46 protein-coding genes and 1 riboswitch are annotated in these 57,671 nt (G+C 68.8%); of the genes, 22 read left to right on the forward strand and 24 right to left on the reverse strand.

Annotation, left to right across the window (positions count from 1 at the left end; translation table 11 throughout):
- Nucleotides 1-65 precede the first annotated feature (65 nt).
- Nucleotides 66-1,595, reverse strand: a complete 1,530-nt coding sequence (locus tag ACFFGN_RS26110; RefSeq protein ID WP_380052505.1) for a serine/threonine-protein kinase — start codon at nucleotides 1,593-1,595, stop codon at nucleotides 66-68.
- A gap of 81 nt (nucleotides 1,596-1,676) precedes the next feature.
- Between ACFFGN_RS26110 and ACFFGN_RS26115 the strand changes: the two genes are divergently transcribed.
- The 10 genes from ACFFGN_RS26115 (at nucleotide 1,677) to ACFFGN_RS26160 (ending at nucleotide 13,534) form a co-directional block, all read left to right on the forward strand.
- Nucleotides 1,677-2,765, forward strand: a complete 1,089-nt coding sequence (locus ACFFGN_RS26115) for a hypothetical protein (protein WP_380052507.1) — start codon at nucleotides 1,677-1,679, stop codon at nucleotides 2,763-2,765.
- A 99-nt stretch (nucleotides 2,766-2,864) separates the two neighbouring features.
- The gene (locus ACFFGN_RS26120) at nucleotides 2,865-4,043 is read left to right on the forward strand and encodes a hypothetical protein (protein ID WP_380052509.1); all 1,179 of its coding nucleotides are present in this window, start codon (nucleotides 2,865-2,867) and stop codon (nucleotides 4,041-4,043) included.
- Nucleotides 4,044-4,089: 46 nt separating this feature from the next.
- Nucleotides 4,090-5,250 (forward strand): hypothetical protein, encoded by a 1,161-nt coding sequence (locus ACFFGN_RS26125; RefSeq protein ID WP_380052511.1) that lies wholly within the window; start codon nucleotides 4,090-4,092, stop codon nucleotides 5,248-5,250.
- Nucleotides 5,251-5,465: 215 nt separating this feature from the next.
- Nucleotides 5,466-6,197 carry a metallophosphoesterase family protein gene (locus tag ACFFGN_RS26130; protein ID WP_380052513.1) on the forward strand — a complete coding sequence of 244 codons (732 nt, stop codon included), beginning with the start codon at nucleotides 5,466-5,468 and terminating at the stop codon, nucleotides 6,195-6,197.
- An 18-nt stretch (nucleotides 6,198-6,215) separates the two neighbouring features.
- On the forward strand, nucleotides 6,216-7,346 hold the full coding sequence (locus tag ACFFGN_RS26135) for a histidine kinase (protein ID WP_380052515.1): 1,131 nt from the start codon (nucleotides 6,216-6,218) through the stop codon (nucleotides 7,344-7,346).
- Between the two features lie 700 nt (nucleotides 7,347-8,046).
- Nucleotides 8,047-8,823, forward strand: a complete 777-nt coding sequence (locus ACFFGN_RS26140; protein ID WP_380052517.1) for a LytR/AlgR family response regulator transcription factor — start codon at nucleotides 8,047-8,049, stop codon at nucleotides 8,821-8,823.
- Nucleotides 8,824-9,092: 269 nt separating this feature from the next.
- A complete protein-coding gene (locus ACFFGN_RS26145; protein ID WP_380052519.1) occupies nucleotides 9,093-9,446 on the forward strand; it encodes a hypothetical protein in 354 nt (117 codons plus the stop codon).
- Nucleotides 9,446-10,999, forward strand: coding sequence for a sodium/solute symporter (locus tag ACFFGN_RS26150; RefSeq protein ID WP_380052521.1), 1,554 nt, complete (start codon nucleotides 9,446-9,448; stop codon nucleotides 10,997-10,999). Before ACFFGN_RS26145 ends, ACFFGN_RS26150 begins: the two co-directional genes overlap by 1 nt.
- Nucleotides 11,000-11,546: 547 nt before the next feature.
- Nucleotides 11,547-11,891, forward strand: coding sequence for a DUF485 domain-containing protein (locus ACFFGN_RS26155; protein WP_380052523.1), 345 nt, complete (start codon nucleotides 11,547-11,549; stop codon nucleotides 11,889-11,891).
- Nucleotides 11,888-13,534 carry a monocarboxylic acid transporter gene (locus tag ACFFGN_RS26160; protein ID WP_446685220.1) on the forward strand — a complete coding sequence of 549 codons (1,647 nt, stop codon included), beginning with the start codon at nucleotides 11,888-11,890 and terminating at the stop codon, nucleotides 13,532-13,534. Before ACFFGN_RS26155 ends, ACFFGN_RS26160 begins: the two co-directional genes overlap by 4 nt.
- 438 nt (nucleotides 13,535-13,972) lie before the next feature.
- Here the strand turns inward: ACFFGN_RS26160 and ACFFGN_RS26165 are convergent, their stop codons facing one another.
- Together ACFFGN_RS26165 and ACFFGN_RS26170 are read right to left on the reverse strand one after the other, a co-directional pair.
- Nucleotides 13,973-14,392 (reverse strand): DUF6299 family protein, encoded by a 420-nt coding sequence (locus tag ACFFGN_RS26165; protein ID WP_380052525.1) that lies wholly within the window; start codon nucleotides 14,390-14,392, stop codon nucleotides 13,973-13,975.
- A 126-nt stretch (nucleotides 14,393-14,518) separates the two neighbouring features.
- Nucleotides 14,519-16,063, reverse strand: coding sequence for a CYTH and CHAD domain-containing protein (locus tag ACFFGN_RS26170; protein ID WP_380052527.1), 1,545 nt, complete (start codon nucleotides 16,061-16,063; stop codon nucleotides 14,519-14,521).
- Nucleotides 16,064-16,297: 234 nt separating this feature from the next.
- On the opposite strand from ACFFGN_RS26170, the gene acs reads away from it, so the two are divergent.
- Together acs and ACFFGN_RS26180 are read left to right on the forward strand one after the other, a co-directional pair.
- Nucleotides 16,298-18,220, forward strand: a complete 1,923-nt coding sequence (acs, locus tag ACFFGN_RS26175) for an acetate--CoA ligase (RefSeq protein ID WP_380052529.1) — start codon at nucleotides 16,298-16,300, stop codon at nucleotides 18,218-18,220.
- A gap of 348 nt (nucleotides 18,221-18,568) precedes the next feature.
- Nucleotides 18,569-19,909 carry an FAD-binding oxidoreductase gene (locus ACFFGN_RS26180; RefSeq protein ID WP_380052531.1) on the forward strand — a complete coding sequence of 447 codons (1,341 nt, stop codon included), beginning with the start codon at nucleotides 18,569-18,571 and terminating at the stop codon, nucleotides 19,907-19,909.
- Nucleotides 19,910-19,924: 15 nt separating this feature from the next.
- On the opposite strand, the gene ACFFGN_RS26185 is transcribed toward ACFFGN_RS26180, so the two are convergent.
- The 4 genes from ACFFGN_RS26185 to ACFFGN_RS26200 are packed head-to-tail and all read right to left on the reverse strand — an operon-like array spanning nucleotide 19,925 to nucleotide 23,876.
- The gene (locus ACFFGN_RS26185) at nucleotides 19,925-20,794 is read right to left on the reverse strand and encodes an ABC transporter ATP-binding protein (protein ID WP_380052533.1); all 870 of its coding nucleotides are present in this window, start codon (nucleotides 20,792-20,794) and stop codon (nucleotides 19,925-19,927) included.
- A gap of 3 nt (nucleotides 20,795-20,797) precedes the next feature.
- The gene (locus ACFFGN_RS26190) at nucleotides 20,798-21,835 is read right to left on the reverse strand and encodes a FecCD family ABC transporter permease (protein WP_380052535.1); all 1,038 of its coding nucleotides are present in this window, start codon (nucleotides 21,833-21,835) and stop codon (nucleotides 20,798-20,800) included.
- Nucleotides 21,832-22,833: a FecCD family ABC transporter permease gene (locus tag ACFFGN_RS26195; RefSeq protein WP_380052537.1), complete on the reverse strand. Its 1,002-nt coding sequence runs from the start codon at nucleotides 22,831-22,833 to the stop codon at nucleotides 21,832-21,834. Before ACFFGN_RS26195 ends, ACFFGN_RS26190 begins: the two co-directional genes overlap by 4 nt.
- Nucleotides 22,830-23,876: an ABC transporter substrate-binding protein gene (locus ACFFGN_RS26200; protein ID WP_380052539.1), complete on the reverse strand. Its 1,047-nt coding sequence runs from the start codon at nucleotides 23,874-23,876 to the stop codon at nucleotides 22,830-22,832. Before ACFFGN_RS26200 ends, ACFFGN_RS26195 begins: the two co-directional genes overlap by 4 nt.
- A 27-nt stretch (nucleotides 23,877-23,903) precedes the next feature.
- Nucleotides 23,904-24,091: riboswitch (cobalamin riboswitch) on the reverse strand.
- 47 nt (nucleotides 24,092-24,138) lie between these two features.
- Here ACFFGN_RS26200 and ACFFGN_RS26205 point away from each other — a divergent pair.
- Genes ACFFGN_RS26205 through ACFFGN_RS26215 form a run of 3 tightly spaced genes read left to right on the forward strand, consistent with a single transcriptional unit; the run spans nucleotide 24,139 to nucleotide 27,000 of the window.
- Nucleotides 24,139-25,254, forward strand: a complete 1,116-nt coding sequence (locus tag ACFFGN_RS26205; RefSeq protein WP_380052541.1) for a pyridoxal-phosphate dependent enzyme — start codon at nucleotides 24,139-24,141, stop codon at nucleotides 25,252-25,254.
- On the forward strand, nucleotides 25,247-25,885 hold the full coding sequence (locus tag ACFFGN_RS26210) for a helix-turn-helix transcriptional regulator (protein ID WP_380052543.1): 639 nt from the start codon (nucleotides 25,247-25,249) through the stop codon (nucleotides 25,883-25,885). Before ACFFGN_RS26205 ends, ACFFGN_RS26210 begins: the two co-directional genes overlap by 8 nt.
- Nucleotides 25,886-25,887: 2 nt before the next feature.
- Nucleotides 25,888-27,000, forward strand: a complete 1,113-nt coding sequence (locus ACFFGN_RS26215; protein ID WP_380052545.1) for an alanine racemase — start codon at nucleotides 25,888-25,890, stop codon at nucleotides 26,998-27,000.
- Between the two features lies 1 nt (nucleotide 27,001).
- On the opposite strand, the gene ACFFGN_RS26220 is transcribed toward ACFFGN_RS26215, so the two are convergent.
- Genes ACFFGN_RS26220 through ACFFGN_RS26230 form a run of 3 tightly spaced genes read right to left on the reverse strand, consistent with a single transcriptional unit; the run spans nucleotide 27,002 to nucleotide 29,754 of the window.
- Entirely contained in the window at nucleotides 27,002-27,976 is a 975-nt protein-coding gene (locus tag ACFFGN_RS26220) for a hypothetical protein (RefSeq protein ID WP_380052547.1), read from the reverse strand.
- A 41-nt stretch (nucleotides 27,977-28,017) separates the two neighbouring features.
- Nucleotides 28,018-28,443: a hypothetical protein gene (locus ACFFGN_RS26225; RefSeq protein WP_380052549.1), complete on the reverse strand. Its 426-nt coding sequence runs from the start codon at nucleotides 28,441-28,443 to the stop codon at nucleotides 28,018-28,020.
- Between the two features lie 24 nt (nucleotides 28,444-28,467).
- Nucleotides 28,468-29,754 (reverse strand): MFS transporter, encoded by a 1,287-nt coding sequence (locus tag ACFFGN_RS26230; protein ID WP_380052551.1) that lies wholly within the window; start codon nucleotides 29,752-29,754, stop codon nucleotides 28,468-28,470.
- Between the two features lie 133 nt (nucleotides 29,755-29,887).
- Here ACFFGN_RS26230 and ACFFGN_RS26235 point away from each other — a divergent pair, with 133 nt between their 5' ends.
- Nucleotides 29,888-30,712: a hypothetical protein gene (locus ACFFGN_RS26235; protein WP_380052553.1), complete on the forward strand. Its 825-nt coding sequence runs from the start codon at nucleotides 29,888-29,890 to the stop codon at nucleotides 30,710-30,712.
- A gap of 9 nt (nucleotides 30,713-30,721) precedes the next feature.
- Here the strand turns inward: ACFFGN_RS26235 and ACFFGN_RS26240 are convergent, their stop codons facing one another.
- Nucleotides 30,722-31,078: a sterol carrier family protein gene (locus ACFFGN_RS26240; RefSeq protein WP_380052555.1), complete on the reverse strand. Its 357-nt coding sequence runs from the start codon at nucleotides 31,076-31,078 to the stop codon at nucleotides 30,722-30,724.
- 133 nt (nucleotides 31,079-31,211) lie between these two features.
- Here ACFFGN_RS26240 and ACFFGN_RS26245 point away from each other — a divergent pair, with 133 nt between their 5' ends.
- A complete protein-coding gene (locus ACFFGN_RS26245) occupies nucleotides 31,212-31,841 on the forward strand; it encodes a hypothetical protein (RefSeq protein WP_380052557.1) in 630 nt (209 codons plus the stop codon).
- Between the two features lie 35 nt (nucleotides 31,842-31,876).
- On the opposite strand, the gene ACFFGN_RS26250 is transcribed toward ACFFGN_RS26245, so the two are convergent.
- The 7 genes from ACFFGN_RS26250 to ACFFGN_RS26280 all read right to left on the reverse strand — a co-directional run bounded on the left by ACFFGN_RS26250 (nucleotide 31,877) and on the right by ACFFGN_RS26280 (nucleotide 39,273).
- The gene (locus ACFFGN_RS26250; protein WP_380052559.1) at nucleotides 31,877-33,412 is read right to left on the reverse strand and encodes an alpha/beta hydrolase; all 1,536 of its coding nucleotides are present in this window, start codon (nucleotides 33,410-33,412) and stop codon (nucleotides 31,877-31,879) included.
- Nucleotides 33,413-33,432: 20 nt separating this feature from the next.
- Nucleotides 33,433-34,515 (reverse strand): PSP1 domain-containing protein, encoded by a 1,083-nt coding sequence (locus ACFFGN_RS26255; RefSeq protein ID WP_380052764.1) that lies wholly within the window; start codon nucleotides 34,513-34,515, stop codon nucleotides 33,433-33,435.
- Between the two features lie 73 nt (nucleotides 34,516-34,588).
- Nucleotides 34,589-35,230 carry a DUF4190 domain-containing protein gene (locus ACFFGN_RS26260; protein ID WP_380052561.1) on the reverse strand — a complete coding sequence of 214 codons (642 nt, stop codon included), beginning with the start codon at nucleotides 35,228-35,230 and terminating at the stop codon, nucleotides 34,589-34,591.
- Entirely contained in the window at nucleotides 35,227-36,297 is a 1,071-nt protein-coding gene (locus ACFFGN_RS26265) for a DUF4190 domain-containing protein (protein WP_380052563.1), read from the reverse strand. The genes ACFFGN_RS26260 and ACFFGN_RS26265 overlap by 4 nt, the downstream gene beginning before the upstream one ends.
- 16 nt (nucleotides 36,298-36,313) lie before the next feature.
- Nucleotides 36,314-37,024, reverse strand: coding sequence for a DUF4190 domain-containing protein (locus ACFFGN_RS26270; RefSeq protein ID WP_380052565.1), 711 nt, complete (start codon nucleotides 37,022-37,024; stop codon nucleotides 36,314-36,316).
- 191 nt (nucleotides 37,025-37,215) lie between these two features.
- Nucleotides 37,216-38,583 carry a Dyp-type peroxidase gene (locus tag ACFFGN_RS26275; RefSeq protein WP_380052567.1) on the reverse strand — a complete coding sequence of 456 codons (1,368 nt, stop codon included), beginning with the start codon at nucleotides 38,581-38,583 and terminating at the stop codon, nucleotides 37,216-37,218.
- 12 nt (nucleotides 38,584-38,595) lie between these two features.
- On the reverse strand, nucleotides 38,596-39,273 hold the full coding sequence (locus ACFFGN_RS26280; protein WP_380052569.1) for an HD domain-containing protein: 678 nt from the start codon (nucleotides 39,271-39,273) through the stop codon (nucleotides 38,596-38,598).
- Nucleotides 39,274-39,429: 156 nt separating this feature from the next.
- Here ACFFGN_RS26280 and ACFFGN_RS26285 point away from each other — a divergent pair, with 156 nt between their 5' ends.
- Both ACFFGN_RS26285 and ACFFGN_RS26290 read left to right on the forward strand, forming a co-directional pair.
- Nucleotides 39,430-40,392, forward strand: a complete 963-nt coding sequence (locus ACFFGN_RS26285) for a GlxA family transcriptional regulator (protein ID WP_380052571.1) — start codon at nucleotides 39,430-39,432, stop codon at nucleotides 40,390-40,392.
- Nucleotides 40,389-40,991: a DJ-1/PfpI family protein gene (locus ACFFGN_RS26290; RefSeq protein ID WP_380052574.1), complete on the forward strand. Its 603-nt coding sequence runs from the start codon at nucleotides 40,389-40,391 to the stop codon at nucleotides 40,989-40,991. Before ACFFGN_RS26285 ends, ACFFGN_RS26290 begins: the two co-directional genes overlap by 4 nt.
- Nucleotides 40,992-41,001: 10 nt before the next feature.
- Here ACFFGN_RS26290 and ACFFGN_RS26295 read toward each other — a convergent pair whose 3' ends face one another.
- From ACFFGN_RS26295 to ACFFGN_RS26305, 3 genes are read right to left on the reverse strand one after another with little or no spacing between them, the layout of a single operon-like run.
- Nucleotides 41,002-42,174, reverse strand: coding sequence for a DNA polymerase III subunit delta' (locus ACFFGN_RS26295; protein ID WP_380052576.1), 1,173 nt, complete (start codon nucleotides 42,172-42,174; stop codon nucleotides 41,002-41,004).
- Nucleotides 42,168-44,282 carry a dTMP kinase gene (tmk, locus tag ACFFGN_RS26300; RefSeq protein WP_380052578.1) on the reverse strand — a complete coding sequence of 705 codons (2,115 nt, stop codon included), beginning with the start codon at nucleotides 44,280-44,282 and terminating at the stop codon, nucleotides 42,168-42,170. Before tmk ends, ACFFGN_RS26295 begins: the two co-directional genes overlap by 7 nt.
- A 46-nt stretch (nucleotides 44,283-44,328) precedes the next feature.
- Nucleotides 44,329-47,127 carry a glycoside hydrolase family 2 TIM barrel-domain containing protein gene (locus ACFFGN_RS26305; protein WP_380052580.1) on the reverse strand — a complete coding sequence of 933 codons (2,799 nt, stop codon included), beginning with the start codon at nucleotides 47,125-47,127 and terminating at the stop codon, nucleotides 44,329-44,331.
- Nucleotides 47,128-47,413: 286 nt separating this feature from the next.
- Here ACFFGN_RS26305 and ACFFGN_RS26310 point away from each other — a divergent pair, with 286 nt between their 5' ends.
- Nucleotides 47,414-47,878 carry a hypothetical protein gene (locus ACFFGN_RS26310; protein WP_380052582.1) on the forward strand — a complete coding sequence of 155 codons (465 nt, stop codon included), beginning with the start codon at nucleotides 47,414-47,416 and terminating at the stop codon, nucleotides 47,876-47,878.
- Nucleotides 47,879-47,885: 7 nt separating this feature from the next.
- Here ACFFGN_RS26310 and ACFFGN_RS26315 read toward each other — a convergent pair whose 3' ends face one another.
- Nucleotides 47,886-48,344, reverse strand: a complete 459-nt coding sequence (locus ACFFGN_RS26315) for a Fur family transcriptional regulator (RefSeq protein WP_380052584.1) — start codon at nucleotides 48,342-48,344, stop codon at nucleotides 47,886-47,888.
- 133 nt (nucleotides 48,345-48,477) lie between these two features.
- Here ACFFGN_RS26315 and ACFFGN_RS26320 point away from each other — a divergent pair, with 133 nt between their 5' ends.
- A complete protein-coding gene (locus tag ACFFGN_RS26320; RefSeq protein WP_380052586.1) occupies nucleotides 48,478-49,104 on the forward strand; it encodes a superoxide dismutase in 627 nt (208 codons plus the stop codon).
- A gap of 198 nt (nucleotides 49,105-49,302) precedes the next feature.
- Here ACFFGN_RS26320 and topA read toward each other — a convergent pair whose 3' ends face one another.
- Entirely contained in the window at nucleotides 49,303-52,062 is a 2,760-nt protein-coding gene (topA, locus tag ACFFGN_RS26325) for a type I DNA topoisomerase (RefSeq protein ID WP_380052588.1), read from the reverse strand.
- A gap of 282 nt (nucleotides 52,063-52,344) precedes the next feature.
- Entirely contained in the window at nucleotides 52,345-53,655 is a 1,311-nt protein-coding gene (locus tag ACFFGN_RS26330) for an alpha/beta hydrolase family protein (protein ID WP_380052590.1), read from the reverse strand.
- 154 nt (nucleotides 53,656-53,809) lie between these two features.
- Here ACFFGN_RS26330 and ACFFGN_RS26335 point away from each other — a divergent pair, with 154 nt between their 5' ends.
- The gene (locus ACFFGN_RS26335) at nucleotides 53,810-57,550 is read left to right on the forward strand and encodes an NPCBM/NEW2 domain-containing protein (protein WP_380052592.1); all 3,741 of its coding nucleotides are present in this window, start codon (nucleotides 53,810-53,812) and stop codon (nucleotides 57,548-57,550) included.
- Nucleotides 57,551-57,671 lie beyond the last annotated feature (121 nt).

Here is a 57,671-nt window from a genome sequence, read left to right on the forward strand (position 1 = left end):
TCGACTTCGTGGCGACAGCCGCAGCCCCGGCAGGAGCCGGTCGCGGATGGCAGGCAGCGAAGGGACTATCCGTTGACGCTGTTGGTACTAGCGGAGCTGAGGACCTCTTCGGCCTGAGCGGCGTCCGGGCTCCTGACCTGGATCTGCAGCAGGTGGCCGTTGTCCAGCTGGACGTAGCGCTCGTAGACCAAACGGCTGCCGGGACAGGAGTACCGCCAGGTTTTTGCTTGATGTCCCTTGACGTTCGTCGACGTAGGGCCGTCCGCGGCGGTACAGGTACTCGGCGGGGTCCTCTTCGCCGGCAGCGTGCCACTCGGGATGCGGCCGAGGAATACGCCCTCCGAGGCCAAGCCACTGGCCCAGTCGGTGATGTCCACGCCGACCAGCAGAGCAGGCTGTTCACCCTTGCCTGCGATCGGTTCCCGAGTCGCCTTCGACATCTGGCTCCACGCCCGCGGCACCTCGACAATCAGCCCTTGATGCTCGACCTTGAAGGGCCGCTGCGCCATGAAGGTGTAGCCCGCGTAGCCACCGCCGGTTCCGAGCACGACGGCCAGCACTATCGCGAGCACCCACGCGAGCCGGCTCGGGCCGGACTGCTCGGCCGACGAAGATTCGGCCTCGGCGGCTTTCCGGTGGGCCAGCGCCGTCGGTGCTGCGGCCGCGCTCGTCGGCAGGGCGGTATTGGCCGCCGCGGTGGGCTGGTCGATGAGCCCGGGATTCGGTCCGGAGGCGTGCACGGGACCACTGACGTCCAACGCGCCGGCCGGGAACTGGCCCGTCTCGTGCGCTTCGGCCAGAGCCGCCCGGAACGCCGCCAGGCTCGGCCAGCGCTGATCGCGATCCGGCTGCAGCGCGCGTCGTACGACGGCATCGATGGCGGCGGGCACCTCGGGACGCAGGGTGGCCATCGGCGGCGGAGGCGCGTCGATCCGCATCACCGCGCCGAGGCTGATCGGGCCGTGCGGGGCCTGACCGGTGAGCGCGGCATACGCGACAGCGCCGAGGGAGTAGAGGTCCGCGCGCTCGTCGAGGCGCTCGCCCATCACCTGCTCGGGCGCGACGTACGCCGGAGTTCCACCGGGCATGGTCAGCTGGGAGACCGCGTCCAGGGACTTGCCGAGACCGAGGTCGCCTAGCATCGCTCGTTCCCCGCCACCGGGTTCCGACTGGAAGAGCACGTTCGCCGGTTTCACGTCGCGGTGCAGCACTCCGCGGTCGTGCAGGTCCTGCAGCCCGGCGCCGACCTGGCTCAGCACCTCGACCACCGTGGCGATCTCGAGCGGCCCGGCCTTGATCCGCTCCGCGAGCGAACCGCCATCGGCGTACGACAAGACGAGATAGGGCCGGCCGTCCTCGGTCTCGCCGATGTCGTGCACACCGACCACGTGCCGTGACTGCACCCGGCGCAGGAACCGGCCCTCGGCGATGAACCGGCGCCGGACGTCGTCCTCGTCGATCCAGTTCTCGGAGAGCACCTTGATCGCCACCTCGGCGTCGAGCTGCTCGTCACGGGCCAGCCAGACGGTCGCGAAACCCCCGGCGCCCACCCGGCGGACCAGGGAGTACCGGCCGAGTTGGTCTCGCTGGTCCATACCCGCATTATGCTCGATCGGACCGGTCGACCCGGCTCCACCAGGGTTGGCAATCGCTTTCCGAACGATCGGATCAGCCGCTTGCGAGGCAGGAACGGACCACTGATCGCCGTGGTCGCCGGCGTCGCCGTAGTGGCGATCGCGCTCGGGGCCACCGCGGGCGCGCTGCGCGGGCCACGAGCCCAGACCGGCGGCGCTGGACCGTTGCCCCCGGCGGACGCGCCGACGACGTCCCGCCCGGTGGAACTCGCGACCCTGTCGCGGGAGCGGGAGGCCGGCATCACCTCGGTCCGCGGTCGGCTGGTCTCCGGCGGGATCGGCAATCCGGTCCGCGTCCCGGGCAAAGGCGAGATCATCGCGGCCGGCCGGCTCTGGGATCTGACTCTGGTCGTCGTCGCGAACAGTGCGACCAGCAGCGAGTTGCTCACCCTCGACGCCGAAGGCGAACGCGTGGCCAGGATCCCGAAGGTGGATTCGCTCGTCACCAGCGCGGACGGGCAGACCGCGGCGTACGCGAGCGGCGGCCGGTACGCCGAGACGTACGGCGCGGGCGGCACGGTGTTCTTCCAGCGCCCGGGTCACACCCCGACCGCACGGCTCGAACGTCCTCGCGTGCACGACCTCGCGGTCCTGGGTGTGGTCGGCGCCTCGGTGTACTTCCGTTCCGCGCCGACGGCCGAGGCCCCGACCCAGTTGTTCCGCTGGGACGCGGACAAGGACGAGGTCGCTGAGGTCAAGAAGGTGGTCAATCCCACATCGGTCTCCCCCGACGGCTCGCTGGCGGCGGGCCTTGCGGTCTTCACCGACAGTGGTTCCTGCTCAGCGGTGACGGATCTCGGCGAGGCCCGGCAACGCTGGCGGACCTGCCAGCACCAGCTGTACGGCTTCAGCCCGGGCAACCGGCTCGCGGTCGGTGGGCCGCCCGGCAGTTCGCCGTACGGCGATGAGGTGGCGACGGTCCTGGACGTGGAGACCGGCGCGGTGTTGCGGGCCTGGACCGGCCGGTCGATCCGGGGAATGGTTGCCGAGGACGACGATCACGTCTTGCTGGCATGGTTCGACCGGGCCGAGCAGACCGCCCGCTCGGCGATCGTGCGCTGCACCGTCAGCACCGGCGAATGCGCGCTGGCCGGGCCCGTCGCGACCGAACCCCTGCTGCTCGGCTCCTGAGGTCGAACCCCGGGCCCTCGGGTTCAGCCCGGTCGAACCTTTTGCACGGTGGCGGCGTCAAACCGCCGACGTACCCCTGAGCCGATGGGACAATCGAGCGTGAGATCGACGAACGGAGCGCTGATCGCGACCGTCGCCGCGGTGAGCGTGGCCGCCGTGGTGGCCGGCGGCGCGATCGCCGCGTGGCATGGTCCGCCGCTGACGTACAACGGTCCGGCGATTCCGCTGGTCGCCTCCGAACCGGCCTCGGCTCAGGCACCCTCCGCCCCGGTCGATACGCCTACGCCATCGACGTACGGCACATCCGCTTCGGCCATCGATCTGGCGAAACTGCCGCAAGGCCGCGCTCCGCAAATGACGTACCTGCGCGGCCGCGCGCTGATCGGCGGCGCGGGAACGGAGATCACCTTTCCCGGTCGGCAGAACATCCTCGCCGCCGTGCGCTTCGGCGGAACCGCCCTGGCCCTGCTCGAAGTCGGCCTTGGTGGTTCTGAGCTTGCCCGGCTCGATGTCAACGGCACCAGGTTCGAGTCCAACCGGCTGCCGGATGTGCAGAGCATCAAGACCACCCCGGACAACACGATCGTTGCCTTCGGCACCGCCCCGAAGAACGCGGACCACACCGCCGCGCGCGGTAGCGCCGTTTATTGGCAGCGCTCCGACGAACCGGACAACCTGCGGCGGCTGGATCGCCCGTCCGACTGGGGATCGACCGTGCTGGCCGTGACCGGCAACACCGTTTACTTCAGGTCCGAAGCAGGCCCTGGCCGCGACCGCGCGACCTTCTCGCGCTGGGATTCCCACACCGGCAAGGTGGAGCAGCTCGAGGGCGTCGTACTGCCTCAGGTGATGAACCACGCCGCCACCGCCGTGGCCGACTCGGTTCGTGGCGGCAGCCAGACCTTCTGTACGGCGCTTGTCGCGATCAAGTCCCGGTCGATCCGCTGGCAGACCTGCGAACTGGCCATCAAGGGCTTCACGCCGAACGACCAGTTCGCAATGGCGGGACCGGGGTTCCGCAACGGCGGTGCGGATCCGAGCCTGACCGTCGTGAACGCCGACAGTGGCGCGGTAGTGCGAAAGTGGACCGGCGTTGGATTCGTGCAGGTGGTCGCCGAGGACGACGAACATCTGCTGATCACGGCGGACAGCGGCGAGGGCACGGCCGGCGCGATCATTCGCTGCGCGATCAGTACCGGCGGGTGCGAGCGGGCGACCGAGCTGTCGAAGAAGAACCCGGTTCGGTCCCTCGACCTGCGCTTGATCGACGCGGTGTGAGGCCGGCCATCATGAACCAGTTCGGTATGCGGAAATCGGGGCAGCGATGAAGAAGAACCAGAACGCGACGCTGGTCGCGGTCGTCGCCGCGGTAGCGGTCGCCGCCGTTGTGGCCGGAGCCGTGGTCGCGTCCCAGCAGGGCCCGAGCGCGCTGCCCGGAAGCGGCGCGTCTCCCCTGGGCAGGCCAATTTCGACAGCCTCGTCGCCCGTGTCCCCGTCGGGAACGCCCACGCTCGCGCCCTCCACCCCGGCCGGGGTGAAGAAGGTCAAGCTCCAGCTAGCCAAGCTGCCGAAGGGCCGGGCACCGCAGCTCACCTACGCCCGCGGCCGCAAGATCCTCGGTGGCGCCGGGCAGGAGCTCACCGTGCCAGGTGACCAGCAGATCATCGAGGTCGCCCGGCTCGGCAACGACACCCTGGTCATCCTGGCCACCGGCACCGGCACCGAGATGGCGCGCTTCGGCTTCAACGAGGAGTCCGGCCCCCGGCTTCTGGGGGTCACCTCGGTCACGGTCGATCCGCGCGGTATCGAAGCCGCCTACGTCACGAACAAGTTCGGCAAGGACGGCGGTGAACTCAAGGGCGGCACGATCACCTTCGAGGACACGGCGTACGACGCTCCCTATCCGCTGCGCAAGTTGTCCCGGCCGAACGACTTCGAGCTGCGGGTGCTGTCGATCATCGACGGCAAGGTGTTCTTCCGCTCGAAGACCACGCTGGAATCCGACACCTGGCAGCTCCATTCGTGGGATCCCGCCAGCAGCAAGGCGAACCAGGTCACCACGGTCACCCGTCCCACCGCGCTGTCCGCCAACGGCGAACTCGCGGCCTCGATGGACACGCTGGCCGACTACGCCTCCTGCTCGGCCGTCACCGACGTCGTCCAGGGCCGCCGCAACTGGCGCACCTGCGACTACTCGATCGCCGGTTTCACTCCTGACGCGACGGTCGCCTATGGCGGATCCGCCTATCAGGACGGGTACGCCGACGGGATCTCGGTCGCGCTGAACGCGATCACCGGTAACGCGATCACCGAGTGGAGCGGCCTGTCGTTCCGGGACGCCATCCCGGAGGACGACCAGCATCTGCTGATCGTTGCCGACGACGGACCCGAGACCAAGGGCGCGATCATTCGCTGCACGATCGCAGGCGGGGCTTGTGAACTGGCCACCGAGCTCTCGACGGCGGAACTGGTCCTCGGGTCCTGAATCTCTTCTCTCTCGGTCTGCTGGGCTTTCGGTCTGCTGGGCTTTCGGTCTGCCGGGCTTTCGGTCTGCCGGGCTTTCGGTCTGCCGGGCTTTCGGTCTGCCGGGCTTTCGGTCTGCCGGGCTTTCGGTCTGCCGGGCTTTCGGTCTGCCGGGCTTTCGGTCTGCCGGGAGCAGATTGGGGCGGCGAGGTGGGTGGTTGTGGGCAGACTGGCGGCATGGTCTCGTCTGTAGCGGTGTTGTCGGATGTCCACGGTGTCTTACCGGCCTTGACGGCGGTGCTGGCCGAACCGCTGGTGCGAGACGCCGAAGTGGTCGTACTCACCGGTGATCTCGCGGCCGGCCCGCAACCGGTCGAGACCCTGGACCTGCTGGTCTCGCTGGGTGATCGCGCCCGCTGGGTTCGCGGCAATGCCGATCGCGAGCTGACGCGGCCCGATGCCAGCGAGCCCGTCTCCCGCTGGGCCGCGTCGCAACTCCGCCCGGATCAGGTCTCGCTGCTGGCAGGTCTCCCGCTCAGCCTCACGCTCGAGATCGACGGCCTCGGCCCGGTTTTGTTCTGCCACGCCACTCCCCGCGACGACGAGGAGGTCGTACTGGTCGACAGCCCGATGTCCCGCTGGGCAGACGTCCTCGGCGACGTACCGGACGAGGTCCGAACCGTGGTCTGCGGCCATACCCACATGCCGTTCGCCCGGCAGGTCGACCGACGTCTGGTGCTCAACCCGGGCAGCGTCGGCATGCCGTACGGCGCGCCCGGTCCGCACTGGATGGTGCTCGGCGACGGGGTCCAGTTCCGCCGTACGGCGCTGGATCTGAACGCGGCGGCCGACCAGATCGTTGCCGAGTCGGCGTACCCGGAACGGGACGCGTGGGCCGACGAGTACGTGCGGACGAACTACTCCGACGCCGAGGCGCTCGCCGCGTTCACACCACGCTCGCGGGGCTGAGCGGCTACCGTCTGGTGCATGTTCGCGCGTCGCAGGCAGCACTTCGGCACCCCCGCCGACAAGGCGACGTACGCCACGTTGCACACCGCCTCCCTGGCCACGCCCCATCTCCGCGAAGGCCTGACCCCCGCGGCTGCGGGCCGGGCCAGTAAGCACCTGCGCGATCTGCTCGGTACCGCCGCGATCGCCATCTGCGACTCGACCGGCGTGCTCGCGTGGGACGGCGTCGGCGGCGCGTACGAGTCCCACCATCGCGGGGACGTCCGCCAGCTCGCCGCGGCCACCCTGCGCACGGGCCGTACGTCGGTGCTCGGGCCGGGTGACGTCGCGTGCGGAGATCCGCAATGCCCGGTCCGGTCGGCCGTGGTCGCGCCGATCGTCACCGAGGACCGGGTGGTCGCGGTGCTGGTCGCGTACAGCCCGCGTTCGTCGGCGGCGCTGGTTCGCGCCACGGAGGAGGTCGCCCGGTTCGTGTCCGGCCAGGTCGAACTGGCTGAGCTGAACAAGGAACGGACCCGGGCGATGGAGGCCGAACTGCGCGCGCTCCGGGCCCAGATCAGCCCGCACTTCATCTACAACGCGCTGGCGGCGATCGCGTCGTTCGTCCGGACCGATCCGGAACGCGCCCGCGAGTTGTTGCTGGAATTCGCCGACTTCTCCCGGTACGCGCTGCGCCGGGGTGGCGAGTTCACCACGCTCGCGGACGAACTGCGCAACGTCGAGCGCTATCTCGTGCTGGAGCAGGCCCGGTTCGGTGACCGGTTGACCGTGTCGCTGCTGATCGCGCCGGAGGTGTTGTCGGTGGCGATTCCGTTCCTGGTGGTTCAGCCGTTGGTGGAGAACGCCGTACGTCATGGTCTGGAGGGGACCACCGGAGTCGGGCGGATCACCATCCGGGCCAAGGACAGCGGCTCCGAGGCCGAGATCAGCGTGGACGACGATGGCGCCGGCAGCGATCCCGAGGTGATCCGCGCGGTGCTGTCCGGCGAGTCCGACACCGAGTCGATGGGCCTCGGCAACGTGGATGCCCGGCTGCGCCAGGTGTACGGCGACGCCTACGGCCTCGTTGTCGAAACCGCCCCCGGCGCCGGCACCCGCGTCACCTTCCGAGTCCCCAAATACGCCCCCGGCGTCCACGCCACCGCCTAACAGTGATGAGCTGAGGTCAGCGAGGATTCCACCCTTGCGCCCGATCCCCTGGGCTGCCCGTCTTTCGCCCCCGATTCGCCCCGGGCTGTCGCCGTAGGTCCTGCTTCGGGCCCGGTGCGCCTCTTCGCCTTGGCGCTCAGCTGGGTCCGTCGAACAGGCCCTGGTACGGCCCGTTCCCAGGCCGGCTACCGGGTTGTGGGACGACTACCGGCTTTTGGTAGGCCCGCTACCGACTTTTTGCGCGACTACCCGGTTCCAACCAGGTAGTCGCGCAAAAACTAGGTAGCCGACCTCGGGGCCACCCCGACCACCCCGACAGCCCCGACCACCCCGACAGCCACGTCCACCTTGACGCGGGCCAATCCGGCCCGACATTCCGCGACTCCTCAGGGGGACGGGTGACCACGCAATATCCCGGCTCAGCAAGCGGACGCGCACTAGCCAGTGAAGACGCATCTCCCGCCGCACCGGCCCTGCCGATCATGCCCGACCACAATCCCGACGGCCGCCGATCGGGCTGTATAGGAGCATCCCACCCACCTTCCCCTCCTGCCGCGAGTGGACGCGTCTGCACCGCCTTCCTCCCACCGCGAGTGGTCGCGTCTGCACACCTGCGGCCGGCCAGTCGGCGGTCTGCGCGCCGCACCGGTGAGAGGCGACTACTCGCGACAAGGGAAGCGGGGACATTAGCCTGTGGCTCATGTCCGATCCCGCGGTTCCGTTGCGCGCTCTCGTCGTCGACGACGAGGAGCCGGCGCTGGCCGAACTCGTCTACCTGCTGTCCCAGGACGAGCGGATCGGCCAGATCGAGACCGCCTCCAACGGCCCGGACGCGCTGCGCATCCTGCAGGCCTCGGCGATCGACGTGGTGTTCTGCGACATCAAAATGCCCGGGCTGGACGGCATCGACCTGGCCCGGGTGCTGTCGAAGTTCGCCACCCGGCCGCGGATCGTCTTCGTCACGGCGTACGACGAACACGCGGTCGCGGCGTTCGACCTGGACGCGACGGACTACGTGATGAAACCGGTCCGGGCCGAACGACTGGCCGAGGCGGTCCGCCGGGTGGTCACCGGCGCGGCCGCGGCCGGCTCAGCTGGTTCCGCCGGCGCGGCGGGCGCCGTGGAGGAACCGGTCGAGGACGAGGTGATCCCGGTCGAACTCGCCGGCGTCACCCGGTTCGTGCAGCGTTCCTCCGTCCGGTACGTCGAGGCGCAAGGCGACTACGCCCGCCTGCACACCGGGCAGAACTCCCACCTGGTCCGCATCCCGCTGAGCACGCTGGAAGAACGTTGGCGTTCGGCCGGCTTCACCCGCATCCACCGCAGCACGCTGGTCGCGCTCGCACATGTGGACGAGATGCGGGTGGACGGCGGCCGGTGTTCGGTCCGCGTCGGCGACGACTGGCTGCCGGTCAGCCGCCGCCACACCCGCGAACTACGCGACCTCCTAGTCCGCTCAACCTCCCTCCGCGGATGACCACCCCACCCGGCCCTCCACCCGCCGACGACGCCCCACCCCACCCCGACGTACCTCCGCCGGCCCACGCCAACACCGACGAACCGCCCCGCCCAAGCGCCCACTCCGACGTACCTCCGCCGAGTCACGCCAACACCGACGAGCCGCCCCGCCCAAGCGCCCACCCCGGCGTGCCGTCGCGCCCTGCCGACGCGGGCCGTGGGAGTGGCGAGGGGGCGCGGCGCGGGGGCGACGGAGCGCGACGTGGTGGCGCGGAGGTCCAGCGGCGGGTGCGGATCACGTCACCGCGAGCGGGCGCGGCGCGGCGGCAGGCGACGCGCGGCGGGACGCGGGAGATCGACGAGCAGACCCAGGTCGGCGATCTTTACATGCGCTCGCTGATCCAGTCCCAGCTCCGCCTCGCCCTGAAGGTCATCCTCGGCACCGCCGTCTCGCTCGGCGCACTGCCCTTGCTGTTCGCGTTGGTCCCAGCCTCGCGCACGCTGAACGTCCTCGGCATCCCACTGCCCTGGCTGCTGCTGGGCGTCGCGGTCTATCCGGCCGTCTACGTGGCCGCGCGGATCTACGTCCGGCATGCCGAGCGCATCGAGTCCGAGTTCACCGAGTTCGTCGGACGGCGCTGATGTCCTCCGCGATGAGCCTGACCGCGATCGGCCTGGTAATCGCGGCCACCATCGGCATCGGCTTGTTCGGGCTACGGATCTCCCGCACCACCAGCGACTTCTACGTCGCCAGCCGGGCCGTATCCCCACGCTGGAACGCCTCTGCGATCAGCGGCGAGTACCTGTCGGCCGCGTCGTTCCTGGGCGTCGCCGGACTCGTACTGGTCAACGGCGCCGACATGCTCTGGTTTTCGGTCGGTTACACCGTCGGCTACCTCATGTTGCTGGTACTGATCGCCGCGCCGCTACGCCGCTCGGGCGCGTACACCCTGCCCGACTTCGCCGAGACCCGTTTCGAGTCGGCAGTCGTACGGCGGATCTGCTCGGTACTGGTAGTCGGTATCGGCACGCTCTACCTGCTACCGCAGTTGCAAGGCGCGGGACTCACCTTGCAAACCGTGACGGGCGCACCGCCGTGGGTCGGCGCATTGACCGTCGGAGTGATCGTGGTGATCAACGTCGCCGCAGGCGGTATGCGGTCGATTACGTTCGTCCAGGCCTTCCAGTACTGGCTGAAGCTCACCGCACTCGCTACGCCGATCTTCGTGATCCTGATCCTGTGGAACTCGGCCGGCCATCCAGGCGGCGTACTCGACTCCCTGCATGGCGCCGGCTCCGAATGGGCCGAACCGCTGTCCCGCGCGAACGGCCGGGAACACCCGCTGTACGCGACGTACTCGCTGTTGCTCGCCTTGTGCTTCGGCACGATGGGCCTGCCGCACGTACTCGTCCGCTTCTACACCAACCCGGACGGCCGCGCGGCCCGTCGTACGACCGTTGTGGTGCTTGCGCTGCTCGGCTCGTTCTACGTGTTCCCACCGCTGTACGCCGTCCTGGGCCGGGAGTTCGCGCCAGAGCTGGTTCAGGGTGCGGCCGACAGTGTGGTCCTGGAACTGCCGAGCCGAGTTTTCCCTGGTACCGCGGGTGACCTGCTCGGGGCCTTGGTAGCGGCAGGGGCCTTCGCGGCGTTCTTGTCGACGTCGTCCGGGTTGACCGTCGCCATCGCCGGTGTGATCGACCAGGACCTGTTGCGGGCGCGCCTGCGCCGGTTGACCGGTGGGGACTATGTCGCGGTCAACAGCTTCCGGATCGCGGCGTTGATCGCGATCGCGGTGCCGTTCATGGCGTGGCGGGTGATCGGTTCGCTCAGCCTCGCGGACACGGTCGGACTGGCGTTCGCGGTGGCCGCGTCGACGTTCTGCCCGATGCTGGTGCTCGGCATCTGGTGGCGCCGGATGTCCACGGTCGGAGCCGCCGCCGGGCTCATCGTCGGTGGCGCCCTGACGATCACCGCCGTACTGGTCAACGTGATCGCCCGCCCACCGGAGGGCTGGCGCGGCTGGGGCGGCGCGCTCATCGCCCAACCCGCCGCCTGGACCATGCCGCTGGCCTTCGGCACTGTCATCGTCGCCTCGCTACTTACCCCACACAAGATCCCCGCCGGCACCTCCCGCAGCATGGTCCGCCTGCACACGCCCGAAGCCGTAGACGTAGACCGCAGCTTCACCCCCTGACAGTAAGAACGTGAGCCAGCCCAGGCCTGGGCTCCCGGTCCAAGCAGTGCAGTCGGCTCCTGGCAGTGCTAGCCGCGTCCGAGCAGATCTTCGAGTTCGGACTGGCGGCTGAGGCTGGTGGCGGTGTAACGCAATCTGGCGAACAGCAGTGGTGGCCGCCTCGCAGCAGGCGGCCTGCGACCGCCGGCAGCACGACCCGGCCCACGCTCGATAGAAGTCCGGCGGTCCCGGCTTCGGTGGACAGCCGGTGGGACGTACGGCGCGCCCGGCTTCGGTGGACGGTTGGTGGGGACGTACGGCAGGGAGAGGTGGATGGTCGGTGGGGGACGTACGACGGAGAGAGGCGAGTGGTTAGTGGTTGGCGGACCGTTCGTCGTGTGGATGGGACCGTTCGTCGTTGGGGGCGGCGCCGCCGAACGAGGCTTGGGGGCCGCTCACCGACGGAGTGCTCGCTGGTGCTGGGCAGGCGGGGTGACGTGGAGCACAGTCGTCGAAGCATCCCCTGTCGCCGGTCTCCGCCCGGCCCGATCTGTCTGGAGGTCCCGCGATGAGTGAAACGCACAACGCGGCCGGCGAACCGGACCTGTCGTCGTTCCGTGATGTCCAGATCTCCCCGGACTTCACCGAACTGCGCCGCAGGTTCCGGCGTTTCGTCTTTCCGATGACCGGCCTCTTCCTGGCCTGGTACTTCCTCTACGTCCTGCTCGCCGACTACGCGCCGAGCTTCATGTCCACGAAGGTCTTCGGAAACATCAACGTCGCCCTGCTGCTCGGCCTCGGGCAGTTCGTTTCCACGTTCGCCATCACGATGATCTACGTGCGGTGGGCGAACCGGCAGATCGACCCGGCCGCCGAGCGCATGCGCCAGCTGATTGAGGGAGAGGGCCTGTGAGCGCGCCCATGCTGTTGCCGATGGCAACCGATATCGGCAACCCGACGGTGAACATCCTGATTTTCGGGCTGTTCGTGGTGGCGACGCTGGCGATCGTGATTCGCGCGTCGCGGAACAACCGCACCGCCGCGGACTACTACGCGGGCGGCCGCTCCTTCACCGGCCCGCAGAACGGTGTCGCCATCGCCGGTGACTATCTCTCGGCCGCGTCCTTCCTCGGTATCGCCGGGGCCATCGCGATCAACGGCTACGACGGCTTCCTCTATTCGATCGGCTTCCTGGTCGCGTGGCTGGTCGCCCTGTTGCTGGTCGCCGAACTGCTGCGCAACACCGGCCGGTTCACGATGGCCGACGTGCTGTCCTTCCGGCTGCAGGAGCGGCCGGTCCGGATGGCCGCCGCCTTCTCCACCATGGTGGTCTGCTTCTTCTACCTGCTGGCGCAGATGGCCGGTGCCGGTGGCCTGGTCGCCCTGCTGCTCGGCATCACGAACCGCGCCGGTCAGGGCCTCGTGATCGCGGTCGTCGGCCTGATCATGATCACCTACGTTCTCGTAGGCGGCATGAAGGGCACCACCTGGGTCCAGATCGTGAAGGCCGTGCTGCTGGTCATCGGCGCCGGCATCATGACCATCTGGGTCCTGGCGAAGTTCAGCTTCAACCTGTCGTCGCTGCTGGGCGCCGCAGTCGCGCAGAACCCGACCGCGGGTGAGAAGCTGCTCAACCCGGGTCTGCAGTACGGCGCGACGGGCATCAGCAAGCTCGACTTCATCTCGCTCGGTCTGGCGCTGGTGCTCGGCACCGCGGGCCTGCCGCACGTGCTGATGCGCTTCTACACGGTGCCGACGTCGAAGGAGGCCCGCCGCAGCGTTACCTGGGCCATCTGGATCATCGGCATCTTCTACCTGTTCACGCTGGTTCTCGGCTACGGCGCCGGCGCCCTGGTGGGACCGGACGCGATCAAGGCCGCGCCGGGCAAGGCCAACTCGGCCGCGCCACTGCTGGCCTACCACCTCGGCGGCGAACTGCTGCTGGGCGTGATCTCCGCGATCGCCTTCGCCACCATCCTCGCGGTCGTCGCCGGTCTGACCATCACCGCGAGCGCGTCGTTCGCCCACGACGTCTACGCCTCGGTGATCAAGAAGGGCCAGATCAACCCCGACGGCGAGGTCCGGGTCGCCCGGATCACCGTGCTGGTGATCGGTGTGGTCGCGATCGTCGGCGGTATCTTCGCCAACGGCCAGAACATCGCCTTCCTGGTCGCCCTCGCCTTCGCCGTGGCGGCGAGCGCGAACCTGCCGACGATCCTGTACTCCCTGTTCTGGCGGCGCTTCAACACCCGCGGCGCACTCTGGAGCATCTACGGCGGTCTGGGCTCGGCGATCCTGCTGATCGCCTTCAGCCCGGTCGTCTCCGGCAAGGTGGACGCGAAGACCGGCGCGAGCCTGTCGATGATCACCGACCCGTCGATCGACTTCCACTGGTTCCCGCTGGACAACCCGGGCATCGTCTCGATCCCGCTGGCCTTCTTCCTCGGCTGGCTGGGCACCGTGACCAGCAAGGAGCCCGTCAACGTGGACAAGTTCGCCGAGATGGAGGTCCGCTCCCTCACCGGGGCAGGGGCCGAGAAGGCGGTCGAGCACTGACCAGTCCTGCACCCAGTAATTGACCGAAGGGACCCACGAATTCCACCGGCCTGGCCGGTGGAGCAAGATCCGCCCCCTCCCCTGAAACAGGTTTCGCCGCCGGCAGCTGACCCCATCAGCCGGCGGCGAAATCTTTGTCACCACAGGCTTCTGGGCGCACCCACGCCCCTGTCGCCGGAGCCACCAGCGCTGGATCGATTCGAACATGTTTTCGATAATAGGCACAGCTGCCGACAGTTTCCGAGTCCCGATCCACAACCGCCCGGAATGCGTGCGCGGCCCGCTCGCCGGCACACCAGGACCCAGCGCAAGCGCCCTGCTGTGCGGTCCCGGGCCGCACAGTCGGTACTTGCGATGAATCAGCTCAGCTGCCGACACCGAAGGTACTGACGAAGACCTCCATCAGCGGCCAACGTGAAGATGTCGCAACGAGACAGCTCAGCGGACGCGCACGGTGTTGGCCGTTTCGACCTGGTCGAAAGTGTCGTTCGACGGCTGCAAGATGGCCCGGGCAAGGGCGTCGCCGCGGCGGTAGTCCGCACCGGCAACCGCGACATTGGCCGACCAGGGCTGGACCTCACCGGTACAGGTTCCGCCGATGAAGTTGCCGTGGAACTCGCTGCCCTGGGCCAGGTTCGCGGTCAGCAGGAAACTCTCGCCCGCCGGGCATCGAACCGTACCGGTCAGCACGACAGAGCCATCGGCCTGCAGCGCCGGTCTCTCGTCAATGGCCAGCAGCAGCCGGGTCTCCTGCGTCGAGGCACTTGCGTCTTGGCCACCCGCGACCATGCCGTCGACCGGAGCCAGCGCGGCGAGCACCGTGGCGGCGCCAAGGGTGATTTTCTTGAGATTTTGCATAGCGGAACGCCTCCGGAAGTAGAGCCGCTCACCCCTCGCGAGCGGCTGATGACTGGAGACGCATCCACAGCCCGCAAAGGTTGCACAGGGCGCTGACTGTTTGGCAACCGGCCAGAAATCCCAATCCTAGAAGGGGAAATCAAGCGGCCAGACCGAGTCGAAGGACCGCACGGCCGCCTCACCCGCGGTCTGTTCCAGCGCGTGCAGGCGACCCAACGTGAAGGCATTACCCCCATCGAGCTGCACCTGAACCGCGAGCTGTCGCAACACCTGTCGCGCCACCACGCTGTCCTGATAGGCCCCGAGGACCTCCTGGACCCGCTCAGCCGATTTCGCCAGGCCGGTGGCGCCGGTTTCGCCGAGCACCGGCGCCACCGACTCGGCCGCATACCGCAGCCGTTTGGCCGCCTTGCGCACCTCGTGCCGCTCGGCCTCCACCGCCGCGTTCGCCGCCTCCACCGAAGGCGCGCTGGCCGCGGCATCGGTGGCCCCCTGCTCGGCGGCGCGCATCCGGTCGACCGCCTTGGTGATCCGCTTCCAGTCATGCTTGAGCAGGGACTTCAGCAGGCGTGCCGACTTCTTCGGTTTGAGTTCGGCGGCAGCCTCGGTGAGCGGTGGTTCGGCGACCAGCACGTCGAGATCGTCCAGCAAACGTAAGTACCGCTCGGTCTCGAGCGTCTCCAGCGAGACCTCGTGCGCCGCCTTGTACGTCGCCCGCAGCTCGTCATCGATCGCACCGGCGATCCGGCCCATCACCAGCTCCGGTGGTTCGGCGGCGACCGCGGCGGAAAGGCGTTCGTGGATCACCTCGGCGTCTCGCGTGCCACCCAGCTGGCCGGCGAGCCACTTGAGCTCGGCGCGGATGCGGTCACCTTCGGCCCGATCGACCACCGGCCGGTACGTCGCCAAGGCCGAGCGCAACCGCCGGGTGGCCACCCGCATCTTGTGTACGGCGTCCGGCTGGTCGCGCCGTACCTCGGGATCGCGGCGGCGGATCGCGTTCACCTGCTCGGCGGCGTACGCCCGGAAAACATCCACGGCCGTCGGTTTCGCCGGTAGCTCCCAGGTAGGCCTGACCGGCACCCGATCCCCCAGCGCCCGGGCGAGTTTGCTCGGGCCCGCCGCGGGCTCGGCGCCGGCTTCGCGCAGGACTGGTTCCGCGGCGGCGAGCAGGTCGCGCGCACCGTCCACGAGCTCCAGTTCCCACTCGCGCCAGACGTTCGGCTCGGACCCGGCGATCTCGGCGTTCACCTGGTCGTCGCTCAACTCGGCGAGTACGACGTCGTCCGCGCCGAGCAGGCGATGTACGACGCGGTGCGTCCGCAGCGTCACGGCCGGCACGAGCGGGCGGTCCCGGACGTACACCCGGACCATGCGCACCAGCTCGAGCGGCACCTCCTCGCCGAGCGGGAACCGGACCTCCAGCCGTCCGCCCGTCTCCGCAGGGAACTTCACATGCCAGCCCGCGTCGTCCCCGCCGGTTCGGCGGCGCAAGGTGATCCCGGCCGTCGCGAGGTCGTAGGCGGCGGTGTCGAAGTAGACCGCTTCGAGATCCTGCTCAACCGGCTGAGCCACCCGCTCGACTCCGGGCAGCTCGTGCAGCGCGGGCAGAACCACGCGCTCGGCGACGTCGTACTTGGTCTCGATCTCCAACTGCTCGATACGGGCCATACTCCTTCCTACCAGCCCACTCAACTCTTCTCCCGTCCGAAGAACCCGGGACACGCGTCTCGCCAGCCGCCGGTGCAGGTGACCGTTGGGCGTGGGAGAAGGACCGTTCGGCGTGGCGTTGCGGGCGTCTACCGAGGCGCCGGGCCGTTTCGTCGTACGGGAGCGGGCTGGGGGTTGGCACCAGCACGGGAGGCACGCAGGATCTTGCTCAATCCCCGAGCAAGGAGCACCGCCATGCCCGAGACCTTCCCGCCCAGTCCCGAATTCGCCGCCCAGGCAGTCGCAGGCGCGGCACTGTACGACGAGGCCGCGACGGATCGCGAGGCCTTCTGGGCCCGTCAGGCGCGGGAACTGCTCAGCTGGGACCAGGACTTCCACCAGACCCTGGACTGGTCGGACGCGCCCTTCGCCGAGTGGTTCGTCGGCGGCCGGCTCAACGTGTCGTACAACTGCGTCGACCGGCACGTGCTGGCAGGCCGTGGGGACAAGGTGGCGATCCACTTCGTGGGCGAGCCTGGGGACCGCCGCGACATCACGTACGCCGAATTGCAGCGGGAGGTCTCCAAGGCCGCTAACGCCCTCACCTCGCTAGGAATCCGCAAGGGCGACCGGGTGGCGATCTACCTGCCGATGATCCCTGAGGCAGTCATCACCATGCTTGCGTGCGCCCGGCTGGGTGCGCCGCACAGTGTCGTCTTCGGCGGCTTCAGCGCGGATGCACTGCGCAGCAGGATCGAAGACGCGCAGGCGAGCCTGGTAGTCACTGCAGACGGCGGCTACCGCCGGAGCACCGCGAGTCTTCTCAAGCCGGCTGTAGACGCTGCAGTCTCTGGTGACTCCCCTGTCAGCAAGGTCCTGGTGGTACGACGTACAAAGTCTGACGTCGCTTGGGACGACTCACGCGATGTCTGGTGGCACGACGTCGTCGACGGCGCCTCGGACCAGCACACACCCGAGGCCCACGACTCGGAGCACCCGCTGTTCATCCTCTACACCTCGGGTACTACCGGGAAGCCGAAGGGCATCTTCCACACCACCGGGGGATACCTGACGCAGACGGCGTACACGCACAAGGCGGTCTTCGACCTGCACGCCGACACCGACGTCTACTGGTGCACGGCAGACGTCGGCTGGATCACCGGGCACAGCTACATCGTCTACGGCCCGCTCGCGAACGGCGCCACCCAGGTGATCTACGAGGGCACACCCGATTCGCCGCACCGAGGCCGCTGGTGGGACATCATCGCGGAGTACGGCGTGACGATCTTCTACACCGCACCAACCGCCATCCGGACCTGCATGAAGTGGGGCGACGACATCCCCGCGGCGGCGGACCTGAGCAGCCTGCGGGTGCTCGGCAGCGTCGGTGAGCCGATCAACCCCGAGGCCTGGCGCTGGTACCACCGGGTCGTCGGCGGCGGCCGCTGCCCGATCGTGGACACCTGGTGGCAGACCGAAACCGGCGCCATCATGATCAGCCCGTTGCCGGGCGTGACGGCGACCAAGCCCGGCTCGGCGCAGGTCCCGCTGCCGGGCATCAACGTGGCGGTGGTCGACGACGAGGCCAAGCCGCTCGGCAACGGCGAAAGCGGTCTGCTGGTGGTGACCGAGCCCTGGCCGTCGATGCTGCGGGGTATCTGGGGCGATCCCGAGCGCTACCGGGAGACGTACTGGTCGCGGTTCGAGGGGCTGTACTTCGCGGGCGATGGCGCGAAGAAGGACGAGGACGGCGATCTGTGGCTGCTCGGCCGGGTGGATGACGTGATGAACGTGTCGGGCCATCGGCTCTCGACGGCCGAGATCGAGTCGGCCCTGGTCTCGCATCCGAGCGTGGCCGAGGCGGCGGTTGTCGGCGCGACGGACGAGACGACCGGGCAGGCGGTGTGCGCCTTCGTGATTCTGCGCGGTACCGCGACCGAGACGGCGGACAGCGTGACCGAGCTGCGCAATCACGTCGCCAAGGAGATCGGCCCGATCGCCAAGCCCCGTCAGATCATGATCGTGGCCGAACTGCCCAAGACCCGCTCCGGCAAGATCATGCGCCGCCTCCTGCGCGACATCGCCGAAAACCGGGAGGTAGGCGATACGTCCACCTTGGCCGACACCAACGTCATGAACCTCATCCGCACCGGCCTCACCACCTCGTCGGAGGACTAAGCCGGGGACGGAACCGCCCTCGCACGGTAGGGCGGGCAACCGCTGAGGGTGGCGCCACTCGCCGCGGTACGGCGGCCGATTGGTGATGTTGCGACGATTCGGCGCATCTTGCGCCCTCTTGGCGCAGGGGGCAACCGTCGGATGCCGGGTTCAACCGGGCGTGATGGATGCGCCCAATCGTCGCCTGTCAGTGGCGCCACTTTCACCGGTTGCTCACCCTGACGTGGCCGGCGTGGTCGCGGGCCAGGGCTGGGGGACGCATGTGACTCAGGCCACATCGTGGGGTTGTCACATCTTGGGGGTGGTGGGGGTCAACGGGGAAACAGCTGATCCCCTGGGAGGAAAGTTATGAGTGCAAAGGTGGAGACCTTTCGGCGTGCGTTCGGTGGCGGGGTTGTTGAGCCGGGGACGGCGGAGTACGAGGGGGCTAGCCGGGCGGTGTTGGCGTTGGGGGCGCCGGCGTACGTGCTCCGCCCCGGCAGTACCGAGGACGTCCAGGCGGCGGTTCGGTTCGCCGTCGAGGCTGGGCTCGAGCTTTCGGTGCGAGGTGGTGGGCATAGCTTTCCGGGCTTCGGCACCAACGACGGGGGCGTGGTGATCGACCTCAGCCAACTCGCGAACGTCGAGGTGATCGACAAGGACCGTCACCTGGTTCGTATCGGCGGCGGCGCTGTCTGGGGCCAGGTCGCGGCGGCGTTGGCCCCGCACGGGCTGGCCATCTCGTCGGGCGACAACAAGGCCGTCGGCGTCGGCGGGTTGACGCTCACCGGCGGCATCGGCTGGAAGGTCCGCAAATACGGCCTGGCCCTGGACAACCTCGCCGCCGCGGAACTGGTCACCGCCACCGGCGACGTCGTACGGGCCAGCGCCGAGGAGAACCCCGAACTGTTCTGGGCACTTCGCGGCGGCGGAGGCAACTTCGGCATCGTGACCGCCTTCGAGTTCGTGGCCCATCCGGCCACCGACGTCTTCCATGGCCGGATCACCTTCCCGGCGGCGGAGGCGAGCGCCGTACTGCAGGGCTGGGCCGAGTACCTCCGCACGGCCACCGCGGACCTCACGTCGATCGTGGCGCTGGCCAACCCGTTCGCCGGTGGGCACGAGGCCCCGGTGGAGATCCACGTGGTGTTCGATGGCGACGACACCGAAAGCGCTGCTGAGGCGATCGACCCGATTCGGCGGCTCGGTACGGTGCTCGACGACAACGTCACGCTCAAGCCGTACGCCGACACGCTCGAGGAGGGCGTGGTCCCGCCGCCCGGCATCCAGATCGTGACGCGAAGCGCCTTCGTACACCGGGAATCCGTGTCCGCGGCCCTGGCCACCCTCGCCGAGGTAGGCACCTCCGAACGGTCACCCGCGATCGCCATTCGCAGCGTCGGTGGCGCCGTGTCGCGAGTGGCCGAGGACGCGACGGCGTACGCGCATCGCCAAGCGGAGTTGATGATCGTGACCGCGACGGTGGGCCCGAAGCCGGTGATCGAGGCCACCCGGCCAGGCCTGGACGCGATCTGGGGGCGGCTCGCGCCGAACACCAAGGGCGTCTACGCGAACTTCACCGCCTCGGCGACCGATGACGAGGTGGCCGCGATCTACCCGACCGCGACGTACGAGCGGCTGGCGACGGTCAAGCGCCAGTACGACCCGAACAACCTCTTCGCCGGCAACCACAACATCCGCCCGGCGTAACCCCTTCGGTTGCGTTCATTCGTCGGATTCCGCCCTCAGCTCAGCTGACCTCCACCCGCGAGCCGGCGGGTGGAGGGCGGAGGCCGACGAAGAACGCTGAGTGCGGGACGAGCGCGGCCTCGGCAGGACCAGCGGGGTGCCGGTGAGGGGATCCGGGATGACCGCGCAGGGCAGGCCGAAGACGTCCTCGACCAGGTCCGCCGTCACCACCTCGGACGGTGGGCCTTCGGCGACCACTTGGCCGTGTTTCAACGCGATCAGGTGGTCGGCGTACCGGCTGGCCAGGTTCAAGTCGTGCAGCACCAGCACCACCGTCTTGCCCCGGTCCACGTTCAGATCGCGAACCAGGTCGAGCACCTCCAACTGGTGGGCCAGATCGAGGAAGGTGGTCGGTTCGTCCAGCAGCATGATCTCGGCGTCCTGGGCGAGGGCGAGGGCGATCCACACCCGCTGGCGCTGACCACCGGACAGCTCGTCCAGCGAGCGATCGGCCAGCTCCAGGGTGTCCGTGGCCCGCATCGCTTCCAGCACGGCCAGTTCGTCCTGTTTCGACCACTGACGGAACCACCGTTGATGCGGATGCCGCCCCCGGCCGACCAGGTCCGCCACGGTGATGCCGTCCGGCGCGATCGGCTGCTGCGGCAGCATGCCGAGCCGGGTCGCGAAAGCGCCCGCGGCCAGGCGAGTCACGTCTACGTCGTCCAGCAGAACCACCCCGGTACGAGGCGCGAGCAGCCGGGCCAATCCGCGAAGCAGGGTGGACTTGCCGCAGGCGTTGGCCCCGACGATCACGGTGACCCGTCCGGCCGGGATGTGGACCGATAGATCCGCGACCACCGGTTCGGCGTCGTACGCCAGAGTGAGGTGCTGCGCTTGCAGGGACATGGATCAGCCTCCCCGCCCGACGCGATTCGCGCGGGCCATCAGGATGAGCAGGTACGGCGCGCCGAGAAAGGCCGTCACGATGCCTACCGGCAAGGTGGTCGGCGCGAAGATCTGGCGCGCCACCAGATCCGAAACCACCACTAGTAAGGCCCCGATCGCGCCCGAGGTGAGCAGGCCGATCACGCGTTCCGCCAGTAGCCGCCGGGTGATCTGCGGCGCGACGAGGGCGACGAACCCGATCGGCCCGGCCGCCGCCGTGGCGAGCGCGGCGAGAGCCACCCCGGCGAGGATCAGCAGGCCGCGGGCCAGTTCGACCCGGCCTGCCAACGTACGAGCGAGGTCGTCACCCAGTTCGAGCAGCCTCAGCTGGCGGGACAATCCGACGGCCAACGGGACCACAACGAGCAAGGTGCCACCCATTAGCGCCGCGTGCGCCCAGGTCCGGCCGGACAGACTGCCCGCCAGCCACAACGAGGCACTCTTGGCCGTGTAGATATCGGCCAGCGTGAGCAGGTACGACGTTGCCGCGCCGGCCATGGCGGTGATACCGATGCCCACCAGAACCAGGCGATATCCGGCCACGCCGCGACGATAGGCCAGCAGATAGATAATCGTTGCCGTCGACAACGAACCGAGCAACGCGCCGACGGGGATCCAGCCCGCGCCACTGCCGAGCACGGTGATCATCACGACGGCGGCGAGCGCGGCACCGGCGTTGATGCCGATCAGATCCGGGCTCACCAGCGGATTACGCGCCAGCCGCTGGAAGATCGCACCCGAGATCGCGAACGCCGCACCGACGCCCATCCCGACCAGGACGCGCGGCAGCCGGCTGTTCACCACCACGTCGGTCATGATCAGGGAGCCGTTACCCGCAAGGGTGTTGAGCACATCCGCCAGCGGAATTTCGTAGTCGCCAAGCGTCAGCGACACCGCCGCCACAGCGAAGGTCAGCACCCACGCGATCGAACCGGTGACCAGGCTGACCAGATCCACCCGCGCCGAGACCGGCCCGGAACGCAGTACGACCAGGCGGTTCACAGTTCGGCCAGCTTCCGGCGGCGGACCAGCGCGATGAACAGCGGCGCGCCGACCAGCGCGGTCACGATGCCCACCTGGAGTTCACCGGGCCGGACCACCAGACGGCCGATGACGTCGGCGAGCAGCAGTACGGTCGGCGCGAGCACCATCGACCATGGCAGGATCCAGCGGTAGTCCGAGCCGACGATCGCCCGCGCCATGTGCGGAACCGTCAACCCCACAAAGGCGATCGGCCCGGCGATGGCGGTCGCCGTACCGGCCAGCGCCATCACCGCGAGGGCGGCGATGAGGCGAACCAGGTTGACCTTGGTACCGAGGGTGCTGGCGAGTTCGTCACCGAGCGCGATCTGGTTCAGCGAACTGGCCAGGCCAAGCGCCAGAACGGATCCGGCCAGGATGAAGATCCACGCCTGGCTGATGGTCGGTACGTCGGCACGCCCGAGCGAACCGACCACCCAGAAGCGGAACTCGTTCAACGTGGAGATGTCGAGCAAGGTGATCGCGGACGTGACCGAGCCGAGGAATGCCGAAATGGCCGCGCCCGCGAGCGCCAGCTTCACCGGGGTGGCGCCGCCGCGGCCGGCCGAGCCGACCAGGTAGACCACAACGGTTGCCACCAGAGCACCAGCCATCGCGAACCAGACGTAACCGCTGAGGCTGTGGATGCCGAGCAGGCCGATCGCCACCACGACCGCGAGGGCGGCACCGGCGTTCACCCCGAGGATGCCCGGCCCGGCGAGCGGGTTCCGGGTCACGCCCTGGATCACCGCACCCGCGAGACCGAGGCCGGCGCCCGCGAGCAGGCCTGCCATCGTGCGGGGAAACCGCAGGTACCGGATCACGCGGTCGGTATCGGAACCGGTGAAGCCGCGCGCGGCGGCGTACACCTCGTCGGGTCCGAGGAAGCGGTCACCGACCATCACCGAGACCACGACCACACCGGCCAGCACGGCCAGGGCGATCAGCAGACCCGCCGCACGCTGAGCCTGGAACCTCACTTGACCAGGTCGGGATGGATGATGCCGGCGATCAGCTCGGTGGTGTGCGCACCCCGCACACCGGCCGAGTGATGCGCGAACAGGAACGGCTTGATCCGCTTGTTCCGGACCGCCTTCAGATTCGCCAGCGCCGGGTTGTTCATCAACGCGGCCACCTCCGCGGCGGCGTCGGCCTCGGTCATCGTGGCGTCGCAGCAGTCACTCACCAGCACGTAGTCCGGATTGCGCTTGATGAACTCCTCCATGCTGATCTTCACGTTCCGCCGGGAGGTGAGATCGGCGAAGGCGTTCACACCGCCGGCCTCGCGAATCAGCACGGTGCCGAAGTCCGGACCGCCCGAGACGGTCATGCCGCCTTCGAGGTTGGCCCGCAGGATGGCGACCGTCGGCCGGTCGGCCCCGGCCACTTTCTGGCGCACGGCCGCGATCCGGGTCTTCTGGTCGGCGACTACCGCTTCGGCCCGTTCGGACACCCCGAAGATCCGGCCGAGGTCGCGCAGATCGGCGTACACGTTGTCCATCGAGACGGTCTTCGGGTCGATCGCCTCGTCCCCGAGACCGTCCGCCGTCGGGCAGAGCGGGCTGAAGATCCACGTCCGCACGCCGAGTTCGGCCAGGCCCTTGCGTGCGCCGAAGCTCGCGTCACTGCCGTTGCTGCTGAACACGTCGTTGAACCCGGACAGCACGAAGTCCGGATTCTGGCTGAGCAGCTCCTCGCGACTGGGCAGGTTCTTGTAGTACTTCCGGGACTTCTGGGCCTCCGCGTACTCGGGCAGCACCACCGCGTCCAGGTACGCCGTACCGACGAGGCGGTCCGAGATCCCCAGCGCATGGGCCATCTCGATCGCCGGCTGGTACGCCGCGAAGACGCGCTTGGGTGGGCCATCGACGGTGACGTCCAGGCCGCAGTTCCGCACGGTGATGGCGGCGGCCCCGGTTTCGTCACCCGCCTGGGCGGCACCACCGCAGCCGGCGACCAGGCTGCTGCCAACGGTCAGCGCGGTCAGAATCAGGACAGGTTTCAGCAACGCACCAACGGCCATAGGACCGCTCCTCCAGCACCTCGTGGACGGGTCTGACGCGTCGTAGCCGGTCTCCTGGCTGACGGGATACCTCGTGCGCCGACGGGCCTTCCCAGTTGCTCACGCAACCAGTGACCCCTGCTGGGCAGGGTGGCCGATGCACTTCCCGATCACAGTGGCGAGGGCCGCGCCGGTATCTCACCGGCTTCCCGAGCACCACGACGGCGCCACGGTAGCCCATGCCGACATTGATAGACTAAATGTCTACGATTAGACTTATCGTATGAGTGAGCCGACGTACGTCGATCCGCGGTCCGGGCGCGACTACCCGCTGGAGGTTTCCCGCTGGCGCGGGGACGATGGCGCACCGCTGACCGTGTCGGCGCTGCCGGGCATCGGCCCCGACGAGATCGACCCGGGCGTTCGCTCGTTGTGGCGGTATCGTGCCGCTCTGCCCGGCGACATCCGCGAACCGGTCACCCTCGGCGAGGGATGTACGCCGCTGGTGGATCAGCGCTGGGGCGACGCCGACGTGCTGTTCAAGCTCGAGTGGTTCAGCCCGACGGGCAGCTTCAAGGACCGCGGTACCAGCGTGATGATGTCGTACCTCGCGGGCCAGGGCATCGACCGCGTGATCGAGGACAGCTCCGGCAACGGTGGTTCCTCGGTCTCGGCGTACAGCGCTCGCGCCGGCATCCAGGCCCGCATCCTCGCGCCCGAGGGCACCTCCCCGGCGAAGGTGCTGCAGAGTCGCGCGTACGGCGCCGAGGTCGAACTCGTCCCGGGCGACCGCGAGGCCACCTCGGCCCGCGCGCTGGCGGAATCAGCCGAGACGTACTACGCGAGCCACAACTGGCATCCGTTCTTCCTGCAAGGGACCAAAACCCTGGCCTACGAACTCTGGGAGGACCTCGGCTTCCGCGCGCCCGATGCCGTCGTCACCGTGGCCGGGGCGGGCAGCATCGTGCTCGGGTGCGACCTGGGCTTCTCCGAACTCCTCGCGGCCGGGCACATCCCCCGGCTGCCAAGGTTGCTCGTCGCCCAGCCGGAGGCGTGTGCGCCCATCGTCGGCGCGTTCCACGATCAGCCGGTGGAGTTCACGCCGACGATCGCGGAGGGTACGGCGATCCAGCGGCCGATCCGGTTGCCCGAGGTGGTCGCGGCCATCCGGCGATCCGGCGGGGACCTCGCGGCCATTCCGGAGGCCGGCATCGCCGGAGCGGTACGGCGCCTGGCCTCGGTCGGGCTCTACGCCGAACCGACCAGCGCGACGGCCGCCGCGGCGATCGAGGTGTTCCGCGCCCGCGGGCAGATCCGCCCGGGCGAAACGACCGTGGTGATCCTGACCGGGTCGGGGCTGAAGGCAACCACCCGGATGGCCGAGGTCTTCGATGCCTGAGCTGACTCGATTGACTGAGGACGAACTACTGCTGCGCGAGGCCGAGACCATCGTTGTTGCGCTGGGCAAGATGTTTCCCGGCGTCTGCGAGGTGGTGCTGCACGATCTGCGCCGGCCCGACAACGCGATCCGCGTGATCGAGAACAACCTGTCCGGACGGGCCGTCGGCGCGCCCGCGACCGAGCTCGGGCTGGCCCGGGTCGAGGACCCGGACTACCCCAGCGTGATCCAGAACTACCCGAACAGGTTTCCCGACGGGCGCCCGGCCAAGAGCACCTCGATCGGCCTGAAGAACAGCGCCGGCGTGTACGTCGCCGCGATCTGCCTCAACCTCGACGTATCCCTGTTCTCCACGGTCGCGCGGGCCCTCGGCAACCTGGTCCAGACCGATTCGCCCGAGCAGCCGCTGACCGAGAACCTGCGGGCGCGAACCACCGGCGAACTGCGTTCCGTCGTTGAGGAATTCGCCGCCGCGCGAGGTCGAATGCCCCGCGATCTGGAAGTTGCCGACCGCAAGGAACTGCTTCGATCCCTGAAGGAGCAGGGCTTTCTCGAGGTGAAACACTCGGTTCCGGCGCTGACCGAGATCCTCGGCATCTCCCGCGCCACCGTCTACAACTACGTGAGGTGACCATGTCCTCCGCAACCACCCGCACGCCGTACCTGCGGCTGGACTCCGACCGCGTCGTCCGCAACATCCAGCGCCTTCGCGATCAGCTCGCGCCACTCGGCGTACCGCTGCGGCCGCATCTGAAGACGGCGAAGTCGGTCGAGGTCGCACGCCTGCTGTTCGACGGTGGCACCGGGCCGATCACGGTATCCACGCTCGCCGAGGCGGAGGGCTTCGCGGCCGCGGGGTGCACCGAAATCCTTTATGCGGTGGGGATTACGCCCGCGAAGCTACCGGATGTGGTCGCGTTGCGCCGAAGCGGGGTTGACCTCGTCGTACTGCTGGACAGCGTGATTCAGGCTGAGGCCGTCGCCGCCGTATCGAACGAGTCGGGCGTGCGTATCCCGGCGCTGATCGAGATCAACTGCGACGACCATCGAGGCGGGGTCGAACCGGATTCGCCTGAGCTGATCGCGATTGCCCGCGCGTTGAGCGACGGCGGCGAGGTCCGCGGGGTAATGACTCATGCCGGGGAGTCGTACTTCTGCTACACCGAGGCCGAACTGGTCAAAGCGGCGGAGAACGAGCGCTCGGTCGCGGTGCGCGCGGCGGAATCCCTTCGTGACAAGGGCTTCGAGGCTCCGGTGGTGAGCGTCGGATCGACCCCGACAGCGCACTTCGCGCGGGACTTGACCGGCGTCACGGAAATCCGCGCCGGCAACTTCGTCTTCTTCGACCTGGTAATGGCCGGTATCGGCGTCTGCACCGTCGACGACCTCGCGCTCAGCGTGGTCACCACCGTGATCGGGCATCGGCCGGATCAGGGCTGGATCCTCACCGACGCGGGCTGGATGGCGACGTCCCGTGACCGCGGTACCGCGCGACAGGCGGTGGACCAGGGCTACGGGCTGGTCTGTGCCGAAGGCGGCGAGGTCATTGCGGATCTGCTGATGACGGACGCCAGCCAGGAGCACGGGATTCTCAGCCTGCGCGAAGGCAGCTCACGGGAACTGCCCGAGCTGCCGGTCGGTACCCGGCTGCGCATCCTGCCGAATCACGCGTGCGCGACCGCCGCCCAGCACGCGTCGTACCAGCTCGCGACCGGCGAGACCTGGCCGCGCATCACCGGTTGGTAGGTCAGTTCGTGTAGAGGCCGGCCATGGCGAGGGCGAACGCGGTCATGTCGTTCTTGTCGGCCTGGCCCGCGGGCAGCCGGGTCATCGTGACGATCCGGTCGTCGCCGACGCGCATCTTCACGGTCAGCGTCTTGAGGTCGATCAGGGCTTCGTCGCCGAGCGGGATCGACTCGGCGGTCGGCGACTTGCGCGCGGTGTCCATCACCCGGGCCGCCTCGGGCACCAGGGCCTCGGACGTCCAGAGCACCGTCGACGCCGTACCCCAGCCGCAGATCAGGTCGCCCGTCGGAGTCTCACCATCCCGGCGGAACGACGCGGGCGCGCCGAGTACCGCCGCTGCCTCGGAGGAACCACGCTCGCATTCCGTCCGGGCCACGAGGGGTTCTGGCTCGGGTAGGCCGGGCAGGTTCTGGAGGGTCGCGGCGGCGAGGGCGGCGTACTTCTCGATCTTCGCGGCGGGACCGCTCACCTTCACGAGCCGGTTCTCGTCGAGCACCACCACGAACCGGCTGGTACCGAATCCCCCGTCGCCCGCGATCACGTCCTTGGCCACCTCGGCCGAGCCGCGTGTCGCGTTGTACGTCGCCCGGGACGCCGCGAGATCCGTCAGCTTGGCCGGTCGCACCGAGACGCCGATGCGCAGGTTGCCGCCGGGAGTACCCGTACCGAGTTGAAGCTCGCACACGTCGTACGTCGGCAGGCCCAGCTCGGCCGGGAGTGGCTTCGTCTGGATCGCCACCGACGAGACGTCCAAGGTCCGCTGCACCAGCGTCTGGTCGATCCGCACGCACAACGTGTCGGCCACCTTCGCCGTCGGCGCGCTCGGCGTCTCACTCGGCGTGCCGCTCGGGCTTTCGCTCGGTGTCACGGCTGCGGACGGCGACGGCGTAGGCGTGGGACCCGCCTCGTTCCCCGAGCCGCACCCGGCCAACGGGACAACGAGAACCAACGCGGCGACAGCGACACGAATACGCATGACCACCGACTGTAGGCCATCCACCCTCCTCAAACCCCGGTTCAGGCGCGGCCAGTGCTGTACGCCGGATAGGTGTGCGGCTGGTCCCGCGCGAAGGACACGCCATATCCGGATTCCGTCGCGGTCATGCCGTCGGCCAAGGGAATCTCGAGCCGGCTCCTGCCCGGCCGTCGAGACTCGGTGATACCGCCGGTGACCGCGGCCCGAACGATCTGCTCCAGGTAGTCGACGGAATCGTCATCCCGGTGCAGCGTGACCGAATGCCGACCCACATCCACGTACAGCAGGTGTGTGCCGGGGCCGTTGTCGCACCACTCGACCGAGATCCCAGCGCCTGCCGCATCGCTAAGCGCGACCTCCCAGATATCCGGCCGCTGGACGACCACCGCCTCGCCGTACGACGCCTCCACATTCCGTGCGAGCGTCTCCAGCCTCGTGGTGATCAGGTCTTCAGTCACGTCGCCCATCTGCCAACCCGTCTGTCGAGGCGGTCACGGTTCGTTGCGGAGGGTGCGTTCGCGGACGGCGTGTTCGTCGGTGCGGGCGTCGTAGTGCCAGAAGTCGCGGAGCCAGGCGGCGGTGAGAACGACGCCGGCGACGCAGAGAATGCCGCCGCTGACGATCGAGGTACGGACCGTGGTGAGGTCGGCGACCAGACCTGAGCGGGCCTGACCACCTAGCGGGCCGAGGGAGTACGAGAGCATCTCGATACCCGCGAGCCGGCCGCGCATCTCGTCGGGGATCGTCTGGTTCCAGATCACGGCACGGAACAGCCCGGAGATCATGTCGGCACCACCCGCCACCGCGAAGAAGGCGATCGCGATCCAGATGTTCGGCGCCAGCCCGGCCAGGCCGACCGAACCACCCCACACGATCGTCGCGATCACCACCGCGCGGCCGTGATGGTGGACTCGCGCCGCCCAGCCACTGGTGAGCGTCGCGAGCAGGGCCCCGATCGACTCGGCGCTGTAGAGCAGGCCGAGCAGCTTCGGTTCCTGCAGTACCTCGGTGGCGAACGCGGGGAACAGCACGATCGGCATCGCCAGGAACATGCCGACCATGTCGATCGCGTAGGTACCGAGCAGGTCCCGCCGCCGGAAGGCGTAGCGAATGCCCTCGCCGATGGCGGACAGGCTGGGTGGACTGCTGTGCTCGTTCGACGGATACGGCTTCAGCGCGACGTACATCAAGGTGGCGATGGTCAGACCGCCGAGGTCGACGGCGAAGGCCCAGGTGACGCCGACCGTGCTCACCAGCAGACCACCGAGCGCCGGACCGGCCAGCTGGGCGACCTGGAAGGTGAGCGAGTTCAGCGTGACGGCGGCGTGCATCTGGTCGTGCCGGACCACCCGCGGGAAGAGCGCGTCCCGGCTGGGCCGTTGCAGCGATGACGCGACGGCCGTCAGCGCGGCGCAGGCGTAGATCAGCCAGACCTGCGGATCGTCCAGCAGGGTGTTGCCGAGCAGGATGGCGGTGATCAGGCCCTGGGCCACGCCGGTCGCGATCAGCATCTTCCGGCGATCGAGGTGATCCGCCAGCGCGCCGCCGTACAGGCCGAAAACGACCAGCGGAACGATCATCACCAGGCCCATCACGCCGACCGCGAAGTTCGAGCCGGTGAGCTGGTAGAGCTGGTACGGCAACGCGACGTACGCCGTCATCTGGCCGAGATAGAAGATCGTGCCGGACGTGACCAGGATGCGGAAGTCGCGGGAACCGCGCCACGGACTCAGGTCGACGCGCAAGCGGCCGAGCCGCTCCCGCCAGGTGGTTGCCACCGGCACATGATTTCACCGCCGCGACAGCGAAGGTACTCGTTTTCCGTCGGCTGGAACCGGTCCGGTGAACCCGTCGTCTGTTGAAGTGGGCCCGAAATCTGAACGACTTCCCCGATCTACGGAGACCAAACGCATGACTTCGAGCACGAGGATCCGCACCCGCGTCGTCGCGGCCGTGACCGCCGGTGCCGCCACCGTGACGGCCGCCGCCGCCCTGCTGACCCCCGTCACGGCCTCGGCCGGTACCACCTCGGCCACGGCCGCCACGTCGGCCTCGGGCAGCGCGAGCACCACCGCCGTCTCGTACCTGTTGAAGCCGGGCCAGCGGCTGTTGCCGGGCCAGCTCCTCCGTTCGCCCGACCGCGCGTACATCTTCGCCATGCAGAAGGACGGCAACGCGGTCGTCTACAAGGGCCGGACCGCGCTGTGGAGCACCGGTACCGCCGGTAAGCCGGGCGCCTTCCTGGCCATGCAGACCGACGGCAACGTGGTGATCTACCACAACAAGAAGGCGGTTTGGGCGACGAACACCAGCCCGAGCAAGGTCTTCGGCCTGGCCATGCAGAACAACGGCAACCTGGTGCTGTACAACGCCGCGAAGAAGCCGATCTGGACCCGCTACATGGTGCTGACGTTCCTGCGCCCGGGCCAGTTGCTGCGGCCGGGTATCGCGCTGTTCTCGCAGAACCGCCGCTTCAAGTTCATCATGCAGACCGACGGCAACCTGGTGCTCTACAAGGCCGGTACGCAGCGCCTGTGGAACTACCGCACCAACCGCAAGGGCTCCTTCGCCGCCATGCAGCACGACGGCAACTTCGTCATCTACTACGGCAAGCAGGCGCTCTGGTCGACCCGCACCAACCGGCCCGGTTCGCTGCTGGCGATGCAGAACGACGGCAACGTGGTGATCTACAAGGACAAGACCCCGCTCTGGCACACCGCGACCGCCGGTCGCTGAGCCACGGCGTCAAACCCGCAGTAACGGCAGAAGCCCGCTGAGGTCCGTCCGCTCGCCACTGGCTCGCACGCGGCCGGCCCCGCGGGCTTCTTGCCATTGCACCCGGCCCAGGGCCAGGTCGATCCACATCTCGGCGGGCATCTCCACCACCGCGCCAGGCGTACCGCGAGTGTGCCGGGGGCCCTCGATGCACTGTACGGCGCCGTACGGCGGTACGCGGACCTCGACCGCATGGCCGGGCGCCTTCGCCACCAGCAGTTTCAGCAGGTGCTTGGTCAGCAGCTTCAGGTCGGGCCGCTCCGCCTCGCCTGCCTGGTAACGCCGCAGAGCCGCTGCCAGCTCCGGTTCGAATCCGTCTTCCGTCACGACACGTCAGCGTACGGGTGCAACCAAACCGGCCGCGCGGGCGTCAGCTCCAAAGGGACCGGGCCGCCGTTTAGGCGTGTCGCCGGGGTCTGATCGATAATCAAGGCGGGACTGGAACGGAAGCGAGGCCCTGATGCTCACGCCGCGGCACGAGGCACTGCTGGCGACCCTGCTGGGGATGACCGTCGGGGTGGCAGCCTTCGGGATTTACGTAGGAGTTCGCGACGAACCATTGACCGGTGCCCGTCCGCAGATCGTCGCCACCACGCCAGTGCAGAAGCCGTCGCCCGACCCGGCCGCCGGCGCCCTCGATGGCACCGCTCTCACCTTTGTCAGCAAAACCTTCGGCCCTGGTGGTCAGGCCTTGGTCCCGTCCGACTGGCCGCAGGACGAGCGGGCCAACGACGAGACCCGGTTCGAGCATCCGTCCAGTGTGTGGATGATCCGGTTCGTGAACTCGCCCAGCCGGCGCGATACCGACCGCCAGGTCAGCGACCGGGCCAAGAAGGTGCGCAATCAGACCGACCTGCGCATCGTCTCCGAGGACGACACCACGCTCGTTTACACCTACACCCGCAACGCCGGCAAAGAGCCGCGGATGGTGCTGTCGCGCTGGATCCCGGCCATCGACGGCGAAGGCACGCTCGCTGAGATCACCGTCGCGGGCCGCCCGGAGGACGCCGCGGGCATGGCGATCGTGCTCGCCAAGGCCACGGAGTCCTACCAGCCGGTCAACGGCTCCGCCTCCGGCCAGCCCGGCTAGACCTTCAGCGCTTCGAACAGCACTTCAGGCTGCTGTCAGCACTTCAGGTCTTGGGTGGGGGCGGTGCCTTCGAGGAAGTACTTCTCGACCGCCTCGTCCACGCAGCGATTACCTTCCTTGTAACCGGTGTGGCCGTCCCCGTCACGGGTGATCAGCACACCGCTTTCCAGCTGTCCGGCCAGCGCCACGCTCCACTCGTACGGCGTGGCCGGGTCGCGGGTGGTGCCGACCACGACGATCGGCTTCGCGCCGGCGGCCTTGATCGGGTGCTGAGTGTTCACGGGCTTGACCGGCCAGTGCGCGCACGGCAGCGATCCCCACAGCAGGTAGGGCCCGAATCGTGGTGACGCCGCGGTGAACGCCGCCGCCTGACTCTTGGCCTGGGCGACCGAGGTGATGTCCGGGTGGTCGATGCAGTTCACGGCGTAGATGACCTCGCCGGAGTTGTCCGCATAACCCTGCGGGCTACGGCTGGTGTACTCGTCGGCCAAGGCCAGCAGGCGGCTGCCGTCGCCCTTGAGCCCATCCACGACGGCCTTCTCGAGCCGCGGCCAGTAATCCTTCACATAAAGCGGGAAGATCACGCCGAGCACCGCCAGGCCTTGGCCGACCTCGCGGGTCCCGTCGCCGGTGAGCGGCTTGCTGTCGCTGTCGGCGAGCACCTTGTCCACGGCGGCCAGTACGGCTTCCTTGCTGTTGCCGAGCTCGCACGACCGCTGCGCGCACTCGGCCGCGAAGGCCTCCAGCGCGGTGTCGAAGCCCTTGGCCTGGGCCATGTTGATCTGGTCGGTCGGTCGGGCCGGATCAACCGCGCCGTCCAGCACCAGCCGGCCGACGTTCTTGGGAAAGAGCTCGGCGTACGTCGCGCCGAGGTAGGTGCCGTACGACTTGCCGAGGTAGTAGAGCTCAGTGTCGCCGACGATGCCACGCAGTACGTCGATGTCGCGGGCCGCGTCCTTGGTCGAAACGTGCGGCAGCAGCTTTCCCGACTTGGCCTGACAGTTGTCCGCGAGCTGCTTTGCCACCTTGTCGAGGGCGTTGATCTCGGCCTCGTCGTCGGGACTGCCGTCGGTGGCGACAAACGCGTCCATCTGCGCGGTGTCGAGACAAAGCACCGGCGTGGATTCGCCGACGCCACGCGGGTCCCAGCCGATGACGTCGAACTTACGAACCAGGGATTCGCCGAGCACGAAGCTGGCGGCCGACGCGTACTCCACGCCGGAGCCGCCCGGGCCACCCGGGTTGAGGAAGAGCGTGCCGATCCGGTTGTTTCGGTCGCGCGCCGCGATCCGGCGGGCCTTCAGCTCGATCGTTTCGCCGTTGGGCTTGTCGTAGTCCAGTGGCACCTCGACCATCGCGCACTGGCCGGGGCCACCGCGACCGCTGTTCGGATCGCAACTGCCCCACTCGAGGGTCTGCTGGTAGAACCGCTCCAGGCCGGCAGGGATCGGTCCGGCCGGTCCCTTGCTCGGTGGCGGCACACTCGGCCCCGAACCACCGTCCGCGTCCTGGGCCCGGGTGGCGACGGTACAGCCGCCCGTGATCACCGCCAGAGCCGTCAGCGCCGCCACGAACCCAACCCTGCGCGTTTTCACTCCGCGTTCTCTCCCGTGTTGTGGGCGTCGCCCGCCTGGTCGCGGAACGTCGTACGGCGCCGGCGACGCGGCTTGCGCGCGGGTCGTTCGCCCGTCGCGGCCGTTTCACCCGCCTGGCCATCCTGACCGATGCCCGGGCCATCCGCTGGGACCACCGCGGCCTGCGGCGTACTGGCGTCGGGCTTACGGATCTCAACCGGCGTCGGCTCCGGGCCGCTGGCGGGCTCCGGGTTGTTGCCGGGGGTCACCTTGGCGCTCGGGGAGGTCTCGTACTGCTGGCGCGGGGAACAGACGTCCGCGCGGCTGCAGGCGCAACGACGGCCTGAGGCGGCCAGACGAACCACGACCGTGTCACTCGGCACGTTGTGCCCGACGACGACGCCATCGCCCAGCGGGGTCTCGACGGCCGTTCCGTTCGCAGGGGCCTTGGCGTTGAACTCCTGGTACAACGGGTGCTCGTACTTCAGGCAGCACATCAGCCGTCCGCAGGCCCCGGAGATCTTGAGCGGGTTGAGCGGCAGGTCCTGGTCCTTGGCCATCCGGACGCTGACCGGCTCGAAGTCCTTGAGGAACGTCGCACAGCACAGGTCCCGCCCGCACGGCCCGATGCCACCCTGCAGGCGGGCCTCGTCCCGGGCGCCCACCTGGCGCAGCTCGATCCGGGCGCGCAGGCCGCGGGCGAGGTCCCGCACCAGCTCGCGGAAGTCCACCCGATGCGGCGCGGAGAAGTAAACGATGACGAGCTGGTCGACGTCTTCCCGGCGATCCACGAAGTCGATGCCGACGACCTTCATCGGCAGATCGTGCTGCCGGATCAGCCGCTTCGCGATCGCCCTGGCGTCCACCCGGCGACGGCGGTTCTGCTCGTCTCGATCGAGATCGGCCTGGGTCGCGATCCCCGCGCAGGTCGGCAGTCCACCGATGTCCTCGGGCACCAGCTGTGGCGCCCAGACGCACTCGGCCACCTCGGGCCCGTCGTCGGTCGGGACCAGCACTTTGTCCCCGACCCGCGGCAAATGCGGGCCGGGGTCGAGGTAGTACAGCCGCCCGTATCGCTCGAACGACACCGCCATCACCATGCCCACGCCGCCAGCCTACGTGCTCAGGCGGAGGCGATCAGGGTTATCAGGCGGATTCGGGCCGGATGGTGACCTACGGCCTGGCCGCGAGCAGCGCGGAGAGATAGCCGAGCGACGAGTCGTAGTCGGGGCTGTTCACGGCGAAGATCACGACCAGCAGCACGAAGCCCAGCACCATCGCCGTGATCAGGCCGCCGATGATCATGCCTGCCAGGGCCATGCCCGCGCCCTGCTCCCCGGTCTTGCGGATCCGGCGCATGGCGATGATGCCGAGCACACAACCCACCGGCGCCGCGATCAGCACCAGGAGGCCGCTCAGGCTGAGGATCAGGGATGCCAGCGCCATGCCGTTCGTGCTGGAGGTGTTGGCGCCGTAGCCATAGCCGTACTCCGGCGAGCCCTGCTGGTACGGCCCGTACACGAGCTGAGCCGGATACCCCGCCTGAACGGGCTGAACCGGCTGCGACGGCACGAGCTGGCTCGAGTAGCTGGTGTCCACGGGAAGGTTCGGGTACGACGCACCGCCTGGGCTGGCCCATGGGCTGCCGGTCGAGGCCTCCGGCCGGGGCGTGTCCTGCGGGCGATCCTGCGGCCGCTGACCGGGTACGTCGTCCTGCACGCCGTACCGCGGAAAGCCGGGTTGACCCGGGTAACCCGGTTGACCTGGCTGGCCCGGGTAGCCCGGCTGGCCGGGTTGGTACGGGGGCTGGGTCATCGGCCACTGCCTTTCACGCTGCCCTGCAGGCGGTCGCCCTTGGCGTCGGAGACGAAACAGACCAGATGCAGATTGTCCGGGTTCGCCCAGGCCCGCCGGTCGGGATAAAAGTAGCTGTAAAGGAGGGTCGAGTCCTTGAGCTCGGACCCGACGTACGAGCTGAACTCGGCCGGGCACAACCGCTCGGCCAGGTCCTCCAGCTCCTGATCACCGGGGTATTCGCCGGTCAGCATCGGCGTCGCGAAGATCTCCGAGTTGTGCTGGTCGCGGCACGGGATCAGCTTCAGCTCGCGCGCCTCGTTCCGGCCGGCCTCGTCGAAGCAGTCCCCGACCCGGGCCTCGAAGGCGTCGACCGTGCCGCCCTTGACCACCACACCGGCCTCGTTGCGCTGGACCTCGCCTGCCGTCAGCAGCAGGAACGCCGACGTCGGCAGCACGACCAGCAGCGACACCGCCGAGATCACGGTGGCCGCGATGGCCAGACCCCGGCGCCGGGCCGCCGTACCGCGCATGTGCCGCAGCGTGGCGATCGCCATCGGCAGCGTCACGATCGCGAACACCATCAGCAGGCTGAGCACAAACGACAACGTCGCGACGTTGAGCGTCCAGGCCGGCTGTTGCTTGCGGCCCGCGCGTTCGTTCTCCGGCGAACCAGGGCCCTGGCCGGGCGGCGCGAGGATCACCCAGGGACTGGGATTCGGGTCCGCGGACCCACCACCGACCTCCGCCGGACGCCACGCCATCATCGGGCCGGCGGCCTGCATAGGCCCGGCGGCATCGGTCGGCCCGGCCGGTACGGCGGGTGCGGTGGCTTGCGCGGGCGCGGGCTGCTGCGCCGGCTCCGGCTCAGGTTCCGGCTTCGCGGCGGGTGCGGGCGGTGGCTGATTCGGATCGGGTAGTTCCGACGGGATCAGCGGGGTGTTCGCGGCCACCTCGGTGAGCGACGTACCCGCCGCCGTAGGTGCGCCCGCGCCGCCGGGACCGCCGGTGCCGCCGGGACCGCCCGTGCTGCCGGGACCGTCGGTGGCGGTGGCATCCGGGCGTGGCTGGTCGCCGGAATCGCTCATCGCGACATCACCCCCGTTACCGCCGGGATCCGCGCATGGATCCGGTCAACTGCTGGCCGGGCGTACCGACCATGCACAGCACGTTGCCGTCGGCAACAGCCCGATCCTCTAGTACGACGTAGTACATGTCCAGCTCGGAATCCTCGTAGCGGCGACCGACAAACGGCTCGAACGAACTGGCGCAGGCGCGCGTCGCCGCGTCCGCCTTGTCGTCCGGGCTGAGTCCGGTGAGCCGGGCCTTCGCCCGCGCGTACGCCTCACCGGTATGCGGCCGGGCGCAGTCGGCAATCCGCGCCACCAGCAATGATCCCTGGCTCAGATCCGCGTTGAAACACTGGGCCACCCGCAGGTCCTCCACCGGCACCGCCTGACCCAGTTCCGCCTCCCGTTCGGCGAACACGCCGAAGGCCACCAGCACCGCGAAGACCACCACCCAGCAAGCGCTGAGCCACAGCCCGGCCAAGGCCAGCCGCCGACCCTGCCGGTTGGTCTGCCGCGTCCGGCGCAGGCCGGCCACCGCGAGCGGGATCGACAGCACGATCGCACCCGCGAGGCCCAGCACGAAGCCCGCCACCGAGAACCCGTCCAGCCGCCGGACCGCCGGCGGCTCGGCCGAAACGCCGTCCACCCAGCTCTCCGCCGACGGCAGCACCCGCCGCCCGGGCGCCGTAGTGAAACCGGCGTCCAGGTCGGAGCCCATTTCGGGCGGACGGGGCGGTTGGGTCATCTGAATTCCCTAGGTGGCGGCGCGATCGCGGTACGTGCGGACCCATGACGATGTGTGCCACTGGCCACCCACACATCGGCCCGCCTGCCGGTTGCGTTACACGCTTCGCCGGTTCTTTACGCACGCCGATGCCGCCAACGTGTTCCCGCTTGTCCCTGGGCAACCGGGATCGGCGGTTCCGCTGGACCGTCTCAACGCCTCGGGAACAAAGCGGCTGCGAGAGGTCGCCCCGGCTGGACGCCGGGAGGGATGGCGAACACGGCGCTGCCGGTGTGCTCGACGAAGGCGTTGAGCCGGTCGGCGGCAGCCATCTTCTGCTGCGCCCGGACGAAGTCGGCGGGGTCTCGCAGGTACGCGCAGAACAGCATGCCGGTGTCGTAGCCGTCGTGCCCGGCCCCGGCGTGGTCGTGCAGGGGGTCGTCGTGGCTGTGGCCCGGCCGGTCGGCGTGGTGGCCATCGGCCGGATCCGCCGCGACCTGGAAGGCGTAGTCGTAGTTGTACGAGCGGCGCAGCATCGGGACATCGCGAACCAGGGCCAGATGGGAGTCCGGGGCGATCAGCGGCCGGCCGTCCGGTCCGGTGCTGCTGAAATCGAGTGGGCTGAACTCGTGTCCGCCGCTGAGCGGGGCACCGGTGTCGCGGCGACGGCCGATGGCCAGCTCCTGCTCCCGAGCGGTGGAGGTATCCCACTTGGGCAGGTTCATGCGGATCTTGCAGAAGACCAGGTACGTACCGCCGGCGAACCAGGCAGGCTCATCCCCATGGGCCCAGACCGCGTCGTCGAAGGCCGCCGTGCCTGGGCGCGGGTTGGCAGTGCCGTCCTTCTGGCCGAACAGGTTGCGGGCGGTGGCGGCACCGAAACGGCCGAGAAATCCCTGCTGGCTCCAGCGCAACCGGGCCAGGCCAGGTGCGCGGCCACGCAATGACCGGAAGGCATGGCTGATGGTCTGCGGATCGTCACCGCAGATCTGCACGAAGAGCTGGCCACCACTCCAAGCGGGCTGGAGCCGGTCGGTGGAGAAGGCCGGCAGTTCGCGCAGGCGCTTTGGCCGCAGGTCGTTCCTGCCGATCCGGTCGAACAGTTCCGGCCCCAGACCGAACGTCACTGTGAGCCGGGACGGGGCCAGGCCGTCAGCGATGCCGCTGTCGGCAGGCGCGCCGGCACGATTGACGGGCAGCGGACCGGCCGGAGTGCCCGCCATGAGCGCCGCTGCGACGTCGCTCCAGCGCTTCATGAGGTGCTGGAAGTTCACGGCGACCCGTGCGCCGGCCGGCGCCCCTCCCGCATCGTCGCCGGTTTCGAGGTCGAATGCCGCGAACACGGCGAAGCGCTGGGAAGCGGTGGCAATGCCCGGCTGATGCGTACCGTAAAAGCGTTCCACGGAAGGCGTCTCGGCGCTCTGGACGAGCGGAGGAGCCGCCGCGTCGTTCGCACCGATCGCCAGCGCCACCCCCACTCCGGTGCCGGCGCCGGCCGCGAGTGAGGCAAGTAGCGCGCGCCGCGAGACGGCGGGGCGCATGGGCGGGCAGTCCTGTCGTTCGATGGAATCGTCTGGCATTTGAGGTGTCCTTCAGTGGGCGAGTGGGCCGGCCGTGCGGGTGGCGTAGTCGTTCCAGCTCGGCGGCTGGTCCATCAGTTGCCGCCAGGTAGGCCAGCTCTGACCGGTGTGCTGGCGCAGCAGCTCGCCGGGCAGGGTGAACGGCGGAGCCTTGACTGGCATTTCGAGCGCCTGGGCCACGATGGCGTCGTACAGCGCGGCCGCGCCACCAAGACGGGGAAGCAGCGCGTGAACGCGATCGGCGTACCCGGCCGGCAGGGAGTAGGGGCCGTGCGGGCCGAGGTCGAAGCCGGCGCCTGCCGATACGAGCGCGATCTCCGGTCGCTTGCGCGACGCGATGCCGGGCTGCAGATGCAAGGCGATGGCGTCCCAGACCACCTCAAGGCGCTCCGGTGCCACCCCGAGGCCGCCAAGGAACTCAACGGCGTGATCGGCTCCGTCGATGTCGAAGGTCTGCTCGCCGGCGCGCTGCCCGGACAGGCCGGTGTCATGCAGCACGCAGCCGAAGAACAGCAGCTCGTCGTCGTAGTCGAGGTCGGGGCGCAGCCCGCGCTCCGCACCGATGAAGCGGCCGTACAGGTAACTGCGCATGCTGTGGTTGAAGACGGCCGGTTGCTCGAGGTCGCGAGCATGCCGCAGAGCGGCGACGGCGAGGTCGGTACTTGGGAAAGGCAGGCAGCCGTAGTCCATCGGAGTTCAACTTCCTTCGGGAGGCGAGTGGCGCGGGCCGCCGGTTCGACCGGCGCTGCCATTCGATCTGTCCGCGCGCTCGCGGACCCGGTCGATGGCGCGATCTGTGGGAAACCTGTCGTTGACGCCATCGCGCGCAGACCCGACGGTGGAAAGGTGCACCCACACCGCGTCACCTTCGTGATCTTCGATGGCTTCCAGGCGCTGGACCTCGTCGGACCGTATGAGGTGTTCCAGCGGGCCGGCGGGTACGACTGCACGGTGGTGGCCCCGATGCCCGGGCCTGTGGGCACGGACAGTGGTCTGCCGGTGCACGCTGAGCACGGAATAGCGGCGTTGTCACCGGCCGGCCTGGACACACTGGTGGTCGTCGGCGGTACAGGCGTCCACTCCGCCCGGCACGACGCGCGGCTGATCGACTGGATCGCTGCTGCCGCTCGCGGAGCAGGGCGGATCGCCTCGGTCTGCTCCGGCGCGTTCCTGCTGGCCGAGGCCGGCCTGTTGAACGGCCGCCGCGTCACCACGCACTGGGCGAGGGCCGAGCGGCTCGCGCAGGAGTATCCCGCTGTCACTGTCCGGCCCGACCCGATCTTCCTGCGCGACGGCGACATCTGGTCCTCCGCGGGCGTGACCGCGGGCATGGATCTCGCGCTGGCCCTGGTGGAGCAGGATCAGGGACAGCAGGTGGCACTCGAGGTCGCCCGTCACCTCGTGCTGTTCCTGCGCAGGCCGGGCAATCAGTCCCAGTTCAGCGTCGGGTTGTGGTCGATGCAGCCAACCTCTGACCCGATCCGCCAGGCCGTGACGGCCATCCACGCCGACCCCGGCGCCCGGCACGACATCGCCGGCCTGGCCGCGCATGCCGGACTCAGCCCTCGCCACCTGCAACGCCGCTTCACCGCCGAACTCGGCATCCCGCCCGCCACGTACGTCGAGCGAGTCCGGGTGGAGGCGGCGCAGCGCGCCCTGGCGGACGGCGGCGATCCCATCGACGTCGTCGCCCGGCGTTACGGCTTCGGCACCGCCGAGACCTTGCGGCGCAGCTTTCACCGGCGCCTCGGCGTCGCCCCCTCCGACTACCGCGAGCGTTTCCGATCAGCTATGGGAGAAACCCTGTGACCACTTACGGACTACTGCTTTTCGACGTGGTCGAAGAACTCGACTTCGCCGGCCCTTGGGAGGTCTTCACCACTTCGGCCCAGTTACGCGACGGCGCCGGCTCGGCGCTGCTGCTCGCCGAGAACCCAGGCCCGGTCCGATGCAGCAAGGGCATGCGGGTCCTGCCTGATCACACGTTGGACGACCATCCGCCGCTGGACGTCATTCTGGTGCCAGGCGGCCGTGGCGCCCGCGAGATCGAGCCGAACAATGCCACCGTCACGGACTGGATCGGCAAAACCGCCGAGCAGGCCAGCTGGGTCGTGAGTGTGTGCACCGGAGCGTTCCTGATGCACGCCGCCGGTCCGGCTCGCGGTCGACGGGTGGCCACGCACTGGCAGTACGAGGACGCCCTCGCCGCGCGCGGAGACGTCACCGTGGTCCGCGACGCCCGCTACGTGGTGGACGGCAACCTCGTCAGCTCCCAGGGTGTCTCCGCCGGTATCGACGCCGCGCTGTGGCTCGTCGGGCGTCTGCACGGCCGTGACCACGCGCGAGCCGTACGTCGCGAGATCCAGTACGACCCGGCCCCGCCGTACCTGGCCGACGAACCGATCTAGCGGTCCCGCCTCAGCCCTCGTGCAGCGACAGCGTGAGGGCCTCGACGGCGAGCAGGGGGGCCACGTTGGTATCGATGGCGTCGCGGCAGTGGGTCAGCGCATCGATGCGGCGAATCGTCTGCTCGGGAGTGGTACGGCGGGCGAGCTGGGCGATCTCGCGCTCCAGCTCGGCGTTGATCAGCTCGGCGCCCGCGTTGGTCTGAACCACCAGCACGTCCCGGTACAGCGCCATCAGGTCGACCAGCGAGCGGTCGAGCACGTCGCGCTCCCAGCGTTTGGCCCGGGCCTTCTGCTGGTCCTCGAGTTCCTTCAGGGCGGCGTTCGAGTCGCGGGGCTTGGCGCCCTTCGTGCCGACGCCGAGGGCCTGTTCGAGCTCGGCACGCTCGCGCTGGTCGACCTCGGCCGCGCTGGCCTTGGCCTCTTCCTTCGCTGCGTCGACCAGCTTCGCGGCGGCGTTCAGGCAGGAGCCGATCGTGCGCAGCTCGAACGGCACCTTCAGCACGTTGCTCCGGCGCTGCCGCACCACCTCGTCCCGGGCGAGCGCCTTGGCCCGTCCGATGTGCCCTTGCGCCGCGCGGGCAGCGAAGGTGGCCAGCTCAGGGTCGATCCCGGTGCGCTCGGCGAGCATCTTGGCGACCGCGGCGGTCGGCGGCGTACGCAACACCAGCAGACGGCAGCGCGAGCGGATCGTGGGCACGACGTCCTCCACGGTGGGCGCGCAGAGCACCCAGAGCGTGCGTGGCGACGGCTCCTCGATGCTTTTCAGCAGCGCGTCCGCGGCCTGTTCGGTGAGGCGGTCCGCATCCTCGACGACCATCACCTGCCAACGGCCCTGGGTGGGACTCATCGCGGCCCGGCGGATCAGTTCGCGGATCTCGGCGACGCGGATCGACAGCAGTTCGGTCCGGATCAGCGAGACGTCGGGATGCGCGCCGGACAGCACGGTCCGGCAGTTGGTGCACTCGTTGCAGCCTTGCAGACCACATTGCAGGGCCGCGGCGAAGGCCCGGCCCGCGTTCGACCGGCCGGAACCGGGTGGGCCGGTGATCAGCCAGGCGTGCGTCATACCGGCCACGTCCGCGCCGCTCATGCCCTGCAGCTGGTTGTCCGCGGCGGCGACGGCCCGCTGCAGGATCTTGACCGCGGGCTCCTGGCCGACCAGTTCATCCCAGACGCTCACCATGGCTGCTCCTGCCCCGCCCGCTCCTTGTCCACCGGCTCCTGCTCGCCCCGCACCCGCACGTCCGCCGCGGCCTTCGCCGCGGCTGGGGCGGCGTCGTCGTCCGGCTTGGGTGGCAGCATCGGCGCGACGCGGGCCTGGATCAGCGCGGCGAGAGTCTCCCGATCCGTGCCTGCGTCGAGAACCAGGTAGTGCTGCGGTTCGGCCGCGGCGAGTTCGAGAAAGGCCCGCCGGACCCGCTCGTGAAATTCGGCCGGCTCCGCCTCGATCCGGTCCCGGCGCTGGAACCGCCCGTGGCCGACCGCCGGTGCCAGGTCGAGCAGAATGGTCAGGTTCGGCCGGAGATCGGCGGTGGCCCAGCGGTTGACCCGCTCGACGTCAGCCTGGTCGAGGTCCCGCCCGGAGCCCTGGTAGGCCAGTGCGGAATCGACGTACCGGTCGGTGATGACGACGGCGCCGCGGCGCAGCGCCGGCAGGATCACCGCGTCCACGTGCTCGGCCTTGTCGGCCGCGTAGAGCAGCGCCTCGGCGCGATGCGAGATGTCGCCGGTCGCCGGGTCGAGCACGATCTGGCGCAGCTGCTGACCGAACTCGGTCGCGCCGGGCTCACGGGTCAGCAGCACTTCGTAGCCCTGCTCGGTGAGCCAGCCGGCGAGCGCGGTGGACTGGGTCGACTTGCCCGCGCCCTCGCCGCCCTCGAGCGCGATGAACAGGCCCTGCGTCGGATACATGCCCGGAGTCTTACCGAAACTACGCCGCAGATCACGCAGGAACGGCACGCCGGGCCGGTCGTCCATCTGCCGCCACGCGAGCAGGCCGATCACCACCGCGAGCACGGCCGCGATCAGCATCGTGATGGCCGCGCCGTTGTAGGTGACGGTTTTGCCACCACCGATGGAAAAGCTGTGCCGCCCGATCGCACCGGCGGCGAACGGCGCGATCGCCAGCGTCACCGCCAGCACGGTCCGAACGGCCGACTGCACGAACGCGAAGGTCCGCCCGCGCACCTCGTCCGGCACTTCCAGCCCGAGCAGGGTGTAGCCACAGACCCAGGAGGCACCCGCGCAGAAGCCGAGGCAGATCGCGATCATGGTGGCGATCTCGATCTGCTGGATCAGCGCCAAGCCGGTCAGCCCGATGCCCGCGCCGACCAGTCCGGCCGCGAACAGCCGGCGCCGGGACAGCCCGGAGAACAGCCGGGGCGCGAATCCCATACCAAGCGCGAGACCGCCGAAAACGGCACCGAAGAGCAGGCCGTAGCCGGGATCACCCGCGTGCAGGTCCTCGACGTACGTCCGGCCGAGGCCGATCACGACGGCACCCGCCGCGAAGGCCCCGGAGATACCGACGACCAGGCCGCGCACCACCGGCGTACCGGTGACGAAGGACCAGCCCTCGACCATCGTGCGCCACAGCGTCGGATGTTTCTCCGGCCCGGAGGCGGCCGCCTTGCCGATCTCGGCCACCGACATGATCGCCAGTCCGGAGATGGCGAAGGTGGCCGCGTTCAGATAGACGGCCAGGTCGATCGAGTTCACGCCCAGGCCGCCGGTGGCCCGCTCGACGTTGTTCGCCAGCAGGGTGATCGCGGTGAACAGCGCCGCCGCCGGCAGCGCCGAGCCGTAGGTCGTGATCAGGCTGATCTGGTTCGCGGCCTCGAGCCGATGCCGGGGCACCAGGTTCGGCACGCTGGCGTCCTTGGCGGGACCCCAGATCAGGCTGACGATCTCGATCAGCACGGTGGCGACCAGCAGCCAGGTCAGCGTGTGCACGATCGGGATCGTGACGAACAGCGCCGCCCGCAGCATGTCGCCGACGATCATCGTCCAGCGCCGGTCCAGCCGGTCCGCGATCCAGCCCGCGACCGGTCCCATCACCAGCGCGGGCAGCACCCGCAGGAACAGCACGCCACCGATGGCGAAGTTCGCCAGCTGGTAGTCGTCACCGGCGAACGACTTCGCCATCGCGGTCAGCGCCAGCAGGCCGATCCAGTCGCCCAGACTGGACAGCCCGAAGCCGATCCAGAGCCGCCGGAACGCCCGGATCCGCAGCACCGCGCGCAGGTCATGCGCGGGCGCCGGATCGGTCAGGGGATCGAACGGCTCAGCCACGCTATGCAGCCTAGTGCGACCCCCCGACAGCTTTTGACCCCGACCTTTAGACCGTGCGGAATCGCAGTGCGATCGATGCCGGGGCCGTGTGCAGCTTGTACTGCTCCGACAACGCAGGGCCACACGAGTTCGAGCCGATACCGGCCTGGGCGAGGTCCAGCGTCACGTACGTCGTCGACTCGTGCGGGGTCAGATCCGGGTGGTGCCCGGCCGCGGCCAGGTCCGCCGTGGTCCACCGGCGTACGGTCAACCCGAACAGGTCGGGCTCACCCTGCACCCGCAGGCCGCTCAGCAGGGCCCAGCGGGTGTCGATGCGATGACCGTTCTCCTGGGGCCGTACGTACGGCGTCTGCAGCTCGTCCACGCTCGCCTGGTACCGCCCGACGGCCGCGGCGGCCCTGGTGTCGGCGTACGCCTCGCCCGGGCCGGCGCCGAACCAGTCGACCGTTTCCACCCGCGGCAGTTCGAAGGTGATGCCAAGACGCGGCAGCGTGGCCGGGAACTGCCCGTCGGGTACGACCGACAGCCGCAGCCCGAGCGAGTCGTCCTCCGCCCGGGTCCAACGCCAGGTCGAAGTCAGGCCCCACTGCAGGGCCGGAGGCGCGGTCCGTACGACGACCTGCCAGGCGCCATCGACCACGCCGGCCGATACCACCCGGTGCTGGACCCGGTGTAGCCCGGCCTCTTCCCACGCCGCGGCCACACCGGGGATGCGGTCGTTGTCGGTCGGCGCGCGCCAAACATCCAGCCGGACATCGCGCAGCGCGTCGATCGAGATCCCGGCCGCGGTGACCTTGCCCTCGGCCGGTCCCACCTCAGCGGGCCCACCGATCGCCGTGGGCTCGTCGAGCCGGACCTGGCCCCAGGCGATCGGATGTCCCGCGTCCGCCCAGGTGGTCTCCTTGGCCAGTTCGGCGGTGACGGTCAGCCAGGTCTCCGGCCGGGTCGCGTCCACCTCCGGCAACGGCACAACACAGGTCTCACCCGGCCCGAGCACCGGAACATCGAGGGTGAACGATTCCACGTGCTGGCCCTCGACCTCGGCGACGGCCCGGAAGGTCAGGTTCGACGTGTCCAGCACCTCGTACCTGCTGGTGATGCGAAGGTTATTGCCGTCGGCAACGATGGCCAGCGGCTCGATCACCTTGGTGTACTCGACCATGCCCGGCGAGGGCGTCCGGTCCGGGAACAGCAGGCCGTCGCAGACGAAGTTGCCGTCGTGAATGGTCTCACCGAAGTCTCCGCCGTACGCGTAGAACTCGTTGCCCTTGGCATCGGTGGTACGCAGACCGTGGTCGATCCACTCCCAGATGAAGCCACCCTGACAGCGCGGGTACTTCTCGAACAGCGCGCGATAGTCGAGCAGTTCGCCCGGACCGTTGCCCATGGCATGCGCATACTCGCAGAGAATGAACGGTTTCCCCTTGTACAGCGAGGAATCCGCGCCGATCACCTCGACATCCTCAAGTGAGGTGTACATCTGCGAGTAGACGTCGACGAACTCGGCATCGCCGTCGCGTTCGTAGTGCACCGGCCGCGACGGGTCCCGATCGTGCGCGAAGTCGTACATCGCGCGCATGTTGTCGCCCATGCCACATTCGTTGCCCAGCGACCAGATCACGATGCTCGGGTGGTTCTTGTCCCGCTCGACCATGCGGCGCATGCGATCCACCAGGTCGTCGCGCCAGCGCTCGTCCATCACCGGGTTCGGCAGCTTCGGCGGCTCGGGCTCGTAGTCGAACCCATGGGTCTCCAGGTCGCACTCGTCCACGACGTACAACCCGTACTCGTCGCACAGGTCCAGGAAGTGCGGATGCGGCGGGTAGTGGCTCGTCCGGACGGAGTTGATCCCGGCCCGCTTCATCAGCAGAACGTCGTCCAGCATGTCCTGCTCGGTGAGCGCCCGGCCGCGATCCGGGTGGAACTCGTGCCGGTTGACGCCGTTGAACAACACCCGACGGCCATTGACCTGGAGTACGCCGTCGACGATCGCGACGGTACGGAATCCCACCCGCAGGCGGACCTCACCACCCGGCGCGCGCAGCACCGCGTCGTACAGGCGAGGCACTTCGGCGCTCCAGGGCTCGACGGCCTCGATCGCGACGCGCTCACCGGTGGGGATCTCGAGCCCGAGCTCGGGCAGTACGACCGTGCCGGCGACATCCGCCTCGACCAGGAGCGAGCCGCCACCGGTGAGGTGGTCGAAGTCGGCGTGTACGAAGACGTCCGTGGCCGCCTCCGGCCGCAGGGCGATCAGGTTCACCTCGCGGAAGATCCCGGACAGCCACCACATGTCCTGGTCCTCGAGGTAGCTCCCGGCAGACCACTGATGCACGCGCACCGCGATCGTCGCCTGCTCACCGGCCGTGACGAACCCGGTCAGGTCGAACTCGCTCGGCAGCCGGCTGCCCGAGGACCAGCCGATCAGCTCGCCGTTGACCCACACCGCGAAGCGGGAGTCCACGCCCTCGAACCGCAGCACGATCCGGGCGCCGTCCCAGTCCGCCGGAATCCCGACCGTACGCACGTAGTCGCCGGTCGGATTGTCCGTCGGCACGAACGGCGGTTCCAGCGGGAACGGGTAGTCGATATTCGTGTACGCCGGACTGCCGTGGCCGGCCAGCTGCCAGTGCGACGGCACGGCCAGATCCGACCAGCCGTCGGCGCCGGTGTCGGGATCCCCGAGGTCGTCCGGAGCCTCGGCCAGGCTCGGGGAGAGCCGGAACCGCCAGTCGCCGGTGAGCCGAAGGCGGGCCGCGTCGTCGTGCAGCCAGGCACGGGCGGGCAGGACGGAAGCGCCGGGCGCGAAGCTCTCGACGTACGAGTGGTCTGTCGTCACAGGCATTGACCGTACCGCCGGAAGACCGCAAAGACCACACAAGGTCCAACATTTGTGAACATCGTGCAGGATTTCACACCCTGCTCCCACCTTGGCGACGATCGGACCCGTTGCCGCTGCGAGGCAGCTTGCACCTGCCAGGCAGCGGACGAGCGGCAAAACGGGTCCGATCGTCGCCAAGGTCAGGTAAGGCCGGAGGGTTCGATCGTCGCAAAGGTCAGGCGTGGCCGGGAGGGTTCGACCGAGATCGAATGGTCTAGAGATCGACCCTCGCGACGGCATGATCGGTGTCATGACGATCAACCGAGTACTCGCTCTGCTCGCCCTTCCCGCCATCCTGGCCGGGTCCGCCACCACCGCGGGCGCCGCCACCCTCGCCGTCCCGCCCAACGACACGATGGACACCGCCGCCGAGCTCACCGTCGGCCGGCACGTGCTGGACACCCGGGAGGCGACGCGCGACAACGACGCCGACAGCATCTCCGAGGAGTGCGGCAACATCTTCAGCCCGCCCAAGGGCACCGTCTGGTACAAGGTCACCGCGACGACCGACCGGGTCCTGACCGTCGATTCGGCCGGCTCGAACTACCGCGTCGAGCTGATCGGCGTCCGGAAGAACCCGCCGTTCCACAGCTTCGACTGCAAGACGAAGGGCGCCCGGACCACCCTGAACGTCAAGGCCGGCGAAACCGTCTACCTGCTCAGCATGACCACCGCGCCGGCCGCCGGCACCCTGCGCCTGACCGTCACCGGCTAGTCCCGGCTCAGGCACCTGCGCAGTCGGCGCAGGTGCCGAGCAGGGCGACCTGTTCCGGGTCCAGGCGGAAGCCGAGCTCACGCTGGAGCTTGCGCCGGACCGGGTCCAGCGTGTTGCCCGGGGCATCGAGCACCGTGCCGCACTCGGAACACCGCAGGTGGATGTGCCGCGGCACGAGATCACCCGACAGGTGGTACGTCGTACCGGCGCGGCCGAGGTGCACGTGCGTGACCAGGCCGAACTCGCCGAGGGCTTCGAGGGCGCGGTAGACCGTCGCGCGGTGGATACCCGGGCGGAGGGACTCGGCTCGTTCGCCGATCTGCTCGGCACTCAGGTGTTCGTCGGTCGCCGCGAGCACCTCGACCACGGCCAGCCGGGCCGGGGTGACCCGCTCGCCTCGTTCGCGCAACCGGGCCGCCGTCACGTCGACTGTGTCGCGTAGGTGCGTCTTCGCAGGGGTCGCCATCTGTCCAGTGTCCCGCATTCGCGGGCGTTTGCGCGTCTTGTTCTCCGGGCGTTCGCACCGCCGCAGTCGGGTCATCCGGGCGGAGGAATATAGTCGAGAGCGAACCAGCCTTACTTTCTTCGGAGGATTCGTCGTGACCGACTACACCCTGCCGGATCTTGGCTATGACTACGGCGCACTCGAGCCGCACATTTCCGGCCAGATCATGGAGCTCCACCACTCCAAGCACCACCAGGCATATGTCACCGGCGCGAACACCGCGCTCGAGCAGCTGGCCGAGGCGCGGGAGAAGGACTCCTTCGGCACCGTGAACCAGCTCGGCAAGAACCTCGCGTTCAACCTCGCGGGTCACGTGAACCACACGGTGTTCTGGCAGAACCTCTCCCCGGACGGCGGCGACAAGCCGGACGGCGAGCTGGGTGCGGCGGTGGACGAGTTCTTCGGCTCGTTCGACGCGTTCCGCAAGCACTTCAGCGCCAACGCCCTCGGCATCCAGGGCTCCGGCTGGTCGATCCTGGCCTACGACACGCTGGGCCAGAAGCTGATCATCGAGCAGCTCTACGACCACCAGGGCAACCTCGCCCAGGGCCAGGTGCCGCTGCTGATGCTGGACATGTGGGAGCACGCCTTCTACCTGCAGTACCGCAACGTCAAGGCCGACTACGTCGACGCGTTCTGGAACATCGCCAACTGGGGCGACGTCGCCAAGCGTTTCGAGGCCGCTCGTACCCAGACGGCCGGCCTGATCACGCCTGCCTGACGCACCACCGAACAACCGAAAGGCCCCTCCAGGTGGAGGGGCCTTTCGTATGTCCACGCAGGTCCGAGGTGTGCGGGTCGCAACGTCTTCTTTGCGACGAGTGGACCCGTTTTGCCGCTCGTCCGCTACCTGTCAGGTGCAGGTCGCCTCGCAGCGGCAAACGGGTCCACTCGTCGCAAAGAAGACGGAGGTCGCAGCTCAGGACTTCTTGGCGGCGGTTTTTTTGGTGGTGGTCTTCTTGGCCGCGGTCTTCTTGGTCGTGGTGGCCTTCTTCGCGGCCGTCTTCTTCGTGGTGGCCTTCTTGGCGGTGGTCTTCTTGGCGGTGGTCTTCTTGGCCGGGGCCTTCTTCTTCTTGACCGGCCCGCGCGCCCGTTTCTCGGCGAGCAGTTCGGCGGCCCGCAGCAGCGAGATCGACTCGATCGAGTCGTCCTTGCGCAGGGTCGCGTTGGTCTCGCCATCGGTCACGTACGGCCCGAAGCGGCCTTCCTTCACGACCACTGGCTGACCCGACTCCGGGTCCTCGCCCAGTTCCTTCAACGGCGGTGCCGCCGCGCGCCGGCCACGCTGCTTCGGCTGGGCGTAGATCTTCAGCGCGTCTTCCAGCGTGATGTCGAAGATCTGGTCCTCGGTCTCGAGCGAGCGCGAGTCCGTGCCCTTCTTCAGGTACGGCCCGTAGCGCCCGTTCTGCGCGGTGATCTCGTCACCGGACTCGGGGTCCTTGCCGACCACTCGCGGCAGCGACAGCAGCTTCAGCGCCTCGTCGAGGGTGACCGATTCCAGCGTCATCGACTTCAGCAACGAGCCGGTCCGGGGCTTGGCGCTCTTCGGCGCGTCCTCGGGCAGCACCTCGGTCACGTACGGCCCGAAGCGCCCGGCCTTGGCGACGACCATCAGCCCGGACTCCGGGTCCTTGCCGAGTTCGAGCTCGACACCCGACGGCTGGCTGAGCAGTTCCTTGGCCTTGTCGACGGTCAACTCGTCGGGCGGCAGGTCCTCGGGCACGTTCGCCCGGTTGGCCTCGGCGTCCTCGACGTACGGGCCGTAGCGGCCGACGCGCACGACGATGCCACTGTCCGCGTCGCCGACACCGAAGGTGGACATTTCCCGGGCGTCGATGTCCTCGAGATCGCTGACCATGGACTTCAGGCCCTCGACCCCCTCGGTGCCGAAGTAGAAGCCGGCCAGCACCAGGCCGCGCTCGCGGTTACCCGCGGCGACCTCGTCCAGCACGTCCTCCATCGAGGCCGTGAAGGTGTAGTCGATCAGCCGGGTGAAGTGCTCCTCGAGCAGCCGCACCACTGCGAAGGCCAGCCACGCCGGAACCAGCGCGTTGCCCTTCTTGTAGATGTAGCCGCGGGCCTGAATCGTGCCGATGATCGAGGCGTACGTCGACGGGCGGCCGATCTCGCGCTCTTCCAGCTCGCGGATCAGCGTGGCTTCGGTGAATCGGGCCGGCGGCTTCGTCTCGTGCCCCGAGGCGACAACCTCTTCGGCCGGCAGTACGTCGCCCTCGGCGACATCCGGCAGCCGGGTCTCCTGGTCGTCGGTACCGGCGGAGGGATCGTCCGCGCCCTCGACGTACGCCTTGAGGAAGCCGTGGAAGGTGATCACCCGGCCGGACGAGGTGAAGTCGCAGTTCTCACCGGTCGAGGCGGTCGCGCCGATCTTGATCGAGACGCTGCGGCCTTCGGCGTCCTTCATCTGGGACGCGATCGTGCGCATCCAGATCAGCTCGTAGAGCCGGAACTCGGCGCCGCTGAGGCCGGTCTGTGCCGGGGTCTGGAAGTGCTCACCGGCTGGGCGGATCGCCTCGTGCGCCTCCTGGGCGTTCTTCACCTTGGAGGTGTACACGCGCGGCTTGTCCGGCAGGTAGTTCGCGCCGTACAGCTCGCGGACCTGGGCCCGGGCCGCGGTCAGCGCGGTGTCCGACAGCGTCACCGAGTCGGTACGCATATAGGTGATGTTGCCGTTCTCGTACAGTCGCTGGGCGATCTGCATCGTCTGCGAGGCGGACATGCCGAGCTTGCGGCTGGCCTCCTGCTGCAGGGTGGTGGTCCTGAACGGCGCATACGGCTTGCGGGTGTACGGCTTGGACTCGATCGAGTTGACCGTGAACCGCGCGGCACGCAGGTTCTCCGCGAGCGCGGTGGCGGTCTGCTCGTCGAGGTGGACCGTGTTCTGGCTCTTGAGCTCACCGGTCGGAGCGAAGTCGCGGCCCTGGGCCACCCGGGCGCCGTTGACCGCGACCAGGCGGGACGGGAACAGCCGGGGCTGGCGTCCTTCACCCGCGTCGAGGGTGGCGTCGAGGTCCCAGTAGGAGGCGGTACGGAAGGCGATCCGCTCGCGCTCGCGGTCGACCACCATCCGGGTCGCGACGGACTGGACCCGGCCCGCCGACAGCTTCGGCATGACCTTCTTCCACAGCACCGGCGAGACCTCGTAGCCGTAGAGCCGGTCGAGAATGCGCCGGGCCTCCTGGGCGTCGACCAGGTCGTCGTTGATAGCGCGGGCGCTGCCGACGGCGTCCTGGATCGCCTTCGGCGTGATCTCGTGGAAGACCATGCGCTTGACCGGAACCTTCGGCTTCAGCTCGTCCAGCAGGTGCCACGCGATGGCCTCACCCTCGCGGTCCTCATCTGTCGCGAGGTAGAGCTCGGAGGCGCCCTTGAGCAGATCCTTCAGCTTCCGGATCTGGGCCTTCTTGTCGGCCGGTACGACGTACAGCGGATCGAAGTTCTGCTCGATGTTGACGCCAAGGCGGGCCCAGGCCTCACCTTTGAACTTCGCCGGGATCTCGTCGGCGCCCTTGGGCAGGTCGCGGATATGGCCGAAGCTCGACTCCACCACGTAACCGGACCCGAGGAAGCCGGCGATCATCCGCGCCTTCTTCGGCGACTCGACGATCACCAGGCGCTGTCCCGCGCCCGCTGCTGCCGTGGTTCCTGATGCCCCTGCCACTGCGCTCCTTGCCCGAATCTCCATCGCGTTACGTGGTGCGTCGCACCGTTGGTGCCGACGCTCGTCAACGTGCCAGTCCGACCGCTTGTTCCCCCGTGACGCGGGCGTGAACCCGTTCTGCTCCGAGGACAGAGTACGGCCGACGGCAACGCATTTCTCAACGCACGGTAACCGGTCGCGTCGACCTTACGCCTGCCACCCTCGCATCCCCCGGCCCCGAAGTAACGTTTCGAGACCAGGGGATGGACGGTTTCCGGCCGCGCTTTCGGCCCCGTAACCGGCTCAGAAGACGAAGCGGACCTCCGGGTGGGCAGGTGACGGACCCCACAGCAGCGGCTGCGGCCGGCCCTTCAGGAACCGCTCGAAGAACGCGCCCAGATACGCCCGCTGAGCCCGCACACTGCCGGCCGGATCGACCTTTCCGAGCGCCTCGGTGACCGTCTCGGCCGGGAGGCCGTTCGCCCGGGCCAGGCCGGGCAGCGAGAACTGGTAGTCGGCGAACGACCCGTGCGTGCCCTGCGGAATGTTCAGGTCGAGCTTCCAGCCGCGCTGGTGCCACCAGAACGACGTCCAGGCCGGGTCGTCCAGCGGATGACCCGGAATCGGCAGATGCGTGTGCTTGTCCGCGCCGAACAACAAGAACGGCCGGTCCAGGCCGAGCTTCGCGACCGGGCTCAGCTCCTGGGTCTGGAGGTCGTACATCATCGTGCCGTCGAGATTCACGCCCGCGTCGAGGCGCCGGTCCACCAGCATCGTCTCGGCCGCGGCGAATCCCCCCGCCGAGTACCCGAACATGCCGATCCGGCGCAGATCGAGCGCCCGCCCGAGCCCACGCGGCAGCGCCCGGCCGTTCACGTCCGGGTTGCGCCCGGCCGCGAGCCGCTCCAGCTCGTCGAGCACGAACCGGGTGTCGGCGCCTCGAATCCCCATGGCCTTCTTGATCATTCCGGCCGGATCCGGCGGCAACTGGACGGGATGTACGCGACCACCGGGGAACTCGACCGGAGCCTCGCCCGGGTGGTCCATCGTGACCACGACGTAGCCGCGACTGACCAGTTCCTCGACCTGGTTCGTGCCGAGCAGCCGGGAGGTACCGAACCCGGGGGAATACAGCACGACCGGGTGCCGTCCGAGCGCCGGTACGCCGGTCCGCGCGTGCGTCCGTACCGTCGCGTAGTCGAGGCGGTCCGCCGGGAGCTGGAGGAACTGCGTGAGGTCAGCCGCCAGCAGGGGCGCGACCTTCGCGGGGGCGTACGGCGCCCGCGGGCCGTTCGCGCCCGGAACCGCCGGGTACCAGACGGTGGTCATCAGCTCGCGCTTTCCGGCGTTGGTCCACGGGTTCGGCCGGGACCGGTCGATCAGGTGCAACTCGGTGCTGCCGATCGCGGACTTGCCGGTCGGCTTCGGCAACTCCGGCCGGTACGGCGGCGCCGCTGCGCTCGAACCGCCTGCGGCGGCGATAGCGCTGGCTGCGGTGGTAGCGGTGATGGCGCCGGCGGCGGTGGCAGGGGAAATCGTGCCGGCGATGGGGACGACGGCGATTGCTAAGGCGGCGAGAAGCCGCCGACGGGTGGGCGTCGATCGATTCGTCATGGGTCGACCCTGTCGCGACCGGCGGTCAGCTCACATCCATCCGCGGAGGGAAACCCCTCCCCCACCCGACGGGCCTCGCGACCTAGTGACAAAGCCGGATGAGTGAGTTATCAATGTTCCCAATCTGTTCATTCATGCTTGAAGTGAGGCACATGTGAGCATCATCGGTCGCAAACGCGCCTGGGTGCCCGGACTGGTTCTGGCCGTGCTGGCCGGCCTGCTGGCCGGCGCTCCAGCCACGGCGAAGACCCAGGACACGGCGCAGGCGCAGGACACCGCGTTGGGAGCCGTGACCGGCTTCGCCGCCGACGGAGCGACGTACACGCTCACGGCCGGTACGGCGAAGGTCCGGGTCAGCTTCCTCAAGGACGACGTCTTCCGGATCTGGCTGGCCCCGGACGGCAACTTCACCGATCCCGCGAGTACGCCGCCGGAGGATCCGCAAGCTCCTTCGTCGACGATCGTGATCAAGAACGACTACGCCAAGCCGGCCACGACCTGGCAGGACCTCGGCGGCTACTACTCACTCCGGACCAAGGCGATCGAACTGCGCGCGGCCAAGTCGCCGCTGCGGTTCTCGCTGCACCGGGCCGACGGCTCGCTGGTCTGGGCCGAGACCGCGCCGCTGTCGTGGTCGAACGACTCGACCAGTCAGTCGCTCGCGCGCGGTGCCACCGAGCAGTTCTTCGGTGGCGGCATGCAGAACGGCCGGTTCTCGCACCGCGGCCAGACGATCGAGGTCGCCCGCAACTTCAACTGGGAGGACGGCGGTAATCCCAACGCCTCTCCGTACTACATGAGCACCGCCGGGTACGGCGTACTGCGCAACACCTTCACGCCCGGCAGCTACGCCTTCAACGAGCCGGTGGTCGCCAAGCACAGCGAGAAGCGGTTCGACGCGTACTACTTCGTGGGAGACCTCAAGACCTCCCTGAACCGCTACACCGAGCTCACGGGCCGTCCGTTCATGCCTCCGATCTACGGCCTGGAGTACGGCGACTCGGACTGCTACAACCGCGGGCACTACGCCAAGGACCCGGACCCGAGCAACGACTGGAAGGTCCACCCGGAGAAGCAGACGACGCTCGATGCGGTCAAGGTGGCTCAGCGGTTCCAGGACGAGGACATGCCCGGCGGCTGGATGCTGGTGAACGACGACTACGGCTGCGGCTACTCCGACGACCAGGAGTTCGAGCAGGTTGAAGGCACTTGGTGGGGCAAGCGCGAGATCGAGCCGCTCAAGCAGACCGGTGACGAACTACGCAAGCGCAACATTGAGATGGGCCTGTGGACCCAGTCCGCGCTCGACCGTCAGCCGTCCGAGGTCGGCGAGGCCGGAGTCCGCGTACGCAAGCTCGACGTGGCTTGGGTCGGCCCGGGCTATCGGTACGCGCTCAGCGCCTGCGACACCGCACACGGCGGTATAGAGCAGTACAGCAACGCCCGGGGTTACGCCTGGATGGTGGAGGGTTGGGCCGGTGCACAGCGTTGCGCGGTCCAGTGGACGGGTGACCACAGTGGTTCGCTCGACGCGATCAAGTGGCAGATCCCGGCCATCCACGGCTCGGGCAACTCCGGTATCGCCTACAGCGCGGGAGACGTCGACGGCATCTTCGGCGGTTCCCCGACCAGTTACGTGCGGGACATGCAGTGGAAGGTCTTCAACCCGGCCTTCATGACGATGAGCGGTTGGGCCACTCCGGCGTACAAGCAGCCCTGGGCATACGGAGCGCCGTACACGGACATCAACCGCAAGTACCTCAAGCTGCGCGAGCGCCTGCTGCCGTACTTCTACACGTACGCCGCTGAGGCCCACCGGACCGGTGCGCCACTGAACCGCTCGCTGGTCCTGGAGTACCCGGACGACCCCAAGACCTGGGACGACACCACGAAGTACGAGTTCCTCGCCGGCAAGGAATTCCTGGTCGCACCGATGTGGGGCGCCGACGAGGTCAAGAACGGCATCTACCTGCCCGAGGGAACTTGGGTCGACTACTGGTCCGGCAAGGTCTACCAGGGCCCGACCACGATCAACGGCTACCACGCGCCGCTCGACACGTTGCCGCTGTTCGTCAAGGGTGGCGCGATCGTGCCGATGTGGAAGAAGGGCATCAACAGCGCGAACGAGCAGGCCTTCGGCGACCGGCTCACGCTCGACGTCTACCCGCAGGGCAAGTCGACATTCTCGCTGTACGAGGACGACCGGGTCACCCGGGACTACAAGGCCCGTTCGGCCACCCAGCGGTTCGACGCCGTGGCGCCGGTCAGCGGCCGCGGCGACGTCACCGTCAAGATCGGCAAGAGCCTCGGCTCGTACGCCGGTAAGCCCGCCTCCCGTGCGTACGAGTTGACCGTGCACACGGGCACCAACCCGCACGGGGTTTCGATCGACGGCACCCGGCTGGCGAAGCTCGCGAGCGCGAGCGCCTACGAGACGGCCTCGACCGGCTGGTACTACGCGGACGGCGTGGTGAAGGTCAAGACGGCCAAGATCGCCGCCAACCGCGAAGGCCTGGTACTGCTCAGTGGAACCTCTGCTGTGGGTGGTCCGAACGCTGCGGACACGTTGGGCGTTCCCGAGCTCATCACCCCGGCCCTGTGGAACGCGCCGGGTCAGGCCACGGAGGTCACCGCCACCTTCCGCAACGGTGGTACCAGCACGATGCGCGACGTACGGCTTGGGTTCGATCTGCCGAGTGGCTGGACTTCAACCGGGCAAGGGACCTTCGCGGTGGTTGAGCCCGGGCAGACGGTTTCGGCGAAGCTGTCGGTCACACCTGCGGCCGAGGTCAAGCCCGCCACGTTCACGTTGCGACTGGACGCTACGTACACCTCACGCGGTTCGTCGTACCGGAGCAGCACGTACGCGACCGCACAGTTGCCCTACGCCTCGTTGTCCGACGCGGCCACAGTGGTTGGCGTGACGGACAAGAACACCTTTGCCACGGGCAACTTCGACGGCTCGGGCAATAGCTTCAACGGCGAGGCCCTGGCCGCTGCTGGCTTCACGCCTGGTGCGAAGGTCACTGTGCAGGGCGCCGAGTTCACCTGGCCGACAGGTGTTCCCGGCACTGCGAACCTCGTGAAGAACCAAGGCGCGCCCATCCTCGTCAACGGGACTGGGAGCCACCTAGCGCTCCTGGGCGCCGGTGCGAGCCTTAACGCCAAGGGCTCGGTGAAGGTCATTTACACCGACGGAACCGAGTCCAGCCATGCATTCCAGTTACCCAACTGGTGTTGCCAGGACCCGACTACGGGCGGCGCCAAGGTGGCCGTCGCGGTCAAGGGCCGGTACACGGCGGCAGGTCTCGCGAACACCACTACGGACTACCGCGTCTTCTACACGGCAGTGCCGCTCACACCGGGTAAGACGGTCCGGGCGATCAAGCTGCCTGGCGGCGGTCTCGGGTTCTTCGCGGCAACCGTGGCGAACAAGCCCTTGCCACCGGCTCCGACCGGCCAGGTCTGGGTCAGCGACCTGGAGTGGATCGACTCGAGCAACGGGTACGGCCCGATCGAGCGGGATCGCAGCAACGGCGAGGACGGACCGGCCGACGGTGGCCCGTTGACGCTGAACGGCGTCCAATACGCAAAGGGCCTCGGAACGCACGCGCCGTCGGCCGTTTCGGTCCGGCTCGGCGGTAACTGCAGCACGTTCACCGCGAAGATCGGGGTGGACGACGAGATGGCCGACCGCGGCCGGGTGATCTTCAAGGTGGCGGTCGACGGTGTGGTGAAGTACACGTCCGACCTGCTCACCGGCAGCTCACCGACCGTGCCGGTCTCGGTCGATCTGACCGGCGGCCAGACGTTGTCCTTGCAGGTCACGGACTCCGGTGACGGCATCACCAGCGATCACGCCGACTGGGCGGAGGCCAAACTCACCTGTGCCTGAGCGGTAGAACCGCGAAGAGCCCTGCGTTATAACGCAGGGCTCTTCGTCGTTACAAGCTACTTTCGTCGCTGCCTGCCCTGGGATTTCCCGGGTCTTCAGTCCAGGGGGCGAAACAGGGAGG

It is taken from the genome of Kribbella deserti, assembly GCF_042434725.1.
Taxonomy (GTDB): domain Bacteria; phylum Actinomycetota; class Actinomycetes; order Propionibacteriales; family Kribbellaceae; genus Kribbella; species Kribbella deserti.

Excerpts from the sequence above, each read along its gene's own strand:
- ACFFGN_RS26225 (WP_380052549.1), bottom strand. The coding sequence starts at position 28,443 with ATGGGCGACGTGACTGAAGACCTGATCACCACGAGGCTGGAGACGCTC.
- ACFFGN_RS26205 (WP_380052541.1), top strand. The coding sequence starts at position 24,139 with ATGAGTGAGCCGACGTACGTCGATCCGCGGTCCGGGCGCGACTACCCG.
- ACFFGN_RS26210 (WP_380052543.1), top strand. The coding sequence starts at position 25,247 with ATGCCTGAGCTGACTCGATTGACTGAGGACGAACTACTGCTGCGCGAG.
- ACFFGN_RS26260 (WP_380052561.1), bottom strand. The coding sequence starts at position 35,230 with ATGACCCAGCCCCCGTACCAACCCGGCCAGCCGGGCTACCCGGGCCAG.
- acs (WP_380052529.1), top strand. The coding sequence starts at position 16,298 with ATGCCCGAGACCTTCCCGCCCAGTCCCGAATTCGCCGCCCAGGCAGTC.
- ACFFGN_RS26275 (WP_380052567.1), bottom strand. The coding sequence starts at position 38,583 with ATGCCAGACGATTCCATCGAACGACAGGACTGCCCGCCCATGCGCCCC.
- ACFFGN_RS26280 (WP_380052569.1), bottom strand. The coding sequence starts at position 39,273 with ATGGACTACGGCTGCCTGCCTTTCCCAAGTACCGACCTCGCCGTCGCC.
- ACFFGN_RS26150 (WP_380052521.1), top strand. The coding sequence starts at position 9,446 with ATGTCCTCCGCGATGAGCCTGACCGCGATCGGCCTGGTAATCGCGGCC.
- ACFFGN_RS26155 (WP_380052523.1), top strand. The coding sequence starts at position 11,547 with ATGAGTGAAACGCACAACGCGGCCGGCGAACCGGACCTGTCGTCGTTC.
- ACFFGN_RS26315 (WP_380052584.1), bottom strand. The coding sequence starts at position 48,344 with ATGGCGACCCCTGCGAAGACGCACCTACGCGACACAGTCGACGTGACG.
- ACFFGN_RS26330 (WP_380052590.1), bottom strand. The coding sequence starts at position 53,655 with ATGACGAATCGATCGACGCCCACCCGTCGGCGGCTTCTCGCCGCCTTA.
- ACFFGN_RS26215 (WP_380052545.1), top strand. The coding sequence starts at position 25,888 with ATGTCCTCCGCAACCACCCGCACGCCGTACCTGCGGCTGGACTCCGAC.
- ACFFGN_RS26255 (WP_380052764.1), bottom strand. The coding sequence starts at position 34,515 with ATGGTGATGGCGGTGTCGTTCGAGCGATACGGGCGGCTGTACTACCTC.
- ACFFGN_RS26200 (WP_380052539.1), bottom strand. The coding sequence starts at position 23,876 with ATGGCCGTTGGTGCGTTGCTGAAACCTGTCCTGATTCTGACCGCGCTG.
- ACFFGN_RS26130 (WP_380052513.1), top strand. The coding sequence starts at position 5,466 with ATGGTCTCGTCTGTAGCGGTGTTGTCGGATGTCCACGGTGTCTTACCG.
- ACFFGN_RS26245 (WP_380052557.1), top strand. The coding sequence starts at position 31,212 with ATGCTCACGCCGCGGCACGAGGCACTGCTGGCGACCCTGCTGGGGATG.
- ACFFGN_RS26185 (WP_380052533.1), bottom strand. The coding sequence starts at position 20,794 with ATGTCCCTGCAAGCGCAGCACCTCACTCTGGCGTACGACGCCGAACCG.
- ACFFGN_RS26265 (WP_380052563.1), bottom strand. The coding sequence starts at position 36,297 with ATGAGCGATTCCGGCGACCAGCCACGCCCGGATGCCACCGCCACCGAC.
- ACFFGN_RS26110 (WP_380052505.1), bottom strand. The coding sequence starts at position 1,595 with ATGGACCAGCGAGACCAACTCGGCCGGTACTCCCTGGTCCGCCGGGTG.
- ACFFGN_RS26140 (WP_380052517.1), top strand. The coding sequence starts at position 8,047 with ATGTCCGATCCCGCGGTTCCGTTGCGCGCTCTCGTCGTCGACGACGAG.
- ACFFGN_RS26180 (WP_380052531.1), top strand. The coding sequence starts at position 18,569 with ATGAGTGCAAAGGTGGAGACCTTTCGGCGTGCGTTCGGTGGCGGGGTT.
- ACFFGN_RS26235 (WP_380052553.1), top strand. The coding sequence starts at position 29,888 with ATGACTTCGAGCACGAGGATCCGCACCCGCGTCGTCGCGGCCGTGACC.
- ACFFGN_RS26295 (WP_380052576.1), bottom strand. The coding sequence starts at position 42,174 with ATGGTGAGCGTCTGGGATGAACTGGTCGGCCAGGAGCCCGCGGTCAAG.
- ACFFGN_RS26170 (WP_380052527.1), bottom strand. The coding sequence starts at position 16,063 with ATGGCCCGTATCGAGCAGTTGGAGATCGAGACCAAGTACGACGTCGCC.
- ACFFGN_RS26125 (WP_380052511.1), top strand. The coding sequence starts at position 4,090 with ATGAAGAAGAACCAGAACGCGACGCTGGTCGCGGTCGTCGCCGCGGTA.
- ACFFGN_RS26270 (WP_380052565.1), bottom strand. The coding sequence starts at position 37,024 with ATGACCCAACCGCCCCGTCCGCCCGAAATGGGCTCCGACCTGGACGCC.
- ACFFGN_RS26310 (WP_380052582.1), top strand. The coding sequence starts at position 47,414 with ATGACGATCAACCGAGTACTCGCTCTGCTCGCCCTTCCCGCCATCCTG.
- ACFFGN_RS26135 (WP_380052515.1), top strand. The coding sequence starts at position 6,216 with ATGTTCGCGCGTCGCAGGCAGCACTTCGGCACCCCCGCCGACAAGGCG.
- ACFFGN_RS26220 (WP_380052547.1), bottom strand. The coding sequence starts at position 27,976 with ATGCGTATTCGTGTCGCTGTCGCCGCGTTGGTTCTCGTTGTCCCGTTG.
- ACFFGN_RS26165 (WP_380052525.1), bottom strand. The coding sequence starts at position 14,392 with ATGCAAAATCTCAAGAAAATCACCCTTGGCGCCGCCACGGTGCTCGCC.
- ACFFGN_RS26305 (WP_380052580.1), bottom strand. The coding sequence starts at position 47,127 with ATGCCTGTGACGACAGACCACTCGTACGTCGAGAGCTTCGCGCCCGGC.